General features: G+C 49.3%; 41 protein-coding genes, 1 tRNA gene, 1 other RNA gene and 10 pseudogenes (2 of these 53 cut by a window edge). 33 read left to right on the forward strand and 20 right to left on the reverse strand.

Going from position 1 to position 57,671, the window contains the following annotated elements:
- The 11 genes and pseudogenes from A2F46_RS01955 to tldD form a co-directional block, all read left to right on the forward strand.
- Nucleotides 1-513: the 3' portion of a methyltransferase domain-containing protein gene (locus tag A2F46_RS01955; protein WP_197457524.1), read on the forward strand. 33 nt of this gene lie to the left of the window's left edge; only the last 513 of its 546 coding nucleotides appear in the window; its start codon lies off the left edge, out of view; it ends in the stop codon at nucleotides 511-513.
- A 64-nt stretch (nucleotides 514-577) separates the two neighbouring features.
- Nucleotides 578-1,657 (forward strand): iron-sulfur cluster carrier protein ApbC, encoded by a 1,080-nt coding sequence (gene apbC / locus A2F46_RS01960; protein ID WP_066566003.1) that lies wholly within the window; start codon nucleotides 578-580, stop codon nucleotides 1,655-1,657.
- Nucleotides 1,658-1,760: 103 nt separating this feature from the next.
- A pseudogene (locus tag A2F46_RS01965) lies at nucleotides 1,761-3,496 on the forward strand (biotin--[acetyl-CoA-carboxylase] ligase).
- Complete coding sequence (locus A2F46_RS01970; RefSeq protein ID WP_066566004.1) at nucleotides 3,493-4,260, forward strand: hypothetical protein; 768 nt, start codon at nucleotides 3,493-3,495, stop codon at nucleotides 4,258-4,260. The pseudogene A2F46_RS01965 and the gene A2F46_RS01970 overlap by 4 nt, the downstream one beginning before the upstream one ends.
- A gap of 5 nt (nucleotides 4,261-4,265) precedes the next feature.
- Nucleotides 4,266-5,741, forward strand: a complete 1,476-nt coding sequence (locus A2F46_RS01975; protein ID WP_066566006.1) for a lipopolysaccharide biosynthesis protein — start codon at nucleotides 4,266-4,268, stop codon at nucleotides 5,739-5,741.
- Nucleotides 5,738-6,496, forward strand: coding sequence for a glycosyltransferase family 32 protein (locus A2F46_RS01980; protein ID WP_066566008.1), 759 nt, complete (start codon nucleotides 5,738-5,740; stop codon nucleotides 6,494-6,496). The genes A2F46_RS01975 and A2F46_RS01980 overlap by 4 nt, the downstream gene beginning before the upstream one ends.
- Nucleotides 6,493-7,554 carry a Stealth CR1 domain-containing protein gene (locus A2F46_RS01985; RefSeq protein ID WP_066566010.1) on the forward strand — a complete coding sequence of 354 codons (1,062 nt, stop codon included), beginning with the start codon at nucleotides 6,493-6,495 and terminating at the stop codon, nucleotides 7,552-7,554. The genes A2F46_RS01980 and A2F46_RS01985 overlap by 4 nt, the downstream gene beginning before the upstream one ends.
- 83 nt (nucleotides 7,555-7,637) lie before the next feature.
- On the forward strand, nucleotides 7,638-8,474 hold the full coding sequence (locus A2F46_RS01990; RefSeq protein WP_066566011.1) for a glycosyltransferase: 837 nt from the start codon (nucleotides 7,638-7,640) through the stop codon (nucleotides 8,472-8,474).
- A gap of 722 nt (nucleotides 8,475-9,196) precedes the next feature.
- A pseudogene (locus A2F46_RS13385) lies at nucleotides 9,197-9,708 on the forward strand (sugar transferase).
- Between the two features lie 65 nt (nucleotides 9,709-9,773).
- Nucleotides 9,774-10,789: pseudogene (gene galE, locus A2F46_RS02000) on the forward strand (UDP-glucose 4-epimerase GalE).
- Nucleotides 10,790-11,187: 398 nt separating this feature from the next.
- Nucleotides 11,188-12,644, forward strand: a pseudogene (gene tldD, locus A2F46_RS02005) (metalloprotease TldD).
- A gap of 208 nt (nucleotides 12,645-12,852) precedes the next feature.
- On the opposite strand, the gene A2F46_RS12255 reads toward tldD, so the two are convergent.
- The gene (locus A2F46_RS12255) at nucleotides 12,853-13,005 is read right to left on the reverse strand and encodes a hypothetical protein (protein WP_156471536.1); all 153 of its coding nucleotides are present in this window, start codon (nucleotides 13,003-13,005) and stop codon (nucleotides 12,853-12,855) included.
- A gap of 377 nt (nucleotides 13,006-13,382) precedes the next feature.
- Between A2F46_RS12255 and bfr (A2F46_RS02010) the strand changes: the two genes are divergently transcribed.
- Complete coding sequence (bfr, locus tag A2F46_RS02010; protein WP_066566417.1) at nucleotides 13,383-13,847, forward strand: bacterioferritin; 465 nt, start codon at nucleotides 13,383-13,385, stop codon at nucleotides 13,845-13,847.
- A gap of 12 nt (nucleotides 13,848-13,859) precedes the next feature.
- Nucleotides 13,860-14,333, forward strand: coding sequence for a bacterioferritin (gene bfr / locus A2F46_RS02015; protein ID WP_066566013.1), 474 nt, complete (start codon nucleotides 13,860-13,862; stop codon nucleotides 14,331-14,333).
- Nucleotides 14,334-14,411: 78 nt separating this feature from the next.
- On the opposite strand, the gene A2F46_RS02020 is transcribed toward bfr (A2F46_RS02015), so the two are convergent.
- The gene (locus tag A2F46_RS02020) at nucleotides 14,412-14,768 is read right to left on the reverse strand and encodes a helix-turn-helix domain-containing protein (RefSeq protein WP_066566015.1); all 357 of its coding nucleotides are present in this window, start codon (nucleotides 14,766-14,768) and stop codon (nucleotides 14,412-14,414) included.
- 95 nt (nucleotides 14,769-14,863) lie between these two features.
- Here A2F46_RS02020 and A2F46_RS02025 point away from each other — a divergent pair, with 95 nt between their 5' ends.
- Nucleotides 14,864-15,886, forward strand: coding sequence for a zinc-binding alcohol dehydrogenase family protein (locus A2F46_RS02025; RefSeq protein WP_066566017.1), 1,023 nt, complete (start codon nucleotides 14,864-14,866; stop codon nucleotides 15,884-15,886).
- A 35-nt stretch (nucleotides 15,887-15,921) separates the two neighbouring features.
- Here A2F46_RS02025 and fghA read toward each other — a convergent pair.
- The 3 genes and pseudogenes from fghA to A2F46_RS02040 form a co-directional block, all read right to left on the reverse strand.
- Nucleotides 15,922-16,763: pseudogene (gene fghA, locus A2F46_RS02030) on the reverse strand (S-formylglutathione hydrolase).
- A gap of 50 nt (nucleotides 16,764-16,813) precedes the next feature.
- Nucleotides 16,814-17,925 (reverse strand): annotated as a pseudogene (locus A2F46_RS02035) (S-(hydroxymethyl)glutathione dehydrogenase/class III alcohol dehydrogenase).
- Between the two features lie 33 nt (nucleotides 17,926-17,958).
- Nucleotides 17,959-18,234 carry a metal/formaldehyde-sensitive transcriptional repressor gene (locus A2F46_RS02040; protein WP_066566018.1) on the reverse strand — a complete coding sequence of 92 codons (276 nt, stop codon included), beginning with the start codon at nucleotides 18,232-18,234 and terminating at the stop codon, nucleotides 17,959-17,961.
- Nucleotides 18,235-18,401: 167 nt separating this feature from the next.
- Between A2F46_RS02040 and rnpB the strand changes: the two genes are divergently transcribed.
- The 3 genes from rnpB (at nucleotide 18,402) to A2F46_RS02055 (ending at nucleotide 21,167) form a co-directional block, all read left to right on the forward strand.
- Nucleotides 18,402-18,755: RNase P RNA component class A (rnpB, locus tag A2F46_RS02045), an RNA gene on the forward strand.
- A gap of 148 nt (nucleotides 18,756-18,903) precedes the next feature.
- A complete protein-coding gene (locus A2F46_RS02050; RefSeq protein WP_066566020.1) occupies nucleotides 18,904-20,355 on the forward strand; it encodes an MFS transporter in 1,452 nt (483 codons plus the stop codon).
- Nucleotides 20,352-21,167, forward strand: a complete 816-nt coding sequence (locus tag A2F46_RS02055; protein WP_066566021.1) for a PPK2 family polyphosphate kinase — start codon at nucleotides 20,352-20,354, stop codon at nucleotides 21,165-21,167. Before A2F46_RS02050 ends, A2F46_RS02055 begins: the two co-directional genes overlap by 4 nt.
- Before the next feature lie 126 nt (nucleotides 21,168-21,293).
- Here A2F46_RS02055 and A2F46_RS02060 read toward each other — a convergent pair whose 3' ends face one another.
- From A2F46_RS02060 to A2F46_RS02100, 8 genes and pseudogenes are all read right to left on the reverse strand, one after another.
- A complete protein-coding gene (locus A2F46_RS02060; protein ID WP_066566023.1) occupies nucleotides 21,294-24,443 on the reverse strand; it encodes a type I restriction endonuclease subunit R in 3,150 nt (1,049 codons plus the stop codon).
- Nucleotides 24,444-24,447: 4 nt separating this feature from the next.
- The gene (locus A2F46_RS02065; protein ID WP_066566024.1) at nucleotides 24,448-26,493 is read right to left on the reverse strand and encodes an RNA-binding domain-containing protein; all 2,046 of its coding nucleotides are present in this window, start codon (nucleotides 26,491-26,493) and stop codon (nucleotides 24,448-24,450) included.
- Nucleotides 26,490-27,905, reverse strand: coding sequence for a restriction endonuclease subunit S (locus A2F46_RS02070; RefSeq protein ID WP_066566025.1), 1,416 nt, complete (start codon nucleotides 27,903-27,905; stop codon nucleotides 26,490-26,492). Before A2F46_RS02070 ends, A2F46_RS02065 begins: the two co-directional genes overlap by 4 nt.
- On the reverse strand, nucleotides 27,895-29,622 hold the full coding sequence (locus A2F46_RS02075; protein ID WP_066566419.1) for a class I SAM-dependent DNA methyltransferase: 1,728 nt from the start codon (nucleotides 29,620-29,622) through the stop codon (nucleotides 27,895-27,897). Before A2F46_RS02075 ends, A2F46_RS02070 begins: the two co-directional genes overlap by 11 nt.
- A 503-nt stretch (nucleotides 29,623-30,125) precedes the next feature.
- Nucleotides 30,126-31,223: pseudogene (locus tag A2F46_RS02080) on the reverse strand (IS3 family transposase).
- Between the two features lie 179 nt (nucleotides 31,224-31,402).
- On the reverse strand, nucleotides 31,403-32,806 hold the full coding sequence (mnmE, locus tag A2F46_RS02090) for a tRNA uridine-5-carboxymethylaminomethyl(34) synthesis GTPase MnmE (protein WP_066566029.1): 1,404 nt from the start codon (nucleotides 32,804-32,806) through the stop codon (nucleotides 31,403-31,405).
- A gap of 183 nt (nucleotides 32,807-32,989) precedes the next feature.
- A complete protein-coding gene (locus A2F46_RS02095; RefSeq protein ID WP_066566429.1) occupies nucleotides 32,990-33,322 on the reverse strand; it encodes a zinc ribbon domain-containing protein YjdM in 333 nt (110 codons plus the stop codon).
- Nucleotides 33,323-33,329: 7 nt separating this feature from the next.
- A complete protein-coding gene (locus A2F46_RS02100; protein WP_066566033.1) occupies nucleotides 33,330-33,659 on the reverse strand; it encodes an FKBP-type peptidyl-prolyl cis-trans isomerase in 330 nt (109 codons plus the stop codon).
- Between the two features lie 140 nt (nucleotides 33,660-33,799).
- Here A2F46_RS02100 and A2F46_RS02105 point away from each other — a divergent pair, with 140 nt between their 5' ends.
- Nucleotides 33,800-34,753 (forward strand): D-2-hydroxyacid dehydrogenase, encoded by a 954-nt coding sequence (locus tag A2F46_RS02105; RefSeq protein ID WP_066566035.1) that lies wholly within the window; start codon nucleotides 33,800-33,802, stop codon nucleotides 34,751-34,753.
- Nucleotides 34,754-35,071: 318 nt separating this feature from the next.
- On the opposite strand, the gene A2F46_RS02110 is transcribed toward A2F46_RS02105, so the two are convergent.
- The 3 genes and pseudogenes from A2F46_RS02110 to tsaA form a co-directional block, all read right to left on the reverse strand.
- Nucleotides 35,072-35,431 carry a hypothetical protein gene (locus tag A2F46_RS02110; protein WP_066566037.1) on the reverse strand — a complete coding sequence of 120 codons (360 nt, stop codon included), beginning with the start codon at nucleotides 35,429-35,431 and terminating at the stop codon, nucleotides 35,072-35,074.
- A 110-nt stretch (nucleotides 35,432-35,541) separates the two neighbouring features.
- Nucleotides 35,542-36,457, reverse strand: a pseudogene (lpxC, locus tag A2F46_RS02115) (UDP-3-O-acyl-N-acetylglucosamine deacetylase).
- A gap of 300 nt (nucleotides 36,458-36,757) precedes the next feature.
- Nucleotides 36,758-37,461, reverse strand: a pseudogene (gene tsaA / locus A2F46_RS02120) (tRNA (N6-threonylcarbamoyladenosine(37)-N6)-methyltransferase TrmO).
- 221 nt (nucleotides 37,462-37,682) lie between these two features.
- Here tsaA and A2F46_RS02125 point away from each other — a divergent pair.
- From A2F46_RS02125 to A2F46_RS02140, 4 genes are all read left to right on the forward strand, one after another.
- Entirely contained in the window at nucleotides 37,683-38,432 is a 750-nt protein-coding gene (locus A2F46_RS02125; RefSeq protein ID WP_066566038.1) for an electron transfer flavoprotein subunit beta/FixA family protein, read from the forward strand.
- A 10-nt stretch (nucleotides 38,433-38,442) separates the two neighbouring features.
- Nucleotides 38,443-39,378, forward strand: a complete 936-nt coding sequence (locus tag A2F46_RS02130; RefSeq protein WP_066566040.1) for an electron transfer flavoprotein subunit alpha/FixB family protein — start codon at nucleotides 38,443-38,445, stop codon at nucleotides 39,376-39,378.
- A gap of 84 nt (nucleotides 39,379-39,462) precedes the next feature.
- A complete protein-coding gene (locus tag A2F46_RS02135; protein ID WP_066566044.1) occupies nucleotides 39,463-40,518 on the forward strand; it encodes a low specificity L-threonine aldolase in 1,056 nt (351 codons plus the stop codon).
- A 2-nt stretch (nucleotides 40,519-40,520) separates the two neighbouring features.
- Complete coding sequence (locus A2F46_RS02140) at nucleotides 40,521-41,132, forward strand: YigZ family protein (RefSeq protein ID WP_066566046.1); 612 nt, start codon at nucleotides 40,521-40,523, stop codon at nucleotides 41,130-41,132.
- A gap of 268 nt (nucleotides 41,133-41,400) precedes the next feature.
- Here A2F46_RS02140 and A2F46_RS02145 read toward each other — a convergent pair whose 3' ends face one another.
- Complete coding sequence (locus tag A2F46_RS02145; RefSeq protein ID WP_066566048.1) at nucleotides 41,401-42,264, reverse strand: DMT family transporter; 864 nt, start codon at nucleotides 42,262-42,264, stop codon at nucleotides 41,401-41,403.
- A gap of 123 nt (nucleotides 42,265-42,387) precedes the next feature.
- On the opposite strand from A2F46_RS02145, the gene A2F46_RS02150 reads away from it, so the two are divergent.
- The 6 genes from A2F46_RS02150 (at nucleotide 42,388) to A2F46_RS02175 (ending at nucleotide 49,389) form a co-directional block, all read left to right on the forward strand.
- Entirely contained in the window at nucleotides 42,388-43,779 is a 1,392-nt protein-coding gene (locus A2F46_RS02150) for a PLP-dependent aminotransferase family protein (protein WP_066566049.1), read from the forward strand.
- 474 nt (nucleotides 43,780-44,253) lie between these two features.
- Nucleotides 44,254-45,543 (forward strand): phosphoribosylamine--glycine ligase, encoded by a 1,290-nt coding sequence (gene purD / locus A2F46_RS02155; RefSeq protein WP_066566437.1) that lies wholly within the window; start codon nucleotides 44,254-44,256, stop codon nucleotides 45,541-45,543.
- A 68-nt stretch (nucleotides 45,544-45,611) separates the two neighbouring features.
- Nucleotides 45,612-45,685, forward strand: a tRNA-Gly gene (locus A2F46_RS02160).
- 721 nt (nucleotides 45,686-46,406) lie between these two features.
- Complete coding sequence (locus tag A2F46_RS02165) at nucleotides 46,407-47,369, forward strand: MrcB family domain-containing protein (protein WP_066566051.1); 963 nt, start codon at nucleotides 46,407-46,409, stop codon at nucleotides 47,367-47,369.
- A gap of 272 nt (nucleotides 47,370-47,641) precedes the next feature.
- Complete coding sequence (locus A2F46_RS02170) at nucleotides 47,642-47,926, forward strand: hypothetical protein (RefSeq protein ID WP_066566053.1); 285 nt, start codon at nucleotides 47,642-47,644, stop codon at nucleotides 47,924-47,926.
- Between the two features lie 254 nt (nucleotides 47,927-48,180).
- Entirely contained in the window at nucleotides 48,181-49,389 is a 1,209-nt protein-coding gene (locus tag A2F46_RS02175; protein WP_066566055.1) for an MFS transporter, read from the forward strand.
- A gap of 390 nt (nucleotides 49,390-49,779) precedes the next feature.
- Here the strand turns inward: A2F46_RS02175 and dnaK are convergent, their stop codons facing one another.
- Together dnaK and A2F46_RS02185 are read right to left on the reverse strand one after the other, a co-directional pair.
- Nucleotides 49,780-51,714: a molecular chaperone DnaK gene (gene dnaK / locus A2F46_RS02180; protein WP_066566056.1), complete on the reverse strand. Its 1,935-nt coding sequence runs from the start codon at nucleotides 51,712-51,714 to the stop codon at nucleotides 49,780-49,782.
- Nucleotides 51,715-51,737: 23 nt separating this feature from the next.
- Nucleotides 51,738-51,926, reverse strand: a complete 189-nt coding sequence (locus A2F46_RS02185) for a hypothetical protein (RefSeq protein WP_156471537.1) — start codon at nucleotides 51,924-51,926, stop codon at nucleotides 51,738-51,740.
- Nucleotides 51,927-52,038: 112 nt separating this feature from the next.
- Here A2F46_RS02185 and A2F46_RS02190 point away from each other — a divergent pair.
- Nucleotides 52,039-53,495: pseudogene (locus tag A2F46_RS02190) on the forward strand (DASS family sodium-coupled anion symporter).
- A 150-nt stretch (nucleotides 53,496-53,645) separates the two neighbouring features.
- Here the strand turns inward: A2F46_RS02190 and A2F46_RS02195 are convergent.
- A complete protein-coding gene (locus A2F46_RS02195; protein ID WP_066566060.1) occupies nucleotides 53,646-55,427 on the reverse strand; it encodes an acyl-CoA dehydrogenase in 1,782 nt (593 codons plus the stop codon).
- A gap of 213 nt (nucleotides 55,428-55,640) precedes the next feature.
- Between A2F46_RS02195 and A2F46_RS02200 the strand changes: the two genes are divergently transcribed.
- The 4 genes from A2F46_RS02200 to A2F46_RS02215 form a co-directional block, all read left to right on the forward strand.
- Complete coding sequence (locus A2F46_RS02200; protein ID WP_066566062.1) at nucleotides 55,641-56,135, forward strand: MarR family transcriptional regulator; 495 nt, start codon at nucleotides 55,641-55,643, stop codon at nucleotides 56,133-56,135.
- A 72-nt stretch (nucleotides 56,136-56,207) separates the two neighbouring features.
- A complete protein-coding gene (locus tag A2F46_RS12260; protein ID WP_066566064.1) occupies nucleotides 56,208-56,597 on the forward strand; it encodes a hypothetical protein in 390 nt (129 codons plus the stop codon).
- Nucleotides 56,549-57,643 (forward strand): TolC family protein, encoded by a 1,095-nt coding sequence (locus A2F46_RS02210; protein WP_197457525.1) that lies wholly within the window; start codon nucleotides 56,549-56,551, stop codon nucleotides 57,641-57,643. The genes A2F46_RS12260 and A2F46_RS02210 overlap by 49 nt, the downstream gene beginning before the upstream one ends.
- A gap of 17 nt (nucleotides 57,644-57,660) precedes the next feature.
- A protein-coding gene (locus A2F46_RS02215) for an efflux RND transporter periplasmic adaptor subunit (protein ID WP_082783541.1) crosses the window boundary here: on the forward strand, nucleotides 57,661-57,671 show its 5' end (the start). It continues 1,201 nt past the right edge of the window; 11 of the gene's 1,212 nt are visible here — the first part of the coding sequence; it begins with the start codon at nucleotides 57,661-57,663; the stop codon falls past the right edge of the window.

The following is a 57,671-nucleotide window of genomic DNA, read 5'->3' on the forward strand; positions in this document are numbered from 1 at the left end:
GCAGTTTGCATGGATGCTCAGCATTTGACATTCAAATCCACTTTTGATGCCGTATTTTCCAATGCAGCCTTGCATTGGATGCCAGATGCTGCGGCCGTATTAAGCGGGGTAGCACAAGCACTCAAGCCCCAGGGCCGTTTTGTCGCAGAAATGGGTGGGCAGGGCAACATTGCCACCATTCAGGCAGCCTTAGAAAGTGCTGCCGCACAAGAAGGCATATCACTGCCTCAAATCTGGTTTTTCCCTGATGCCGATGGCTATGCAACGCTCTTGCAAGATGCTGGCTTTGAAGTGGATGCCATCACTTTATTTGCGCGACCTACCCCTTTACCCACCGGCATCTCAGGTTGGTTGAATACCTTCGCCGCCCCATTACTCAACCATCTACCTCCCGCGCAGCAGCAACGTCTGCGCGACCGAGCCGCCTCAGCACTGGCCAACCAATTACCTCAGCACGATGGCTGCGCTGTAGCGGATTATGTGCGTTTGCGCTTTGCTGCCCATCGCCCTTAGCTGCTGAATGTGGGCTAAATCGGCTACAATATGCCCACACATTGTTATTGATAACCACACACTCATGAACACAACCGATTTAACCACCGCACTCGAAGCCATTGTTTTGCCCGACAGTGCGCGCACCTTGGGCAGCGAAAAAGCCGTTACTGAGATACAGCAGCACGACGACGGTGTCCACATCACACTCACCTTTCCTTATCCTGTTGCTCATTTGGCTGCAGCCCTTCAAGCAGCCGTGGATGAGGTGGTCAGCCAACAGTGCGGCGATGTGCCTTGGCATTTACACATCCAACTGGCCGTGCACAAACACAAAGTACAGCAAGGCGTGCAAACCATTGCGGGCGTCAAAAACATCATTGCCGTGGCATCGGGCAAAGGCGGTGTGGGCAAATCCACCACCAGCGCCAATTTAGCAGTGGCTTTGAGCAATATGGGCGCACGCGTAGGCGTTTTGGATGCCGATATTTATGGCCCCAGCCAACCCACCATGCTGGGCGTGGCTGGGCAAGAACCGCGACAACATGATGGCAAGCTCACGCCAGTCAGCGCTGTAGGCGGAATTCAAGTCATGTCGATTGGTTTTTTGGTGGATACCGATCAAGCAGTGGTATGGCGCGGCCCCATGGTCAGCCAAGCATTACAGCAGTTGCTGTTTCAAAGCCAATGGGATGACGTGGACTATTTGATTGTGGACTTACCGCCGGGCACCGGCGATATTCAATTGACACTGTCACAAAAAATTCCGGTCACAGGCTCCATCGTGGTCACTACCCCGCAAGACATCGCGCTTATTGATGCGCGCAAAGCTGTGGACATGTTCCAAAAAGTGAATATTCCGATTTTTGGGGTATTGGAAAACATGTCGGTCCACATTTGCAGCCAGTGCGGCCACGCCGAACCGATTTTTGGCCATGATGGTGGTAAGTTGCTGGCCGAAAAACTGGGTGTGCCTCTATTGGGCCAATTGCCGCTGACGCTGGCCATCCGGGAAGCCATGGATGCTGGTAGCGCCGTCACCTTGCAACAGCAACACCCAGAAGTGGCTGCTGTCTATACCCATGCCGCATGGCAGCTGGTACAAGCACTGGCCGATCAAGGCAAAGACTTCAGCGGCCGCTTCCCAAAAATTGTGGTGGAATGAGGGTGTTATTGTCCGGCGTTCATGCAGCCCTAGGTTGCCTGAACACCAGTTTTCCTATTGTCGATTCTTTTTTTGCCTATCCCATTGGCACACAAGGCGTTGAATGTTGGATTCTACTGTCATTCATTGGTCGCTGCTGGCGCTGCTCGCCGATGGTAAGCCGCACCACATCAAATCTCTGGCCAAAGCGCTCGCGCTTAGACCGTCACAAATCAACGCTGCCTGGCAACGCATGCCCGCACACATCCGCGGCTTGTTGCGACAACAAGATGGTCATTGGCGCTTGGTGCGGCCACTGGCGGTACTGTCGCCCCATGACGTCATCGAGGTGGCGGCCCAAAATGGCTTTCAGGCAACCTTAGTACCGCAAACCACATCCACCAACACTTTACTATTGGATTTGGCGCGGCATTCGGCGAGCGCGGCACATGCCCAAGTGCGCGTGAGTTACGAACAAAGTGCAGGCCGTGGGCGGCAAGGGCGGCCATGGCAAAGCCGTTTAGGCGAGTGTCTGATGCTGAGTCTAGCGTGGGCATTTGATGCGCCTCAATCGGCATTGGGCGGGCTTGCATTGGTGGTTGCTTTGGCAGCATGTCGTGCCTTGCACCAATCTGGCGTAGCCGCCCAAATCAAATGGCCCAACGACTTGGTGCTCGGCAACAACAAACTGGGCGGCATCCTGATTGAAGTGGTGCGCCAACACGAGCAATCCATTGCCATTATCGGCATGGGCTTGAATTTTGTGCTGCCCAAAGGCGTGACACAGGCCACAGCCGTTCAAACCGTGGTACCGCAAGTGCAGGTCAAATCCATTTATCGGGATTTTTTGGCCGCCTTGGCAGCCATGCTGCCTGAATTTACCGCCCATGGCCTCGCACCATTTCTCGCAGATTATCAACAATACCATCGCGACCAAGGCCAAATCGTTCATTTACTACGCGAGGGCCATGCGTTTGTCGAAGGCCGAGTCGTGGGGGTTGCTGATAATGGTGCTATCAAACTGCACACGGAAACAGGAGAGGCATGTTACGTAAGCGGCGAAATTAGTTTGCGCCCGGGCTTGGCTGAAACAGAAGCAGCCACGCCCAAAGCCACCCGCTGTCTGTTACTGGATGCGGGCAACAGCAAACTCAAATGGGCATGGGCTGACAACGGTGTCATCAAACATCAAGCAAAGCCGCCTATCATGATTTGCATTTGCTCCTTGAAGACTGGCAGCGCCATGGCCTGCCAGGCGAATCCATTGTGGGCGCCGCAGTGTGTGGTGAAATCAAACAGCAAGCAGTAGCCAGTGCGTTGCAGCAACCCATTCAATGGCTCTCATCCATGCCTCAGGCCTTGGGCATACGCAACCACTACCGCCATGTTGGTGAACACGGCGCTGATCGGTGGTTTAATGTATTGGGCAGCCGCCGCTTCAGTCAGCATGCATGCGTGGTTGTCAGCTGCGGCACCGCAGTCACCATTGATGCACTCACCGCCGACAACCATTATTTGGGTGGCAGCATACTGCCCGGCTTTCATCTTATGAAGGAAGCACTGGCACAGCGTACTGCCAACCTCAATCGCCCACTCGGTCGCCCTTACGCCTTTGCCACCACCACCGCCAATGCCTTGGCCAGCGGCATCATGGATGCAGTGTGCGGTGCCATTGTGCTGATGCACGCGCGATTGCTGGCCAAGGAAGGCACCCACCAACCGGTAGACATCGTCCTCACGGGCGGTGGCGCCAGCAAAGTAGCAGAAGCCTTACCAGAGCCATTTGTTTTAGACAAACACATTGAAATTGTGGATAATTTGGTTCTTTATGGCTTGCTCAACTGGGTGGAACACAAATGAAGTGGTTGTTTGCCATTTTGGTGGCGCTGAATATTGTGGTTTTTGGCAGCATGGTGGCCGGTAAAATTGCCCACATGAATCATGCTGAGCCACAACCCGCTGCTTCAGATGCTGCCTTGGCCGTGGACCCTGCCAATCCCAGCATCAGCGTGGCGGGCACAATGGCAGCCAGCCGACCAGCGCCAGCCGCCAAAGCCAATACGGCCCCCACAAGCACAAGTCAACCCAGCCCAGCCAACACCGAGAGCAAAACCACAGCAACTGATGACAGTAAAACTGCGCCGACCTCAGCAGCCAATTGCAGCGCCTCCGCCGTGTTGCCTGAAGACGATTATCACCGCTTGAAAGGGCTGCTCAATCGCTGGCCTCACTCCGCTACCCGCTTTGTAGATACCCGCGCCCCAGCGAAAAGCAGCAAACCGCGCAACACGCGCTACATGGCGGCCATTCCTGGCGCCGGACCAGACATTGCAACCAATCTTAAGTCACAGAATTTTGACTACGCCATCAACCAAGGCCAAGTAAGCTTGGGTGTATTTGGCCGTCGCAGCGATGCTGAAGCAGTGGTTGCCCGCGCCAAATTAAGTGGTTTTGGCAACGCCCAAGTGGTGGCTTTGGGTAATCAACAAGACGATGGCGATGCCGCATCGAGCATGGCCAAAATGCGCGTCAATTTCACTCAAGTCAATGATCAGGATGCCCAAGACATCAATCGCATCATTGGCCGCTACAGCAAATTACAACGCAGCAGCTGTCGCCAGTAAGCTACATGGGTACGCGCTCAATTATTGTGAAGAATATTTCTGCCAATATGCTGTTGCAAATCATCACAGCGGTTGGCGGCTTTATTTTGCCCCCATTGATTGTGATGACCTACGGTTCCGCCACCAATGGTATGCTCGCGTCCATCAAACAGTTTATTGCTTATTTAACACTGCTTGAAGCTGGCATTGGTGCCGCCAGCATTGTGGCACTGTATCAGGCATTGGCCAAACAAGACCGTCCATTACGCAACCGGATTCTGGCTGCTACCCACCATTTTTATCGAATTTCAGGCAGCCTGTTTGCTGTGGGTTTATTGATTCTGGCTGCACTCTTTGCTTGGCTGACCCACGCCGAACTAAGTCCACAGCTGACTTTTTGGATGGTGCTGGTGATGGGCTCAGTCAACATCCTCGATTTCTTTTTTTTTGGTACCTATCGCGCACTCTTAACCGCAGATCAGAAAACCTATGTCATTTCTGCGGTGCAGGCAGCCGCCATCGTATTGAATGTGGCGGTGTCTTATATCCTGATTAAATCAGGATATTCCATTTTGGTGGTGCAGATTGCCTCATCCGCTATACTGATTAGTAAATTTGCGATTTTCAGTGCATATGTGCGCCACCATTACACCAACCTCCACCTCCATTATGAACCGGCCCATGCGTTTAAATTGGAGCAAACCTGGGATGCACTCACGCATCAATTGTGCGCCTTGGTGATTTTCAGCTCACCCCTGGTATTGATCACGATTTTTTTGTCGCTCAAAGACGCCAGCATTTATGCCATTTATGCCTTGGTGTTTGCCGCCATCAAACTGGCCTTACAATCCTTATCGCAAGGTATGCAAGCGGTTTTTGGCCACACCCTCAACACCGATGCAGATTTAGCACGCTATCATTTTTGGCGCTATGAACGCGCGTTTGTGTGTTTTTTGGGCTGGACTTACGCCTGCACCGCTTTGCTGTTCATGCCTTTTATTACCCTCTATACGCAACACATGCACGATGCCGATTACCACCAACCGCTCTTGGCCATGTTGTTTTTGCTGGTGGGCGTAGTGGAAAATATCCGCATTCCCAGCGTCACCATGATTATGGCCGCTGGGCGCTATAAGGCGACCAGGCCGCAAGCACTGCTGGAGGCAACGCTCAATTTGGTGTGCGCCATTGCGTTTATCCAATGGTGGGGTTTGCCAGGCTTATTGCTCGGTGCGTTGTTATCATTTTTGTACCGCAGCAATGAGATGCTGCACTACAATGCCAAATATATTTTGCATTTACCCCTTTGGCGCTCATATGCACTGGCAGGCATGGTGATTGGGGTATTGGCAGCCTGTGTGTGGCTGGCTAGGCCACTGGTCAACCAATTCGCTGTACCTGATTTCGTACATTGGGTGGCCTTGGGTGCCATCACCGCCACCTGTTTGGCCCTCCCATTTGTCTTCATTTTTTGGTTTACTTCACGCTGGCGTACCGCATGATTCCCAAACGCATCCATTATTGTTGGTTCGGCCCCAACCCGTTACCCATTGAGACTCAACGCTATATTGAAAGCTGGCGCCGAATACTGCCAGACTATGAATTAAAACTGTGGAACGAGGACAATTTCGACATCAATGACCATGCCTATGCCAAAGCGGCCTACGCTGCAGAAAAGTATGCTTTTGTAGCTGATGTATGCCGTATTCAAGCGCTGTGTATGGAAGGCGGTTTATATCTGGACACGGACGTGCAGGTATTGCATTCTTTCGATGCATTGTTGAATCAGTGCTGTTTTACCGGCTTTGAGCAAGGTTTCAATCCATATACCCGAGAAATCACCTGCAACCCCCAAGCTGGGGTGATGGGTTGTGAAGCCGGAAATGGGTTTATGCAAGCGGTAGCACAGCGCTACCAAAACCTGACCTTCGATCCACGCCAATTGGTGACCATCAATGTGGTTTTCAGGCAGCTTTATGAAGAATATGGCATTCGCTTCGACAACACGCTACAAACCATTCCTAATGTATTGACGGTATACCCCAGCGATTATTTTATGGCCAAAAACGCCTACACGCACGAACTCAACATCACGCCTCATACAGTGTGTATCCACCACTACGATGGCACTTGGCTCGCTGATGGCAAGCACAAAAATGCAGCCAAGCGCCGGCTGTTGGCACTGTTGCGGAATGGATTGGGCGCTAGGCGCAGTCAACAACTCATCACTTGGCTCAAACGCCACCGACGCCCATGACCCCCACTACTAATCCCATTGATTTTGTCTTACCGTGGGTAGATGGTAATGACGCAGCCTGGATAGCCCAAAAAAACCATTATTTGGGTCAACACCAAGGTCTTGCCGACGCCACCAGCAGCAACCGTTATCAAGATTTGGGGACGCTGCGCTATGTTTTGCGCTCGATTGAGCAACACTGCCCGTGGTATCGCCAAATTTATTTGATCACTGCCGGACATTACCCGCAGTGGCTGAATATCCATCACCCCAAAATCCGCCTGGTAACTCATCAGGAATTATTCATCCAACCGCAAAATCTACCTGTATTCAATTCATCCGCCATTGAAATGAATTTGGTTAACCTGCCGGATTTGAGCGAAACCTTTGTTTATCTCAATGACGATACGGTATTTTTACGCCCCATTCCCTCGCAACGCTTGTTCCAAAACGGGCTCCCAGTGGATTTTTTGTGTCACGGCTGGCTCAAACGAAACCGATTATTTCAGCGATTACGCGGTGCCAATAGCTGGGTAAATGCCCTCAATAACAACATCCGATTGATCAATCGCGTACATCGACCCAGCGATCTGGCCGATCGCTTTTTGTTTGCCCCCAGCTATGAACTGCGCAACAAAGCCAGCAATGCTTTGCTAAAGTATTTGTATCACCATTATTTTTGGTTTGAGCACTGGCATCTACCTCAGCCTTACACTCGCACCACACTGCAACAAGTTTACGCACACTTTCAATCTGAAATTCTGGCCTGTACCCGCAACCGCTTTCGGGCCGACAATGATTTAACGGTGTATTTGAATCGGTATTGGCATTTGGCCAGCGGCCAATTTGTCCCGGAAAAACACCACGATGGCTTTGTGCGTAACATCGCCAATCTGCACCAACTAGAAAAAGCCATTCATTATCTGGACCATCATCCGGAATATCGTTTTGTGTGTCTCAATGACACCTTTCAGGCAACCTCATCAGCAGAATACGATGCCTTCAAGCATGCACAAAATGCCTTTTTTGAGCGCCATTTGCCCCAGCCTGCGGATTTTGAGCACAAAAACCGTACCTAGCATCCCCATGAGGTACACAAGCACAAGCCCACAAGCTATGGGATAATACGCAATTGCATTGCTTTGGTACGCGCTGAAAAGCCATGACCCCACCACTTTTCTCTATTTTGATGTCACTTTACGCCAAGGAGCAGCCTGCCTATCTCGACAGCTGTTTGGCCAGTTTGTGTGCGCAAACCTTGCCCGCCGATGACATCGTATTGGTTTTGGATGGGCCCATCGGCGACGAATTGCAAGCCATTATTCGCAGGTATCAGGCGCGCTTACCTCTGCACCTTGTGCCGCTGCCAAAGAATGAAGGACTGGGGCGAGCCCTAAACGCAGGCCTGATGCAATGCCAACATGAATGGATATTGCGCATGGATACCGATGATGTGTGCCAACCCAATCGCTGTGCGCAACAAATGGCCTATATTCAGGCCCATCCAGAAGTGGTGCTGTTCAGTGGTCAAGTGGCTGAGTTTAACCATGATCCGCACGTCTTGAGTGCCATTAAATCCGTCCCCACCGAGCATCAAGCCATTGTATGCTACGCGCAAAAACGCAATCCATTTAACCACATGGCCATGGCTTATCGGAAAAGTGCCGTATTGGCTGTGGGCGGCTACCAGCACCACCTCGGTATGGAGGACTATAATTTATGGCTGCGTTTGTTGGCTGCAGGTCACCACAGCCACAACCTCCCTGATGTGTTGGTACACGTTCGAGCAGGACACAACATGCATGCCCGTCGCCGCGGTCTGGGTTACATCCACAGCGAATGGCAACTCCTGCAACTCAAACGCCAATTGCGGTTTCAGGCAGCTTTACCCGCTTATGTGTATTTTTTATTGCGCAGTGCCAGCCGTTTATTACCCACGGTGGCCTTGAGCACTTTGTATCGCTTTTTACGCCATTCGCCAACCCATAGCACATCATGAGAAATCTACTGTCTTTCAAAACCCGTTTGTTTTTCGGCACTTTGCTGGTGATGAGTGTCCCCATGGCCATCATGCAGCCCATCAAAGGCTTTTACCAAGGCAAAGAAGCCTTTATTGTGTGCATTTTCTTGTCGGGTATTGCCCATTTTTTCAACACCCAATCGCTTTATGTATTCAGCAATTTCCCAGGGCGGAAATCGGCAATCATGGCGCTGCCCCATACCTTTTTTTGGTTTTTTGGGACATGGATGACGGTGAAGTTTTTCAATTTGCCTTATACCGTATGGTTTTTATTCATGGCAGGCTGTTTGTCGCTGTTGCTGTCGATGGCAGACATACATTACCGCAATGTATTCACCAAAACTTATGCCTACTTGCCTTTTGGACGGGCTCACGATGCGCAGACGTTGCCCCACGTCACTTGGGTTTCGCTCAACGCGCCAGTGCTTCCTGGATCCCCAGCCATCCACGGCATTGTGGCCGATTTGCACGATCCACACCTCACCGGCCCTTGGCAACAGTTTTTGGCACAACAAACATTGGCGGGCATGCCCGTGTATAACATTCGCCAAGTGGAAGAGTTTCTCACCGGCCGAGTGCGGATTCAGCACTTGTATGAGAACGACTTGGGCTCCTTATTGCCCTCGCCAATTTATGTGCGGATTAAACGTATTTTGGACGTGTTGCTGATCGTGCTTTCCGCACCCCTAACCTTGCCCGTCATGCTCATCACGGCACTGGCTGTGCGCTTAGAGAGCGCAGGCCCCGTGCTGTTTTGTCAAAACAGAGTAGGGCAAGGCGGGCGCGAATTTCGCATTTATAAATTCCGCAGCATGTGCACCAACTCGGAAGAGCAAGGCGCGCAAATGGCCCAAGTAGGGGATGCCCGCATTACCCGTATTGGCCGCTTCATCCGCAAAACCCGCATCGACGAATTACCGCAATTCTGGAATATTTTAAAAGGCGATATGAGTCTGATCGGCCCTCGCCCAGAGCAAAAAGTTTTTGTTGATCAGTTTGAACAACAAATTCCGTTTTACAATTATCGCCATATCGTAAAACCGGGTATATCTGCTGGGCGCAAGTCACACAAGGTTATGCTGCCGACGCCGAAGAAACCCAAGTCAAAATTGAACATGATTTCTATTACATTAAACATTTTTCGTTTTCATTGGATTTGTTGATTTTCTTTAAAACATTGAAAACCATGCTGACGGGATTTGGTGCCCGTTGATTTCAAGCAGCCTCGTGCCGAACGTTCAGGCTGCCTGAAACCCTATTGAATAAAAAGGATACACAATGGCTGTTTTGGTTACCGGAGGTGCCGGTTTCATTGGCTCGCATACAGTGGTGCAATTGTTACAGGCCAACCATGAGGTGGTGATTTTGGATAATTTATGCAATGCCTCACCAGAAGTATTGCAACGCATCCAACATATTACTGGGCAAACCCCCACGTTTTACCAAGGCGACATCCGTGATCGCGCGCTATTGCAACGTATTTTCTCGACTCATGCGATTGAAAATGTGTTGCATTTTGCCGGGCTGAAAGCCGTGGGCGAAAGTGTGCGCGAACCGATTAAATACTACGACAACAATGTTTCAGGCAGCCTGATATTGGCAGAAGAAATGGCCAAAGCGGGTATTTTCAACATTGTGTTCAGCTCTTCTGCCACCGTGTATGGCGACCCAGCCACCGTACCCATCAGTGAGAACATGCCCGTGGGCGGCACCACCAATCCCTACGGAACCTCAAAATACATGGTGGAGCGTATACTCCAAGACATCCAAGCAGCCGATCCGCGCTGGAGCGTAACCTTGCTGCGCTACTTTAACCCAGTGGGTGCGCACCCTCTGGTTTGATGGGTGAAGACCCCAATGGCATTCCCAATAACCTATTGCCCTATGTTTGCCAAGTGGCTGTGGGCAAATTGGCCCAGCTGTCGGTGTTTGGCGACGACTATCCCACCCCCGATGGCACTGGCGTGCGTGACTACATTCATGTTGTGGATTTGGCCGATGGCCATTTATTTGCCATGCGCGCCAAACAAAATGTCGCTGGGGTGCACATCTATAACTTGGGCACCGGCCAAGGATATTCTGTATTGGATATAGTCAAAGCGTTTGAAGCCGCTTCCGGTCAGAAAATTGCCTACCAAATCAGTCCTCGCCGCGCAGGTGACATTGCCGCTTGTTATGCCAACCCGCAAAAGGCGGCGGCCGAGTTAGGCTGGCGGGCGCAACGCGATTTACCCACCATGATGGCAGACGCTTGGCGGTGGCAACATCAGAACCCACAAGGCTACTGTGCTTAATCCATGGTTTCATCGCGCCCAATGACCAAACCCGCTGTTTCAGGCAGCGGGTTTGGCTTTTCGGTTTTGAGTATTTGATGCAATAGACGTTTGCTAATCGATACGCGCACTCCTGTGAGAAAGCAATTGCGATTGACACAATAAAAGTCGATTTAAATCAAGCGATTTACTTATGGGGAAAGCAGATCGTGAGGTGCATTATACAATAATGATAATTATTATCAATAGCAATATTTCAATTTAATCCATTCCCCAAGCACTTTTACACTCGAGAGCGACACTCAGTCATAACAAAGCCGATTTGTTTTTGGTCAGTAAAAACACATGCCTTGCTTGATTTCGGTATAATTTGCTTCATATTTCTGTCATCTCCCCATTAGCCCTTGCTTCAGGCCGCCATGTCGACACACACGCAAACGCACCCCACCTCGCTGGTTGAGCAGCAACTGCTGCACAGCAACCAATTGGCCACGCCAGATTTTTCTCAGGCCTTGTCGATCATCGGCCAACATCATGTCGATTATGCCGACATCTACTGCCAGCGTACTGCCTATGAAAGCTGGCATCTGGAAGAAAGCATGGTGAAATCGGGGAGTTTTCAAATCGAGCAAGGTGTAGGCGTGCGGGCTGTCAGTGGTGAAAAAACGGCTTTTGCCTATGCCGACAATCTGGATGCCAAAGCTTGGTGGATGCTGCACAAGCAGTGCGTGCCATTGGCCAAGCGGGCCAGCATCAGCACATCGGCTTGAATTTACCGACACCAAGGCCCTTGCTGTATGCCAGTGAAAACCCCATGGCCAGCTTGGATGCGGCAGCCAAAGTAGCGTTGTTACAAAAAGTTGAGGAGCTGGCCAAGGCCGCCGACCCACGCATTGTCCAAGTAATGGCAGGGTTGGTGTGCGAACACGATTTAATCTACTTGGCACGTTTGGATGGCCGCATGCATACTGATGTGCGCCCATTGGTACGTTTATCGGTCACCGTCATCGCCAAGCAAGGTGAACGCCGTGAACAAGGCAGCGCCGGCGGCGGTGGTCGTTTTGACTTGGCCTATTTTGATGAGTCCCAAATTAAACGTTATACCGATGCCGCCGTGGCGCAAGCACTCACCAACCTAGAGGCTCGCCCAGCACCTGCGGGCGCAATGACCGTGGTATTGGGTAATGGCTGGCCCGGCGTTCTCTTACATGAAGCCGTGGGTCATGGGTTGGAAGGCGATTTTAACCGTAAAGGTACCAGTGCTTTTGCTGGGCTAGTGGGCCAACGCGTAGCAGCCAAAGGCGTCACTGTAGTCGATCAAGGCGACATTGCTCAACGCCGTGGCTCGCTGAATATCGATGACGAAGGGAATGCCACCAGCCGAACTGTACTCATTGAAGATGGGATTCTCAAAGGGTATTTGCAAGATGAAACCAATGCCCGCCTAATGGGTTCAACGCCCACTGGTAATGGCCGCCGCGAAAGCTATGCTTCTGCACCCATGCCACGCATGACCAATACCTTCATGGAAAATGGCGCCATGAATCCCGAAGAAATCATTGCCTCAGTAGACAAAGGCATTTATGCCGTGAATTTCGGCGGCGGCCAAGTGGACATCACCAGCGGCAAATTTGTGTTTAGCGCTTCAGAAGCCTGGTGGGTTGAAAATGGCAAATTACAATATCCGGTTAAGGGTGCCACTATTGTTGGCAATGGTCCTGATGTGCTCAAACATGTCAGCATGATCGGCAATGACATGGCACTCGACAGCGGCGTGGGGGTGTGTGGGAAAGAAGGGCAAAGTGTGCCTGTGGGCGTGGGCCAACCTACATTGCGCATTGATGCCGGTTTAACGGTGGGCGGCAGTCAGGCATAAAAAGTCAATAGGCTGCCTGAATATTGACCACACGCAGCCTGCCCAAGTCCGAATAGAACCGGGCATCTGATCTTGTCTCCTCATCTCGTCGCCGATAAAAGATTTCAAAATCAAGCCAGCACGCCACCCCGATCTTATCTGTACTACAGCCCGCCCATATATGATCCAATTACCGAAAAATAGACGGACCACAATGAAAAAATGGTGCTTAGCGTGTTTGGCTGGCCGCAGATACCGGCTTCGTATCAAACACCGCCGGGTTTTTCCACTGAGCATAAATCACCACAGCCAAACCAAACAGCAACCACACGATAATCATAATGGCAGCACTCATTAGCCAATTTTTGCGGTTTTGATTCATTATTCTCCCAAACGCCATGACCATCGTCTTATTAAAGCCCAATTCATCAAAAAATGTCTACCTTTTGTCCCTGAATCTGCTTTTTTGAGCACAATCAAGTCTTAAATCAGCAGTAAAGTACAAATTATTTTGTAAATAATCGTAAATAATTCAAAGGGTTTTTTATAAGTAAAAGCAAGTACAAACCATTCCCATTGTAGCGATTTGTTTTGAATGATATTTTTTGGCTGAGTCCATAAAAAAATCTGTTTACTGATGATAATTATTTGTATTTTAAATTGATTTTTTTGAATTACAGCGCTGGTCTTGCTAGAATTTCGACATGGAATAAATGCGCTGCCAACATTCAGGCAGCCAATAACAACAGGAGCTATGCCATGGAAGGCAAAAAAGTCGTTTTGGATTGCATGAACAAATTGTTAGCCGGTGAACTGGCCGCACGTGATCAGTATTTCATCCATTCTCGTATGTACGAAGACTGGGGATATAACAAATTGTTTGACCGCATCAACCATGAAATGGCCGATGAAACCGAACACGCACATCAATTCATTCACCGCATTCTCATGCTAGGCGGTACCCCGGTTGTGGTCCCTGAAGCCATCAATGTGGGTAAAGATGTGGTGGACATGCTGAAAAAAGATTTGGCCACGGAACTGTCTGTTCGTCAAAATTTGAAAGACGCCATTGCCTTGTGTGAAAAAGAACAAGACTATGTGACCCGTCTGTTTTTGGTTGACCAATTAAAAGACACCGAAGAAGACCATGCCCATTGGTTAGAACAACAGCTCAAACAAATTGAAATCATCGGCCTGCAAAATTATTTGCAAAGCCAGCTGTAAAAGGAAGCAGTCATGAAAGGTGAACGTCAAGTTATTCAAGCACTGAATAAAAATTTGGGCTTGTTATTGGTGAGCATCAACCAATATTTTTTACATGCTCGTGTATTAAAAAATTGGGGCTTCGAAGAAATGGGTGAAGTGTTGTATAAGCATTCCATACGCGACATGAAAAGTGCCGACGCCATCATCGAACGCATCTTGCTTTTGGAAGGTCTGCCAAATTTACAGGAATATGGCAAAATTTTGGTGGGTGAATCCATAGAAGAAATTTTGCAATGCGACAAAAAAGCCGAAACGGGCAAGCATGAAGCATTGATGGACGGCATTGCCCTGTGCGAAAACCACGCTGATTTTGTGTCGCGCGATTTGCTTGAAAAGCAAAAAGACATCAATGAAGAATATTTAGATTGGTTGGGTACGCAATTGGATTTGATTGCGGATATGGGATTACCCAATTATGCCCAACAGGCGGCGCAAGAAGACTAACACAAACCACAACCAAAACTTGCATCGCATCAATAAAAGCACGCTTTTGCGTGCTTTTTCGTATTGCGCGCAGTAAGACTATGTCGTGGTTTTGCCGTATAAATCCATGTGTCGGTCACCCCAGTCTTTCAGTGCCTGTAGGATCGGTTGCAGGCTCACGCCCAAGGGAGAGAGCTGGTATTCCACTTTAGGTGGCACCACCGCATAAACTTCTCGGCACACCAATCCATCTTGTTCCATTTCCCGCAGCTGATTGGTTAGCGTTCGGGCTGAAATATTGGGGATTTGGCGCGCTAAATCACTAAACCGCAGCACGCCTTCCGTGAGTAAATGCCACAAAATCACACTTTTCCATTTGCCATCAATCACATTAATGGCAGCCTCCACCGAGCAGCCAGGGCTGCAATCAAAACGGGCATGTTTGGCTTTTTTCATTTAGTTCCTATTTTATACTGATGGCAAAATTTGTCTGTATGCACAAAAACCAGATATGTCTAATATGATGATACTTTTATTAGCTGGAGTAAATCATGAAAGCCGTAGCCTACCAACGTGCTTGCTCTATCGAAGAGCCAAATTTTTTACACGATATTGAACTGCCTGATCCGATACTGGGTGATAACGATATTTTGGTGGCCGTTGAAGCCATATCAGTGAATCCTGTGGACACCAAAGTACGCGCCAGCACCCACGCGCCATTGGGCCAATGGAAGATACTCGGATGGGATGCGGCCGGCCGCGTGGTGGCCACCGGGCACCACGTAAATCAATTTAAAATAGGCGATGCCGTGTGGTATGCCGGAGATTTAACCCGCCAAGGCACCAATGCCCAATTACATGCGGTCGACGCTCGCTTGGTGAGTATGATGCCTAAATCGCTTACATTTGCTGAAGCGGCTGCTTTACCATTGACCAGCATCACGGCTTGGGAAATGCTGTTTGACCGTCTCAGTGTGCCAACCCATCTTCAGGCAGCCTCATCAGCAAGTAGCTTATTGATTATTGGTGGGGCCGGCGGTGTTGGCTCCGTGTGCATTCAGTTGGCCAAAGCCTTGACGCCCCTTACCGTCATCGCCACTGCATCACGCCCAGAGACCCAGCAATGGGTGACCATTTTGGGCGCCGATGCCTGTGTCAACCACCATGCGCCGCTGCCAGCCCAATGGGCACAACAACAGCTTCCCGCACCACAGTTTGTTTTTTCCACAAACCATTCTGAAGACTATGTCGCAGCGGTGGCTGAAATCATGCAAGCGCAAGGCCGATTTGGTCTAATTGATGATCCTGAGGCGCTCAACATCAATCCCTTTAAATCCAAATCCATTTCCACCCATTGGGAATTTATGTATACGCGCTCAATGTTTCACACGGCCGACATGGCCAAGCAAGGGCAATTATTGCAGGAGGTTGCGGATTTGGTCGACTCGGGCCGCATTCAAACCACGCTCAGTAACAACTTAGGCGCCATCAATGCCCAAAATTTGATGCGCGCCCATACCTTAATTGAATCTGGCTGCACCCGCGGTAAAATCGTTTTAGCGGGTTTCGACTAATCCACCCATGTCCATCACACTAGGGGCCTGCCATGCTACAGGCCCAGGGCTTGGGCATGGAAAGCAATGTGGCTTTCGATGAAACTGGCAATGAAGTAATAGCTGTGGTCATAGCCTGGACGCAAATGGTAGTGCACATTGAATCCGGCCGCGCGGGCTGCCTGAACAAAATCATCTGGTCTCAACTCCTGTGGATAAAATTCATCCGCGCTGCTTGGTCAATCAGTATGGGCAATCGATGTGTTGCTTGAGTAACCAAAGCAGTGCTGTCGTAAGCGGCCCATGCCTGTTGATCATTCCCTAAATAAGCTTGGAAAGCCTGTTCTCCCCACGGGCTGACAGCGGGGTGCGCAATGGGTGCAAACGCAGATACAGCCGCATATCGGCCTGGGTTTTTCAGCGCCACCACCAATGCCCCATGACCACCCATGCTGTGCCCAAAAATACTGCGCTGCGTGGTGACGGGTAGATTGTGTTCAATGATTTCAGGCAACTCATGCACCACATAATCATACATATGAAAATGACTATCCCACGGTGCTTGGGTGGCATTCACATAAAATCCAGCCCCTTGACCCAAATCATACGTTTCGGCATCGGCCACTTCGCTGCCGCGTGGACTGGTATCCGGCATGACCAAAGCCAAGCCCCATTCAGCCGCAAACCGCTGCGCCCCAGATTTCACTGAGAAATTGTCATCGGTGCACGTCAAGCCAGAGAGCCAATACAAGACCGGCACACGATACCCCTGCAACGCGCGTGATGGCAAAAATACCGAAAACGTCATGACACACTGATTGGCTTCGCTAAAATGACGATAACGAATTTGCTCGCCATTGAATATTTTGTGTTTGCCCACTTCCGTTAAAACCGACACAAGATTACTCCTTGAACGTATTCAGGCAACCTAAGGCTGCCTGAAAATAATCAATCAAAATGAATCACGCTGCGAATGGATTGCCCATCGTGCATCAAATCAAAAGCGTGATTGATGTCATCCAAAGGCATAGTGTGGGTCACAAATGGCGCTAACTCAATTTCACCGCTCATCGCTTCTTCTACCATTCCAGGCAACTGGCTGCGCCCCTTTACGCCACCAAAAGCAGAACCTTTCCAGCTGCGCCCAGTCACCAATTGAAATGGACGTGTGCTGATTTCTTTGCCCGCACCAGCCACACCGATCACCACCGACTGGCCCCAGCCACGGTGAGCGCATTCCAACGCCGCGCGCATCACATTCACATTGCCAATGCATTCAAAAGAATGATCCACACCCCAGCCAGTCATCGATACAATGACCTCTTGGATCGGTTGATCATGATCTTTCGGATTCACAAAATCAGTGGCACCAAAGTGCTTGGCCAATGCAAATTTGTCTGGATTCGTGTCAATGGCGATAATCCGACCCGCTTTGGCTTTCCGTGCGCCTTGCACCACCGCCAAGCCAATCCCACCCAAACCAAAAACAGCCACGCTGTCACCCGGCTGCACTTTAGCGGTATTGTGCACCGCACCCAAGCCGGTGGTAACGCCACAGCCCAACAAACACACTTCCTCGTGCTTCGCTTCGGGATTGATTTTCGCCAACGATACCTCAGCCACCACCGTATACTCACTGAATGTTGAGCAGCCATATAGTGGTAAATGGGTTTGCCTTCATAAGAAAAGCGGGTGGTGCCATCGGGCATCAGGCCCTTACCTTGAGTAGCCCGCACCGCCGTACACAAATTGGTTTTACCGCTTTGGCAAAACAAGCACTCGCCACACTCAGCCGTGTAGAGTGGAATCACATGGTCGCCAGGTGCCACGCTGTGCACGCCTTCACCCACTTCAACCACCACCCCAGCGCCCTCATGACCCAAAATCGCAGGAAATACCCCTTCTGGATCATCACCAGACAAGGTAAAGGCATCGGTGTGGCACACGCCCGTATGGGTAATTTTAACCAATACTTCACCCGCTTTGGGGGGCGCAACGTCTACTTCAACAATTCTCAATGGTTCACCCGGCACAAAAGCCACTGCAGCACGTGATTTCATAACACATCCTTTCAATCAAATATCGCTATTGGGTTATCGGAAATACGATGTCAAAATTTGGTTGATGTCGGTTAAGGCTTTTGCCCTTTGAGCCGAAGTGGTGTCTCCATCCACCAACTCATCTTTTAAATGCACTTGCAGTAACTCACGCATTAGGCCATCCATAGCCCCTCGGATGGCACACAATTGTTGCAATAGTTGTGTACAAGGTACATCTTCGCCCAGCGCCCGCTCAATGGCCTGAACCTGCCCCTGAATACGGTGCACCCGAATCAGCATTTTCTTTTTGTCTGCAACCTGTTTGGGCATCACCTTCTCCTAATATACTACTGGGGGGTATATGAAAATCATCATAACCATAACGCTACTGGGGCGCAAGCACAAATCAATCCCCCAAGCCACGGCTGCCTGAAAGCCACACCCACAAACGCACCCACAGCGTTAACCTGAGGTCTGGTACAATGGCAATCGATGTGTCAGTGAGTCAGACAGTCGCCGCGTGCCTTGCGCACGGGGAGGAAAGTCCGGGCTCCATAGAGCAGAATGCCGGCTAACGGCCGGGCGCCGCGAGGCGACGGAAAGTGGAACAGAAAGCAATACCGCCGATGGCTGCTTGCAGCACAGGTAAGGGTGAAAAGGTGCGGTAAGAGCGCACCGTGCCGTTGGCAACAACGCGCAGCAGGCTAAACCCCATTCGGAGCAAGACCAAACAGAATGCGTTGACGCGGCTCGCCGAGCATTCGGGTAGGTTGCTGGAGTAATGTAGCAATGCATTGCCTAGAGGAATGACTGTCCAACGACAGAACCCGGCTTACCGATTCACTGACATATCCCCTCTCTTTTCATCTCAACTGTGGGTATCTTGCCCACAACATGGGCGTCTCTCTATCCTTTTGCAGTGCACCATCTTTACAGGCAGGCGCATTCTGTGTCAGGCTTTTGCTTTCTATCTGATCCTTTCTCCCACGGCTATTGATTATGTCTTCGCGCCAATTTTTTTCACTGTTTTGTGCGGTATTTTTGCTGTTTGCGGGCTACGGCCTATTTTTGAATTCCGCCGGTATTAAGCTGGCACAAATGGGCGTCAGCAATATTGCCATTGGTGCGCTCAATGCGGCATTTTTCGGAGGCGCAACCATCAGCGCCATTGTGTCGCACCGCATTATTTCGCGCGTGGGCCACATTCGCAGCTTTGGTGTATTTGGCGCGCTGTTTGCGATTGCCGCCATGGCCCACATGATGTTCGACAGCTTTTGGGCTTGGGGTGGTTTACGTGCTTTGTTGGGCTTTTGTTATTTCAGTTTGCTGATGGTGGTTGAAAGCTGGTTTACCGAGCGTAGCAGCGCCGATAAGCGTGCCAAAGTTTTGGCCATTTATGAAGTGGTGTTTTATGTGGCATTTACTGTCGGCATTGCCCTGATGAGTTTCAAGTTTTCCAGCAACAATATTTTTACACTGGCAGCCATCTTGGTGATGGCGTCCATGTTGCCTGTGGGCTTAACGCGCGTGGCCGAACCCACCATCCCGCCACGTCAAAAAATCAGTTTACCGCGCGTATTAGCGGTGGCACCTTTGGCCACAGCAGGCAGTTTTGCTGCCGGCATTTTAATCAATGGTTTCTTTACCATGGCCTCGGTTTTTATTTTGCAACAAGGATTTAATGTACGCCAAATTTCGGTTTATCTGGGGTGTGCCATGTTTGGCGGCTTAATCTCACAAATCCCTGTGGCCTATGTATCTAATCGCATTGGGCGGCGCACCACCATCATGCTTTGCTCGGCCATTCCTTGCGCCATGGCCATCAGCGCATTGGGCGTAATGCAGATACAACCCAGTTTTATCGGCATCCATTACATCACTGCCTTTATTTTTGGTAGCTGCTTATTCACCTTGTATTCACTCAGCTTGGCCCGCGCCAACGACGTCAAACCCAAACTCATGAATGCAGTGGAAATCAACCGTAGCTTGTTATTTGTATATGGTTTGGGATCGCTGGTGGCGCCTTTATTGTTGGGTGTAGTCACCGAACACGCCAATCATTTTGGTTTTTACAGCGTCTATTTTATGGTCACCTTGGCTTTATCTGTATTTGCTTGGTTGCAGAAACCCATCCCACCAGAAGAACGCAGCGTGTATGTGGGCATGCCCGCCAATGGCGGCACCATTATCGGTGACCTCGATCCCCGCGACGACACCATGGGCAATGCGACAGACGCTGAAAACCATACAGAACAAGCGCAGCAACCGTTTTCAGGCAACCTTGAAGACGGCTTATCAGATAAAGAAGTTAACGACATCGACCATTCCGTTTCAGGCAGCCCTGAACACGACTTACCATCGACCATAATAGACCAGCCTACCGATGGCTCAGACAGCACAGACAACAATAACTCCGCTCAAGTTAGCCCACCATCAAAGGATCCTGCATGACCCCCATGGAAAAACGGTACCGCATCAAGCCCAATAGCGATTTCAACATTCAAGACTTGCCCACTTTAGACAAGCAAGCTGTTTTGCCCACCAAAGAAGAACGCGATGCTTATGTGGCCAAACAAGCGATCAAATTGGATGAACTGCAAAATATGCTCTATGCAGAGGGCAAGCACAAAATTTTGGTGGTTCTCCAAGGCATGGACACCGCAGGCAAAGATGGAACCATTCGCAAAGTCTTCCAAAACATTGACCCCTTGGGCGTTCGGGCCGAAGCCTTTAAAACGCCCACGCCGATTGAAGCCGCACACGACTATCTCTGGCGCGTGCACCAAGTGGTTCCCAAAACCGGTGAACTGGTCATTTTCAATCGCAGCCATTACGAAGATGTGCTAATCACGCAAGTCCGCGGCTGGATCGATGAAACGGAATGCCAACGCCGACTGGCGCACATCAATGATTTTGAACGCCTACTCAGTGAAACCGGCACCACCATCCTCAAATTTTTTCTACACATTTCCAAAGAAGAGCAGCGCAGCCGACTGCAAGAACGCTTGGACAAACCCGAAAAAAATTGGAAATTCAACCCTGGCGATTTGGAAGACCGAGCACGCTGGGATGCTTATCAAAACCAATATAACCGCGTTATCGAAGCCACTTCGACCGAAACTGCCCCATGGTATGCCATCCCTGCCGATTCCAAATCCAGCCGCAACCAAATTATTATCGATATTTTAATCGAGCGGCTCACGGCACTGGACATGACCTACCCGCAAGTCGATACCCACGGGTGGCCAAAAAAAGTGAAATAAAATAAAGGGTGTCTTGGTAAATACAGGCTGCCTGAACGCTGTATTGTACCAGACACCCATCAACACAATATCCAGCCACACGATTCAGGCCTCATGGATAAACCACCGCAACATCCCTCAATGCCATCACTGCGACCAAACGTTCGACAGTGATTCCGCCTGCTTCAGCACCAGTTCGATGGCGGTATCCTCACCCACCGGCGGGTACTTCCACTTCTTCAGCGTGCGTCGCACTAGAATCCGCAGTTTGGCGCGTACGCTCTCGCGTACCTGCCAATCCACCGTGGTGCTGTTACGCAGTTTCTCGGTGATCTCGACAGCGATCTTCTTCAAGGTATCGTCGCCCAACTCCCGCACGGCGCTTTCGTTGTTGGCCAGAGCATCGTAGAAGGCGATCTCATCCGGGCTCAGCCCCAGTGCTGATTCACGCTCCAGCGCTGCCTGGAAGTCCTTGGCCATCTGGATCAGCTCCTCGATAACCTGCGCCGTCTCCACCGCCCGGTTGTGGTACTTGCGCAGGGTTTCCAGCAGGCGGTCGCCGTACTTCTTCTCCTGCACCACGTTGTTGCGCGATTTGGCCTTGATCTCGTCGCGCAGCAGCTTCTCCAGCAGTTCCACCGCCAGGTTACGGCTGGGCATGTTGCGCACGTCTTCCAGAAATTCTTCCGACAGCAGGCCGATGTTGGGCTTGTCCAGCCCCGCCAGGGCGAAGATGTCCGCCACCCCGTCGGCTACGATGGCGTTGTCCAGTATCTGCTTGAGCGCGCTGTTCTTGTCCGCGTCGGAACGCTTGCCGTCCACCGTGGTGAACTTGACGATGGCGGCCTTGACGGCAGCGAAGAAGGCAATCTCCGTGCGCAGGGCGGTGGCCTTGCCCAGCGTGCTGCACAACGAAAACGCCTTGCTCACCGCCAGCATGGCATCGAGAAAACGCTGTTTGCCGTCCTTCAGCCCCAGGATATGGTTGGCCACCGGCACCAGCAGCTTCATCGCATTGGTTTCAAACCCGCTGTAATCGAAGCCGTGCATCAGCCCGCGCACGATGTCCAGCCTCTCCAGCAGCACAGCCAGCGCCTCGGCCGCGTTGTGCGCCGGGTCGCCCTTGCCCTTGGATTCGGTGTAGGTCTTGAGCGCCGCCTTCAGCTCGTTGGCGATGCCGATGTAATCCACCACCAATCCGCCAGGCTTATTGCGAAACACCCGGTTGACGCGGGCAATGGCCTGCATCAGGTTGTGGCCCTTCATGGGCTTGTCTACGTACATGGTGTGGCAGCAGGGCGCGTCGAAGCCGGTTAGCCACATGTCGCGCACGATCACCAGCTTCAATGGGTCCGCCGGATCCTTGAAGCGCTTTTCCAGGCGTTTTTTCACCTGCTGGCTGTAAAGGTGCGGCTGCAGCAAGGGCTTGTCCGCTGCCGAGCCGGTCATCACTACCTTGATCGCACCCCTTTCCGGGTCGGCGTCGTGCCAATCCGGACGCAGGGCAACGATGGCGTTATACAGCTCGGCGCAGATGTCGCGGCTCATGCACACGATCATCGCCTTGCCTTCCAGCGTGGCCGTGCGCGTCTCGAAATGCTGCACCAGATCGGCAGCCACCTGCGTCAGACGCGGCTGCGCACCCACCAGCTTGGTCAGTGCCGCCCAGTCGCTCTTGGTCTTTTCGCGGGCGGTGATGTCTTCCTCGTCCTCAATGACCTCATCCACCTGGGCATTGAGCGCGTCGATCTCGGTCTGGTTCACGTTCAGCCTGGCCAGGCGGCTTTCATAGAAGATTGGCACCGTGGCGCCATCGTCCACCGCATCCTGAATGTCGTAGATGCTGACGTAATCACCGAATACTGCCCGCGTGTCCTTGTCTTCCAGGGCGATGGGCGTGCCGGTGAAACCGATGAAGGTGGCGTTGGCCAGCGCGTCGCGCATGTGCTTGGCATAGCCGAACACGTACTTGCCGGTCTTGGTGTCCAGCCGCCCTTTCATGCCGTACTGGCTGCGGTGCGCTTCGTCGGAAATCACCACGATATTGCTGCGGCCCGACAGCAGCGGGTGCTGCTCCTCATCGTCTAGCAGGGCGAACTTCTGCACCGTGGTGAAGATGATGCCGCCCGCCTCACGCGAGGCCAGCATCTCGCGCAGTTCCTCGCGGCTGCCGGCTTGCACCGGCGTCTGCCGGAGCAGGTCTTCGGCAGCGCAAAAGGTGCCGTACAACTGCCCGTCCAGATCGTTGCGATCCGTCACCACCACCAGCGTGGGGTTTTTCATCTCCGGCTGCTGCAACAGCTTGCCCGCGTAGCAGGCCATGGTGATGCTCTTGCCCGAGCCTTGCGTATGCCACACCACGCCGGCCTTGCGGCTGCCGGGCCGCACTTCCTTGCCATAGGTGGCACGCGGCTCCTGCACTTCCAACACGCCCTTGTTCGGACTGCTGGAGGCGATCACCGTGGCCTTCACCGCCTCGCGCACCGCATGGAACTGGTGGTAGCCCGCGATCTTCTTGATGATGTGGTCGGCATCCTGTTCGAACAGCACGAAGTGGCGCACATAGTCGAGAAACAGCGCAGGCTCAAAGAAGCCGCGCACCAGCGTTTCCAGCTCGAACTCCAGCAACGGCCGATCATCCTCATCGGCAATCGTCCGCCAGGGCTGCATGCGCTCCTGATTGGCCGTGAGCGAACCCAGCCGCGCCGTGAAGCCGTCGCTGATTACGACCGTCACGTTGGTGTTGAACAGGTCGCTGATTTCGTCCTTGTAGGTCTGGATCTGGTTGAAGGCATCCCAGATGTCGGTCTGCTCGTTGGCGGGGTTTTTCAACTCGATCACCGCCAGCGGCAGGCCGTTGATGAAGGCCACCAGGTCCGGGCGACGCGGCTGTTTGGTGCCGGTCACGGTGAACTGGCTGACCAGGAGGAAGTCGTTGTTGCGCGGGTTGGCGAAGTCGATCAGGTTGACCAGGTCGCTGCGTTTCTCGTCGCCCACTGAAAACTCAACCGGAATGCCGGCCAGCAGTAAACTATGCACGTGACGGTTGCGTGCGATCAGCAGCGGCTCGCTGACCGTCAGGAGTTCGTGCGTAGCCTGTTCCAGCGCCGCGACGGGGATGTGCGGGTTGATGCGTGCCAGTGCTGCCAGCAGGCCTTCGCGCAGCACCGTCTGGCGGTAATCGGTGCGGGCAGGCTGGTCTCCATCGGGTGCAATGTCCGGACCATTGGCATAGCTCCAGCCCAACTCACCAAACCACCCGATGGTTGCACTTTCGAGTTGTTGCTCATTCAGCATGGGTTCAGGTTTCCTTCTGCGCGGCTTCAGGCAAGGTATGCGTCGAGCAATAGGCTTGGCGTTCGTGCGTGGGCGTGGCGGGGAAAGCTAGGCTCAAGGCCCTGGCTCGCACCATCGGTGACAAGTACGTATTGCGCAGCGATTCCGGCTTGCGGTTGAGCAGTTCGGCCAGGGCTTGCAAGGTCAGGTAGTTCCCTTCGCAAACGGCAAGAATCACTCTCTCCATCCCCTCGTAATTCATTTTTTTCTTTTGCCGGGGCTCGGCTGCCAGTTGTTCCAGCCGCTGGCGCAAGGAGGCAGACAGAAGACCCAGGTCGTTGATTACGGGCAGCGGCAACTGATCGGTATGCAGGTAGCCGTCCTCATCCCGCTGTTGCAAAATTGAGGAGCTATCCGGCAAAACTGAGGAGCTATCCAGCAAAACTGAGGAGCTATCCGGCAAAACTGAGGAGCTATCCGGCAAAACTGAGGAGCTCGCTCCCTCGGGCAGCGTGCTGCCCACATCTGCCATCAGAACCGGGCCGAACACATCATCCGGCGTCGGCATCTCCTGTCCCGGCAGGAAATACACCACTCCGCGTCCACTGCCAGCAGAAGCCAGCATGCCGATCTGGGTGAGGTGCTGAAGAATACGGGTCAACTCCACAGGGTGTGCCGCCGACACCGTACACAGGCGGGCATGATTGACCGTTCCCTCGCTACCCGCCAGCGCCAAGGCCACGCGCTCCTCATCTTTGAGCTGATCAAACCGTGCTCCGAACCGCTTTCGTAGATCGGCAATGACATCTGGCGGGAACAGGTCAATCATCCTTAGTTCCAGCAGCGTCTGGTTGTACGGCACCGAGGATTCATAAAGCTTCGGCGGCTTCCAATGCTGGGAATGCCATCCTTGGAAGATGCGTGGAATGCCCGTGCCAGCCTGTTCTCCCACGCCCACGAAGCGGAACATCTTGTGCAGGCCGCGGTTGCGGCAATCCGGTTCGTCTCCATGCAGTGCCACCTCAACCGGGATGCGCATCAACCCCGGATTGCGAAACCCGAACATGTCGGGCCGCTTGACCACCAGCACCGAGGCGCGATCGGTGTAGTCGGCATGCACCAGCACATTGGCCAATGCCTCGCGCAAGGCAATATGCACCGGTGTTTCTTCCTGGCGCTCGCCACCCTCCAGTTGAAACGGAACCTTCAGATCCGCCGTCAACTTCAGATACACCTTGCGGTAGAAGTCGTACAGGTTGCCGGACCACTTGCCGTCCAGCGTCAGGCGGTCGATCCAGCGCCGCTCCGTGCGCGCCTCTGGCCGTTCCTGGTAATCCAGCATGTAGAGCGGCAGCGCCTCCTGAATCGTGTGCATTTGCCCGAACATCAACAGCCCGGCCAGGGTCAGCCCGGCTTCGCCGGTTTCGCGATCCTTGCGCCACCCGCCTATTCTTTTCAGAAATGCCAGGTCATCTTCCGCATTCCATGGGTGACCGGGATCACGGTTGGCAAACATCTGCCGATACGCGCGAAAGGTACCCATGTCCAGATCATCGAATCCGTAGTTGCGCAGGATGCGGTCGTCCCGACTGTCTTCTACCTGTTCGGCCAGCATGCGCTTGACCTCTTCATCTGGTAGAGGCCGGTCGCCTTCATTCAAACGGCGATAGGTGTTGCCGTCCAACGGATTGCGGGTCAGGTGCACGGGGCGCTGCTGACGGCGGGCGCGGGGAATTTCCACGACCATCAAGGTCTTGCCATCCATGGCCCACTCGCGCACCTGCGCGTCGCTCAGCAGGTTGACGCTGACCTTCTGGCGGTTGTTCAGGTTGTTGAACAGTTCCGCGCGTACCTTGGCAAGGTTCTCGATGCCCTCCGGCTCGAACTGTCCCTTGCGCTCACGCATGCCCAGAATCACGATGCCGCCTTCGGTATTGGCCATCGCGCTGTAGGTGGGCCAAAAATCCTCCGGCAATGCTCCCTTGCCATCACGGCCATTGGCCAGTTTGCATTCGAGCGAGACAGATTCACGCAGCAGGGAAAGATCGTCCAAAGAGGTCAAGTCAATCATGTGGTCTCAGCCTCCGCAGAGAGGTGATCGACAGACAGCTCGCCGGAGAGGAGTTTGGGGAGGAGGGTGTCGCGGACCTCTGAAAGAAACGCAGACTCTTTTTGTCTCGACAAAATCTCACTAAATAGTGGCGCTACGAAAGAACTAAATTTCCCCAATATTTCAAAATTTGGCATCAGAACGCTTACCTTTGAAAAGGTCGACGTGTTCATGTTTAAAGTGGCACTGCCACCACTTGCCAAATCATGAAATTCTTTTTCTTTTTCTCTCATTTGGAAATACAAATAAACCGTGTATTCAGAAAAATTCGGGACGATGGTATTTATTTGTTGATTTGTTTGTGATGGTTCATGCGTTATTACCACTTTGCCCACTGTCGCAATGCAACTTACGCAGATTGAGCCAGCGGGAATGGTTTTCTTTGCTTGCGATGCAGAGCCAAGTGCACTTAATTGATCGGATGGATTTATTACATACACACTGTTGTGCATGTCTGGAATTTTTATAAATGGAATGCCAATGCCAAAATATTCTGGGTTTGCCTTTGATGGGGTTTTTCCGCAAACCACACTACCAAATTGGCTAATGTGATTGATCTCCCACCCCTTCGGAATCTCCCCCAACTCCGACTCTTCCACGGCATCGGGAAACAGTGTGGCGGTGGCGGCGAGTTGGTCGTGGTGCTCGCGGGGCATCTGGTCGAGCTCAAAGTCGGTCTTGCCGCTGATGGCGCGCATGGCGGCGTGCAGCGGGTCTTCGCCTTGTTCGATGGCGGCGATCTTGGCCTTGACCGGGTCGAAATCGACAAACCAGGATTTGAAGATGGCTTGCGCCATGGCTTCGAGGGTTTGGTTGATGCGGCGATTGAGGTCGATCTTGTCGTCAAGCACACCTACAACATCAGCAACATAGTTTTGAAATTCAAGTGGAGGCACTGGAATTTTCATTTTCCGCTGCTCAGTTATCGACAATGTATTAATTGTCGATGTTGCAGATATTCTTTCCACAAAGCCCTGAAAAATACTTGAATCAAAGTAATACTTTAAAAATCTATTGTTGAGCCTTCCGTTCCGCTTGACTCTATACAGGGTAAGCTGTGGATTTAATATTAGATACTGCGTGCTCAGCTCAGGAACAATTGCAGTTTTTCCCATTGTCCCCTTGTGCGACAGCAATACATCTCCAACTCTCGCAAAACCAACCCTTAATCGCGATGCGCGAGCTTCCGTTAAAAAATTTGCCTTTGAAAAATCAATCCGACCATTGCTAATGCAAGCACCTGTGATAAGAGGTATTCCAGAATCAACAAACTCAGTAACTTCCGGATAGCTTCCACCATGGTTACCATCTTGAACCATCTCGAGGTCGCCAGATTCAAGCAACTCAGAAACCAAAAGTTTTTCAAACTCCATAACCCAGCCCCGCCAAGTTCCGCTTGATCTCAGCTTCCAGCTTGGCACTTTCCACAAACTGCTCCGCTAATTGCGCAGTCAGCCGCTGCATCTTGTCGGCAAAGGGCTCGCCGTCTTCTTCCTGCTCCGCCGCGCCCACATAGCGTCCCGGTGTCAGCACATGTTCATGCTTGCGGATTTCGTCCAGCTTGGCGGAATGGCAAAAGCCCGGCACATCCTCATACCCTTCGCCCTGCTGCCAGGCATGGAAGGTATCGGCGATTTTCTTGATGTCGTCCGGGGTGAAGTCGCGCAGTACGCGGTCTTTCATGTAGCCCATCTGGCGGGCGTCGATAAACAGGGACTCACCGCACCGGTCGCGTTTCTTCTTGTCCAGCGCGAAGCCGTTCTGCTTGTCGCGGGTCAGGAACCAGATGCAGGCGGGAATCTGGGTATTGGTGAACAACTGGCCGGGCAGCGCGACCATGCATTCCACGTAGTCGTCTTCGACCAGCCGCTTGCGGATTTCGCCTTCGTTGTTGGTGTTGGAACTCATGGAGCCGTTGGCCAGCAACAGCGCCATGCTGCCGGTGGGCGCCAGGTGCCAGAGCATGTGCTGCAACCAGGCGAAGTTGGCGTTGCCCTGTGGAGGCGTGCCGGCGATCCAGCGTGGGTCGCTGGCCAGCTTTTCGTCCCACCATTCCTTCATGTTGAAGGGCGGGTTGGCCATGACGAAGTCGGCGCGCAGGTCCGGGTGCAGGTCGTTCAGCAGGGTGTCGGCCGGGCCACTGCCGAAGTTGAAGTCGATGCCGCGGATGGCCATGTTCATCGCGGCCAGCCGCCAGGTGGTGGGGTTGCTCTCCTGCCCGTAGACGCTGATCTGCCCGGTCGCTTTTTTGCCTTGGCCGTTGGTGGGTTTGCCACTGTGCTGCTCGATGAACTCTTCGCTTTGCACGAAGAAGCCGCCGGAGCCCATGGCCGGGTCGTACACGCGGCCCTTGAACGGCTGGAGCATTTCCACGATCAGGGTGACGATGCTCTTGGGCGTGTAGTACTGGCCGCCCTTCTTGCCTTCGGCCAGGGCGAACTGGCCGAGGAAGTATTCGTAGACGTGGCCGAGGATGTCCTTGGATTTCAGGTTCAGCGGCTGGCCCTTGTATTCGCGGGCAGCGAAGTCGGTATCCGAGAAGTGACTGATCAGCCCGGCCAGCTTGCTGGAATCGAGCTGCACACGGGCGAAGTCCTTGTTGAGCACGTTCTTCAGGCGGGCATTCTCGCGCTCGACGGCTTCCATGGCGTTGTCGATCAGCCAGCCGACCGAGCGCATTTCCTCCGGTTCGTCCTTGCCGGGCTTGTTCCACGGCAGCGCCGCTTTGGGCGGCAGTTGCGCGCAATCGCGCAGGGTTTGCCAGCGGGCCTCCACTGGCACCCAGAACACGTTCTTCTCGGTGTAGTAGTCGCGGACTTCCAGCTCGGCGGCGATGTTTTCTTCGTACTCCTGCGTACCCGCGCCGCCGTATTCGGCCGGGTCCATGTAATAGTCGTGCTCAGGGTTGGTGAACTGTTCGCGCAGTTCGCGTTGCCGTTCTTCGAAGGCGTCGGAGACGTACTTGAGGAAGATCAGCCCGAGCACGACGTGCTTGTACACGGCGGCATCGAGGTTGGAGCGCAGCTTGTCGGCAGCAGTCCAGAGCTTCTTTTCCAGGTCGTTGAAGAACTGTTGTTCGATGGGTCTCATGTCTTTGTCCCGTATTGCGTCATGCTTGTCTTCCTTGCGGGTCTCGTTGGCTTGCCGCTTGATGGCCGCTGGGTGTTTCGTTTCCCTGTGGTGGTAAACCTTCTGGCCGCCAGATACCCGCAATACAGCGCTTCATGATCAAAAATCCAATGACATGTTAATTCAAAATTGTATCAGTATTGGGCAGTCATCGTCGATCATAAATGCCTGCCACAAAGGAAAAGGCAGGGGGTAAGGGAATGGCAACCAAGGGGCAACGGACCTACCCATTAGCTTGGTATCAGGAAGAATCATTCCTCACCTGCCTCTATGCCCATGAAGTATGCGTGTAATATTTTGATAATTAATAGGCTAAACTCATTTTTGTTTGAGTGTGCCCATACAAACCCTATACTGTCTATTTTTTTATACTCTATATATGTGTCTTTTTAGTATTATTTTTAATTCAAAAAATGAACTAAGGCACCCATGAAATCGTCCGTGGGCAGGTAACCTTCCCATATCTAATGGCAGGTTTCAGTAGAATCACAACCCATCAGCGGTGGCTTACCACCATTGGCCTGATGTGGCCTTTCATGATTGTAAAACCATAACCAACGGGTAGCACAATCCTGAATGTCTTCCAAATTCCTAAACAAATACTGATTTAACAAGCCATACCTGAACGGTGCGGTTATAGCGTTCAATATAAGCGTTTTGCTGTGGCTTGCCAGGTTGGATGTATTCAATTCGGATGCCTTTTTGTGTGGCCCAAGATTGAAATTCATGACTGGTAAACTCAGGTCCATTATCACAGCGTATGGCTTGTGGTGTGGTATGGTATTCTAACAGCTGATTCAGCGTCCGTATCACCCGGCTGGCCGGCAGCGACAAGCCCACCTCCATCGCCAAGCCTTCGCGTTTGTAATCATCAATAATGTTCAACAAACGATAGCTTTGGCCATCGCTCATTTGATCATGCATGAAATCCAAAGACCAAATGTCATTGGTATGACCAGGCTGCTTCAATACATCCGGTACAGGCCGCTTGATGCGCCGTTTGGGCTTAATCCGCAGATTTAAAGCCAATTCACAATAAATCCGATATACCCGTTTGTGATTGAAGCGCAAACCTTGTACGTTACGAATATAGGCAAAGCACAGTCCGAATCCCCAATCGCAGTGCTCCTGCGTTAACGCCAATAACCAACGAATGATTAAGGCATTGCCATCCGACAATTGGTGTTGGTGGCGGTAGCAAGTTTCGCTGATTTGGAATGCAGCACAGGCAAAACGTATACTGACAGCCTTGTGTTGGACCGCCTCATACGCCATCTTCTTGCGCAAAGATGGCTTCACCACTTTTTTGCCATGGCCTCCTGAATAATTTCCGCTTTGAGCCGCTCTTCAGCATACATCTTCTTCAAACGGGTATTTTCGGCTTCCAACGCCCGCATTCTGGCCATCAAAGATGCATCCATACCTGCGTATTTGGAGCGCCATTTGTAGAAGGTGGCAAAGCTGATGCCATGCTCTCGGCACACTTCTGGTACAGGTGTTCCAGTTTCTGCCTGCTTCAAGATAGCAATGATTTGGCTATCGGTAAATCGTGACTGTTTCATGCAAAATCTCCTACGTATAGATTACGAGAAAATTCTACTTAATGCTGCACTTATTTAAAGGGGGGATTACCGGCACAAGAATCCCTGGCTCTCGGTGGAAGCGAATAGACATTAATGGAACAAAAAATCCCGCATAACAGGCAGTTATGCGGGGTGAGTAACCGCTTACGGACGCAGTGTTACTTCCCGATGCAAAAACGACTAAATATCACGCCCAATAAATCATCCGCTGTAAATTCACCGGTGATGTTATTCAGCGCATTTTGTGCTAAGCGCAGATGCTCGGCCAATAATTCAATGTGATTATCATCACACAAAGCGGCATTTCCCAATTCATCTTGAGCCTGTTGCAAAGCCTGTAAGTGGCGCTGTCGTGCCAAAAACAAGCCCTCACTTTCTCCTTGCCAACCCACCTGCAGCAGCAATGCTTGCTTTAAGGCAGCCAAGCCAGCGCCTGTTTTGGCAGACAACGCCATCACGGTATCTGCATTGGTCCATGCATTGAGGTTGCCTGAATATAGCTCATCGTCATTCGCTCGCGTTTCACGTGAAACATAGCCTTCCGGTTCACCCGTTAAGTCAATTTTATTGTGAATTTCAATTTTCTTTAGGGTTGAGGGCAACGAATGCAAAATCATTTGGGTTTTGTGATTGATACCCTCACGCGGATCCACCAAAACCAAAGCCACATCGGCTTCACGCACGGCCTTGTGGCTGCGCTCAATGCCGATTTTTTCAACCACATCCTCGGTATCGCGCAGACCCGCAGTATCAATAATATGAACAGGGACACCATCCAACACAATTTGTTCACGTACGGTGTCGCGAGTGGTGCCAGCAATGTCGGTCACTATGGCCACATCATCCCCAGCCAAGGCATTGAGCAAGCTGGATTTACCCACATTAGGCGCACCCACCAATACCACCTTCATGCCTTCGCGCAACAGCGCACCTTGCTCAGCTTGTGCCAACACCCCATCCACTTGCTGCCGAATGTGGGCCAATTTTCCTTTGGCATTGGCAGCTTCGAGAAAATCAATGTCTTCCTCGGGAAAATCAAGGGTGGCTTCCACCAGCATTCGCAACGTAATCAGCTCATCCACCAATGCATGGATGCGTTCCGAAAATGCGCCTTTCAAACTACGCACCGCCATGCGTGCAGCTGATTGGCTGGTGGCATCAATCAAATCAGCCACGCTTTCGGCTTGGGCCAAATCCAATTTATTGTTGAGAAAGGCCCGTTTGGTAAACTCCCCTGGCTCCGCCAAACGTGCGCCCAGCTGTAAACAACGGTTCAATAACATGGTCAACACCACAGGCCCGCCATGCCCTTGTAATTCAATCACATCTTCACCAGTAAAGCTGGCAGGGGCAGTGAAATACAGCATTAACCCGTTATCAATGATTTGGCTCGCCTCATCCAAAAAATCCGTGTACAAAACTTGGCGGGGTTTTGGGGTTTTACCACCACTCAATGTTTGCGCCAGTGGCAATAAATCTTTGCCAGATAAGCGCACCACACCCACGCCGCCGCGCCCGGGCGCAGTAGCAATGGCCACAATTGTCGGATTCACCGCCATCATCACACCTGATTCATATCTTGAAGAATTCAAATAGGCTGCACCATTCACAGTGTATTATGGCGCACATGGATACAGCAGCCCGAAATTCATAAAAAAACGATTTGGGTTTGCACACAACAAAACCCTTTCAACCTCATTCACAATGTCAACGTCAGGCTGCCTGAAACCACACAAAGATTAAGGCTACGATTTTTTAACAAATTCGGATTTGAGATTCATGCCCGATCCGTCAATTTTGCAGGCAATATTGTGATCGCCATCCTGAAGACGAATGTTTTTGACCTTAGTACCTTGTTTGATGACTTGTGTGCTGCCTTTGACCTTTAAATCTTTAATCAATACCACGGTGTCGCCATCATTCAACACTGTACCATGCGCATCTTTAACCATAAATCCATCATCAACATCGGTTGTGGTGGTTTCTAACCACTCATGCCCACATTCGGGACAAACCAATTGTGCACCATCATGATAGGTTAATTGGGAATCACATTGAATACAATTGGGGTAATCCATGCCCATCTCAATCTGCTTCCACGCGAAGCAGCTCAACTTCAAATACCAACATGGCATTGGGGGGAATCACACCACCTGCGCCCCGGCTCCCATAAGCCATTTCCGGCGGAATCGTGAGCTTGCGCTTACCGCCCACTTTCATGCCATCAAAACCTTTATCCCAACCCTGTATTACCATGCCTTCACCCAATACAAAACTCAAAGGCTGCTTGCGTTCAATGCTGGAATCAAATTGGGTGCCATCAGCTAACCAGCCGCTGTAATGCACCGTAATTTCACTGCCTTTAACAGCCTCATCGCCGGTGCCAACTTCAATGTCTTCAATTTGCAAACTCATGCTTTGTCCCTCATCTCATTTAATTAATTATGGCTGCGCCAACTCTATCACAAATTAGAAGCAGCTCCTATGATGCGCAGACACAAACACAAACACGCAATTATCAGTAAAATAAATTTTATCGCCCACAGGAGAACAAGATGAATCCCATTGAAATTGTTGTTTTAGATCAGGCAACCTTACCCGACCAAAATTTAAACTTGGATTTTCCCCACCACATTACTGCTCATGACCATACCAATGCCGACCAAGTATCTTCACGGATAGCCAAGGCCAATATTATCGTCACCAATAAAGTAAAAATTGATGCGAATGCCATTCGAAATAGCCCGAATTTGCAATTGATTGCAGTGGCTGCTACCGGTTATGAACATGTGGACTTAAAAGCAGCTCAAGAATGCGGCGTGGTGGTTTGTAACATTCGTGCATACGGCAATGATACGGTGGCAGAGCATGCATTTATGCTGATGATTGCCTTGATGCGCCAATTGCCTGCTTATCAACGCGATGTAGCGGCGGGGCTATGGCAAAGCAGTCCTTTTTTCTGCTATTTTGGCGCGCCTATCCGCGATTTAAACGGCAAAACGTTAGGGATTTTTGGCCGCGGCGGTATTGGTCAGGCACTGGCTCAGCGCGCAGAAGCATTTGGAATGACCATATTATGGGGCGAACACAAACACGCCAATGGTTGTCGAGATGGCTATGTCCCTTTTGATGAAGTACTACAAAAGGCCGATGTAATTTCGCTACATTGTCCACTCAACAACCAAACTCGGCACATGATAAGCAGCACTGAATTGCAAAATATGAAATCCCGCGCCTTATTAATTAATGTGGGTCGCGGTGGGCTTGTTGATGAACAAGCGCTGCTAGACGCCATTACTTATGGTCAATTGGCCGGTGCGGGAGTCGATGTACTAACGGAAGAACCTCCCCAATCGGGTAACCCATTGTTGTCCCAATCCCTACCCAATTTGATTGTCACTCCTCACATGGCATGGGGCAGTGAAGAAGCCATGCAACGATTATTTGGTATGCTTCAAGACAACATCAATGCTTTTGTTCAGGGAAAACCACAAAACGTCGTGGGTTAATACCTCAAAACTGTGGATAACCCAAGATCAATGATAACGTTATCCACAGCACTTTATCTTTATGTAGTTTTTATCCCTTTTTATCCACCACGCTAAATTATGATTTGCAACATTTAGAATTTCCATAAATTCATGATTTAATGTTATTTATTTTTACTATCCCCAAAATGATATTCTTTCTATTTCTTCATCTATTTATTAATTAAATATAAGAATAGATTATTTATCTATGGCTTTTAAAAAAGGCAATCATTTTTATACATCCACAAAAAAAGGCTGCCTGAAAGATTCAAGCAGCCTTTTTTATAGCTAAATCAACTAAACGTCTAATTCTCGTTCCATATCCAACAAAGCCCGACGAGACAATGCTAAATTGGCTTTGCTTTTATCCAATACGGCATAGAGAAATAAACCTTCATGTTTTTTTAAAGGGCGGATCAAATGATATTGCCTTTCTAAAGTAATCAAAATATCTTCGATCTCATCTTTAATACCCAGCATTTCCATGGTTTTTAATTTTGAGCGCATTACTTCTGTATTGCTGGCCGCTGCAATTTCTAAATCAATACGCGCTGAGCCGGTGCCAGCCAAAAGCATACCGCTATCATAATCAACCACCCCAACAGCCAAAGCGCCATCCACATTCAATAGCTGCGCTACTGCATTATCGTAATCCATCCCACTGTTCCTAAATTAGGGTTATTCAACAAGCTATTCAGGCAGCCCATATCACAAACATCTTTTTTTGATTTTAGCAGAAGTTAAATCATTAAACACTTCCCTTGACTTCAGGCAGCCTGAGGTAAACCATGGAATGCGGCAGGTAAATCTTTATTATGAGGAAACGTAACCCATTCATAAGCCTCAGGCAAATCCATTAATTTACGTAACAACGCATTGTTGATGGCATGCCAGATTTAAATCCTTCAAAAGCACCAATAATTGGGTGCCCCAATACATATAAATCGCCAATAGCATCCAAAGTTTTGTGGCGTACAAATTCATCACTGTAACGAAGCCCATCTGGATTTAAAACATCTGTATCATCAATCACAATGGCATTATTCAAATTACCACCCAAGCCCAAATTGTGGCTACGCATTAATTCCATTTCCTGCATAAATCCAAAAGTGCGCGCCCGGGCAATTTCATCTATATAGGATTGACCCGCAAAATCAATATGAAAGGTCTGATTGGTGCAATTAAAAACCGGATGATCAAAATCAATGGTGAGGCTGACTTTAAAACCTTCATACGGGGTAAATTGCACCCACTTTCCTGGGTCTTCAACCCGAACAGCTTGCTTAATGCGGATAAAGCGTTTTTCTGCATTTTGGTCCACAATCCCTGCATCTTCAAGCAAGTAAATAAAGGGCAAGCTGGAACCATCCATGATTGGAATTTCAGGGGCATTCAATTCCACCAAAATGTTGTCAACACCATAAGCGGCAAAAGCGACATAATGTGTTCAATGGTACCAATGCGCACCCCATCTTTGGTGACGATTGTCGAAGAAAGACGAGTGTCATTGATTAAATTGGGGCTCAATGGCACAGGCTCGCCTTGTTTGCCCGACAAATCAGTGCGACGAAAGCGAATACCTGTATTTTCCGCTGCAGGACTTAAGGTTAAAGCCACACGCTCTCCTGAATGCAGGCCCACCCCAGTCACACTAATGCCTTTGGCCAAAGTTCTTTGTAGCATCGCAATTCCTTAATAGGACAATTGCGTTCATTCTAAGGGAATTCATGATTTCAAGCGGTTAAAAATTCTAAAAATGAAGATAAATGGCCGCTATGAAGAAGGATATCTTTTATTTATACACAGGCTAAACCCATACTTTAAAAATTATCCATATTAATCCACAGTCTATCCGCCTGCATATTACACTGGTTATCCAATCTTAATTTATTGTTTTATTAATAGAAAAAAGCATTATCCCTATCTATTATGCCTTCATTCTCTTCTTCATCTTTTTATTATTAATAATATAAAAAGAGTTAATTATCTTTGTCTTAATTCTAAAATTAATGCGGATTCATTATGAACTTCAAACAAAACATCAAAATCAGCAAGTTGCATCACAAATATTTTATCTTTGTGATGTTGATGGGCAGGCCTTGGATCTTGGGCCAAACTTTGTTCAACCAATATTTTAAAATCCACAGGGATAGACCATTGCACTAATTGTTCTTTGGCTTTTGAAGACCAAATTGACTCAAGTAAAGGCCTTTCATGGGCAAAACTGCTTCTTGCTTCAGGCTTTGCTTCAACGTAAGCCAAATAAGGTTTAATGTCGACAACCGGTGTTTTATCCAGTAAATCAGCGCCACTGAGAATTAAAGTTACTTGATGATGCTCATCAATTTCAATGTTTTCTAATTTCAATAAAGACAAACCCAAATGGTTGGGTCGATGAGGACTTCGCGTTGCGAATACCCCTATTTTTTTACGACCTCCCAATTTAGGAGGCCGAATCAATGGTAACCAACCTTCAGCAATGGCAGCATGAAACACAAATTGAACCCAAACATAGTCAAATTCATTTAAACCGCGAACGCATTCCGGTGTAAATTCGGCTGTTAATTGAATATGAATTTTGGCTTTGGGGACTAAGCCAGGTTGCTAGGCAATCCAAATTTTTGTTTGTAAGGGGAGGTCACATAACCTATGGGGGTTATGGTAAAAGGATGAGTATCATTATTCATGGGTTGTCAGCACTGTAATTGATAAAAGAAGAATAAGTTTTTATAAATTAATCAAGATATTAAAATTTATTTAAAATGCTGCATTGCAGCGAGAATTAGTTAATTTCATGGTTTTTCTGATACCATATCGCGGGAGTTGCTGTGCGATTTTCTAACAAATTAAATATAATGAGCCGATTTATTTAAAGATATTGGCACATCCAAATTATAAAGGAGGCTAGATGAAAGCACTGGTTGCAGTAAAACGGGTAGTTGATTACAACGTTAAAGTCCGTGTTAAATCGGATGGTTCTGATGTGGATATCAGCAACGTTAAAATGTCGATGAATCCCTTTGATGAGATTGCAGTTGAAGAAGCTGTCCGCTTAAAAGAAGCAGGCAAGATCAGTGAAATTGTGGTGGTTTCTTTGGGTGTAAAACAATGTGAGGAAACATTGCGTACGGCTTTGGCGATGGGTGCTGACCGAGCCATTCATGTTGAGACTGATGAAACATTAGCCCCTTTAGCAGTGGCTAAATTACTTCATGCAGTGGCACAAAGCGAGCAACCAGATGTGTTGTTGTTGGGCAAACAGGCTATTGATGACGATGCCAATCAAACACCGCAAATGCTGGCTGCCTTATTGAATGCGCCACAAGGCACTTTTGCGAGTAAGGTTGAATTGAATGATGGTGAAGCAGTGATTACCCGTGAAATTGATGGGGGATTGGAAACCATTGCATTAAGACTGCCTGCGGTTATTAGTACGGATTTACGGCTGAATGAACCGCGTTATGTTAAATTACCTAATATCATGCAAGCGAAGAAAAAGCCATTGGAGAAAAAAACAGTGGCGGATTTAGGTGTAGATGTGACGCCTCGTTTGCAACAGATTAAAGTGGCAGAGCCTAAATCACGCAGTGCCGGTATCAAAGTGGATAGCGTGGCTGAATTGGTGGCCAAGTTGAAAAATGAAGCCAAAGTGATTTAAGGAGAATGCCATGTCTGTATTGATTATTGCGGAACACAATAACCGCGAGTTGAATCCAGCTACACTTCATGCCATTCAAGCCGCCAGGCAATTGGGTGAAGTGGCTGTTTTGGTGGCCGGCCATCAAGCTGAGGCGGTGGTCGAACAAACCAAGCAGGTATCTGGTGTACATCATGTTTTATTGGCACAAGCCGTTCATTATGAAACTGGTTTGGCCGAAGAATTGGCACCATTGGTCGTGAGTTTGGCCTCTTCTTATTCCCATATTGGTGCTACGGCAACTGCTTTTGGTAAGAATTTAATGCCTCGAGTGGCTGCTTTATTGGATTGCTCGCAGATATCTGATTTAACCGAAATCATTGATGCGCATACTTTTGTGCGGCCAATTTATGCAGGTAATGCCTATGCCACGGTACAAAGCCAAGAGCCTAAGCTGGTATTAACATTCCGCGCCACAGCGTTTGATGCTGCCGCCACAGAAGGCGGTAGCGCCACCGTGGAAACGGTTGCTGCAGAGCCGGCGCAAAATCTCAGCCGCTTTGTTGGCCGTGAATTAACCCAATCGGATCGACCTGAATTAACCCAAGCTAAAGTAATTGTCTCTGGTGGGCGCGCTTTGGGTAGTGCAGAGCAATTCAACCGTGTTTTAACGCCATTGGCAGACAAACTGAATGCCGCTATTGGCGCGTCGCGGGCGGCGGTAGATGCGGGTTATGCCCCCAATGATTATCAGGTTGGTCAAACCGGTAAGGTGGTGGCGCCAGAATTGTATATTGCGGTGGGTATTTCTGGCGCAATTCAACATTTAGCGGGTATGCAAGACAGCAAGGTGATAGTGGCCATCAATAAAGATCCCGAGGCACCTATTTTTAATGTGGCTGATTATGGTTTGGTGGCCGATTTGTTTACTGCTGTGCCTGAGTTGATTGCCGCATTAGATTCATAATGTTTCACGTGAAACAGCGTAGGCTGCCTGAAATGTTTCAGGCAGCCTTTTGTATTAAAAGCAATTTTATTTAAGGAACCTTCAATGCATACCATTCACGATACTCAGTCTTTTTCTTTTGCCTCTGATAATTATGCGGGTATGCATCCACGAGTATTGGCGGCTTTGGCTGCGGCTAACCAAGGGCATCTATCTGCTTATGGCGAAGATGTATATACGCAAGCATTGCAACAGAAAATGCAAACCTTGTTTGGCGAAAGCGCGCACTGCTTTCCCGTGTTTAATGGTACCGGTGCGAACGTGACGGCATTACAAGCTATGCTGCCCCGCTGGGGCGCGGTGATTTGCGCAGAGACTGCCCATATTAATTGTGATGAGGGGATTGCTCCAGAATACGCTGGTGGCGTGAAGTTACTGCCTGTACCCACGCCAGATGGTAAGTTAACACCGGGATTGATTGATCAACAGGCTTGGGGGTTTGGTGTGCCCCATCGCGCTCAACCTGGTGCGGTGTACATCAGCCAAACCACTGAACTGGGTACTTGTTACAGCGTAGCCGAAATCAAAGTATTGGCCGATCATTGCCACCAATTGGGCATGATGTTGTATATGGATGGTGCACGCTTGGCCAATGCTGTGGCAGCATTGAGTGTGGATGTCAAAACCATGACCACAGATGCTGGGGTGGATATGCTCAGTTTTGGGGGGACTAAAAATGGCATGATGCTGGGCGAGTGTGTACTGACGTTGAATCCAAGTTTGGCTCAGGCCATGCCATATTTGCGTAAAATCAACTCGCAATTGGGTTCCAAGATGCGGTTTATTTCTGCCCAATTTTTGGCGCTCTTGGAAGCAGATTTGTGGCTGGAATTGGCGCGCCACAGCAATGCCATGGCGCAAAAATTATATACAGGTATCCAAGCGATTCCTGAGCTCACCATCACACAATTGCCGCAGGCCAATGCAGTTTTTGCCCAAATGCCTTTGTCCGTGGCGGCGCAATTGCATCAGCAATATCATTTCTACGATTGGAACCAGCATACTGGTGAAGTACGTTGGATGACCAGTTTTGATACTACCGAAGCGCAGGTTGAGGCTTTTGTAAAAGACATTCAGGCTGCTTTTGCTGCTGCGCGGTAATCATGGCGGTTACTCAATTCACCACGTTGGTGCAATCAACCCAAGCTGAATTTAAGGATAAAGGCAGCCGTTTTTTGGCATTCGCGTCCCCTATTTTACTGGAAACCGATATCAAGCCTCTAATACAGGATCTGCGAGAAGCACACCATAAAGCTCGGCATTGCTGTTTTGCTTGGCGATTGGGTGTAGATGGCAATCGATTTCGGGCTAATGACGACGGGGAGCCATCGGGGAGTGCTGGGCGGCCCATTTTGGGTCAAATTGATTCGGCACAATTAACCGATATTTTGGTGGTGGTGGTGCGGTATTTTGGCGGTACTTTATTGGGTGTGCCGGGATTGATTCATGCTTATAAAACCGCAGCAGCGGCGGCCATAGCGTTAGGTGAAACCGCAGAAAAGGATATTCAGAAAATTGTTGTGTTGCGTTGCGAATACCCACATTTAAGCGGAGCACTGCGCATTGCCAAACAATTTCAGGCAACCGTGATACAGCAAGATTTGCAATTAGATTGCAAATTGGTGATTCAGGTGCCTCTGGCGCAGCTTGATGCCTGTTGGCAAGCGTGGCAGGATACTCGGGTAATGAGGCTATCTGTAGAAAACCAGCATTGAACTGGCTTAGTGGTTGATTTGCCTCCTGACTTTAAACAATAAATGAATTTAAGAAATAATCAGGTTGGATTGAAGGTGGGCGGTTCAAAATTGTGCATTTAGTCAGATGTGCTCAATATGAGCAGCTAAGCAATGTATTCAAAGGCTGCTTGAAATGTTTCAGGCAGCCTTCATCTGCCAAAAAAATGACTAATGTGTTGTGTATAAACAGATTAAGATAAATGGCTTATGGGCGACCAGTTGCCCTATCCATTCTCTAAATTTGATATTAAACAGCATATTTTTTGGCGCCCGCCACGCACACCATGGCACCGGCCGTGGCCACCAGCATGCCATTGTTAACCGATTCATGTAGTAATAATGCAGCCAAAGCCAAGCCCATGAAGGGTTGCAGCAATTGTAATTGGCCTACCGCCGCAATGCCGCCTAAGGCCAATCCGCGATACCAAAATACAAAGCCAATCAACATACTGAATAGCGTCACATACACAAACCCCAGCCAAGCTGATGCGTTGATTTGGGCCAATGAATTGGGTAGATACCAAAAGCAGAGCGGCAGCATGACGGGCAGCGCCAAAACCAATGCCCAGCTGATAACCTGCCAGCCGCCCAATCTTCGTGATAATTGCGCACCTTCGGCATAGCCCAGCCCACACACGGCAACAGCCAATAGCATCAATATATCCCCTTTTAATGATGCTGTTCCATCTTGCAATAGTGCATAAGCTGCGACAAAACCACTGCCTATTAATGCAAACAGCCAAAATAGAGGCTGTGGTTGCTCGCCACTTCGCAATACGGCAAACAAGGCTGTACACAAAGGCAACAATCCCACAAATACGATGGAGTGTGTCGAGCTAATGTGTTGTAGCGCCAATGCTGTAAATAAAGGAAAGCCAATCACACAACCTAAAGCAACCATACTGAGTGCAGACATGTCTTGGCGCGTTGGCCGAGGTTGCTGTAACCACAGCAGAAAAACAAGACTGATCAATGCGGCTATACTGGCTCGAGCACCTGTTAGAAAAAAAGGGTCAAAGCCCATGACGGCGGCTTTGGTTGCTGGTAATGATCCAGAAAAAATAACCACACCCATGAGGCCATTGAGCCAACCTTTGCTTGTTTTATTCATTATTTTCTCCTGAATGGACAGTACTCAGTAAACCATGTAGCTACATAGCATCGCCAGACACAATCCAATACAATAGAAAAGAACTGTATTGCTTACTGAACCCATACACTTTTAGGAAACTGTATGAATACACAGCAAACCCGTATTGAAATGGTGATGGCGCATATTCGTGAGCAAGTGGATACTCGGATTTATTTACCAGGTACCCGATTGCCCTCGGTGCGATCCCAAGCCAAAGCGATGCAGTTTTCTGTGTCTACCGTGGTTGAGGCATATGAGCGCTTGGCTGCAGAAGGTATTATCATTGCTCGCCCCGGCTCTGGTTTTTATGTAAATGGTTTGGTTACGGCGCTGAATTTGGCGCAGATGGCACCATCGTTGGATCGGGAAATCGATCCTTTGTGGATTTCCCGGCAGTCTTTGGTGGCTGATGAGGCGGTATTGAAGCCCGGGTGTGGATGGCTACCTGCAACATGGCTGTATCATGATGGGATGCGCCGTGCTTTGCGGTACATGGCACGTGCCCACACCGAAGCCTTAACTGAATATGCAACGCCGTTAGGTAACCTTGAATTTCGCCATTTCTTGAGTCACCGCTTGGCCAAAAAAGGCATTAATGCGTCACCAACGCAAATTATGTTGACCGATTCTGGAACACATGCGATTGATTTAATTGGCCGGTTTGTGTTGCAGCCTGGTGATTATGTATTGGTGGACGATCCTTGCTATTTTAATTTTCATGCTTTGCTGAAGGCCCATCGGGTGCATGTGGTCGGCGTGCCTTATACGCCGGATGGGCCTGATGTCCGTGCCTTTGAGCAGGCTTTGCAGCATCGACCTAAGCTTTATATCACCAATTCCGCCATTCACAATCCTACCGGCGCCGTCCTCACGCCCACCACAGCCCACCGCATTTTAAAGCTGGCCGACGCAGCGCAGCTCATCGTTGTCGAAGACGATATTTTTGCTGATTTTGAATACCAGGCGGCACCTCGATTGGCGGCGTTTGATGGTTTGTCACAGGTGATTCATATTGGCAGCTTTGCCAAGACGGTTTCTGCGTCATTGCGTTGTGGCTATATTGCGGCCAGGCCAGAATGGATAGACAGCTTAATTGATTTGAAAATTGCCACATCGTTTGGTGGCAGTAGCTTGGCCGCCGATGTTTTATTGGCCACGTTGACTAACAGCGGCTATCGCAAGCATATGGAATCGGTGCGCTTGAGATTGGCTCAAGCCATGATGCAAACCATACACAATTTGGATGCCTTGGGTATCAAGCCTTGGATTGTGCCGCAAGCGGGGATGTTTTTGTGGTGTTGTTTACCCTTCGGCATTACGGCCACAGACTTGTCCCAACGATGCTTAAAGCAAGGCGTGATTTTGGCCCCTGGGAATGCATTTAGTCTATCATTGGGCGCAGGGCAATTTATGCGTTTTAACGTCGCACAATCATTAGATCCGAAAATTTTTATGGTTTTGAAGCAAGCCTTGCAGGATTTGCGAAATAAATGATAAGCATTGTTGTTTGAGTATTCATGATGGTGGTGGCTTAGGCTGCCTGAAAACCATACGGCAAATACTGAAATGTATTTTTCAGGTCGCTTTCATGGTCGCAATGTGCTGGCTTTTATCACGGTGGCTTATGCATGGTTTTATTTATGGGTGTGGTTTTTGGACTTAGGTCGAATAATATTGCTGGTATCGCTCTGAGGATATTTGGTGCATCAACTTTACCCAGTTTACGCAATGCAAAATAAAATATTTAATCTCGACGTTGTGGGGTGGCAATCAGTCGCAGCATGGATTAAGAAATAAGTGGCTATATGGTATGGATGACGACTTAACGTTGTGGTGCGGACAATCATTTACCCATGAGGGAAAGTTTCTGCCAGTACTTCTGGCATTGGTTATAATGTGGATTCATGCTTTCAGGCAGCCTCTAAATGCGTTGGAGGATGCTATTTTTTGGTGACTTTGGGGCAACACATGAACGTATTGGTTTTGGGCAGTGGCGGGCGCGAACATGCGCTGGCATGGAAATTGGCGCAATCGCCAAAAGTTGAAACGGTATTTGTGGCACCGGGCAATGCGGGCACAGCCATTGAGCCCAAATTAAGTAATATCACGCTCAGTGCACATGGTGATTTGATTCAATTTTGTCGCGATAACGATGTGGCTTTCACTGTTGTTGGCCCAGAAGCACCATTGGCGGCGGGTGTGGTGGATGATTTTCGTTCTGCTGGGCTGGCGGTGTTTGGCCCCACCCAATATTGCGCCCAGTTGGAAAGCTCAAAAGATTTTGCCAAAGCCTTTATGGCCAAATATGGGGTGCCCACAGCCGAATATCAAACATTTAGCGATGCTCAGGCCGCGCATGATTATGTGGCTGCCAAAGGCGCACCGATTGTGATTAAAGCGGATGGCTTGGCCGCAGGCAAAGGTGTGATTGTGGCGTTGACACTGGCCGAAGCACATGCGGCAATTGATGACATGCTGTTGGGCAACAAAATGGGCGATGCGGGCGCGCGCGTGGTGATTGAGGATTTTTTGCAAGGAGAAGAAGCCAGTTTTATTGTGATGGTCGATGGCGACCATGTGCTGCCCATGGCTTCTAGCCAAGACCACAAACGGCTTCTGGATGACGATTTGGGCCCCAACACCGGTGGTATGGGCGCTTATTCGCCCGCGCCGGTTGTTACCCAGGCCGTACATCAGCGCGTAATGGATGAAATCATTTTGCCTGTGGTCAATGCCATGAAGGCAGAAGGTCATCCCTATACCGGTTTTCTTTATGCGGGGTTGATGATCGATGCAACGGGTGCGCCATTCACCATTGAGTTCAATTGCCGATTTGGTGACCCTGAAACTCAGCCCATCATGAGTCGCTTAGACAGTGACTTGGTGGATTTGGTGGAAGCGGGATTAACTGGCCATTTGGATCAGGTTAGTGCGCAGTGGACACCACAAACTGCTGTCGGCGTGGTGTTGGCTGCGGCCAATTACCCAGAGTCACCACGCAAAGGTGATGTGATTACGGGGATTGAGGATGCCAACGCTATTGGTAAAGTATTTCATGCGGGAACCACTTTAAACCCACAGGGCAAACTGGTCACCAATGGTGGTCGAGTTTTGTGTGTGGTGGGTTTGGGTGATGATGTGACGCAAGCACAAAGTCAGGCTTATCGGGCATTATCATGCATCCACTTTGATGGCATGCAATACCGCAAAGACATTGCCAACAAAGCATTGTCATATGCATCCCATCAGATTGGCTGAAAATGCCACAAGCGCGTATAATCGCGTTTTCTTTCATTTCAGGCAGCCTCAAACTGACTGAGATCGTCGCGGATATGATGTAGTGGTAGCATAATTGCTTCCCAAGCAATTCGGGCGGGTTCGAATCCCGTTATCCGCTCCAAATACACTTTTCAGGGTTTTCAGTGATGATGAAAACCCTGTTTTTATTTGATTTTCATTCTATTTTCCTTTCACGGGCTAGCATAAAATAGCACACTAGCTCATGGATTTTAGGGTAATTTTTTTGCCACCCTAAAAAATCTCTATTTGTTGGAAAACAGTGTCTTAATTTTTACATTTATAGGATTTTCAAAGCCTTGTTGTGCAGGATGGTGAGCGATGCCATTGCAAGATAACCAATGAATGGTGGCTATGATTTGCAGATTAATATTGTCACCAAGACCTTGTTAAACGGTTATGTGCGTACACAAACCAAAGGGAAAGGAGCGCCGTTTGGATGGTGTGGATAGCTAGAGGTAGGTAAAAGCTTGGAGTAAACACATACCGGACGCCGCTGACCTTCTCACGCGGAAAGAAAATTTCGGTATGAGTTTTTGTTAACAGGACGTCAATAAGTTGTAGGAGATGATTTTTTAGAATTTTATGCTGTATGTAAGTGCGCATTGTATATCTTTACAATTACCATAGAGTGGCCACAAAACAAATGGCCAGAGCATTCAGTCCCCTGGCAGTAAGCAACCCCGTGCCGCAGCCAACCAACAAGCTTGCTAAAAATAATGTAATTCAAGATTGATTTTTATAGATTTAAGCTGACTCATAGGGTCTAATATGAATGAAGTTAAATTTTTTGTATTTAGGTATTAATAATAATCGAGATAGCTATGCTTTCCGAATTGCTTTTTAGATTTGCTACTGAGTATTATCAGGAAAAGGAAAGCCCGTTTAAGTCCTCTCCATTCGCTAATTTTGTACGCCATGATTTGGTCGCGGCTGCACAAGATGCAATTCGAGAATGGCCTTTTGATTTGATTGTGAAGGCTAGTGTGGGTCAATCGGTATGGGCTGATGTTCCTTGGCTTGCTTTTTTTGATCCCATTGAAACCGATTCGGCCATGCATGGTATATATGTGGTCTATTTAATTAACCCTTTGGAAAAGACGATCTCGTTATCACTAAATCAAGGGGCAACAGCAATTTATAATGAGTATGGAAAAAAAAGAGGGAGAAATGTGCTGTTGAGGCAAGCGGCTGATATAGCAGATAGGGTATTTGATCATGCACATCAATTTTCAAGTGAGCCTATAAATTTAGGCTCGTCATTACAATTGGCAACTGGTTACGAAGCTGGCCATGCGTTTGGTAGGACCTATAAAGCTGAGGATTTATCAGAAAGTGAACTATTACAGGATCTTTATGAAATGTTTCAAGCATATTCCGTAATTCTGGAACGAGGTGGGCTTGCTCCGAGCGATCTCATGCGAGAAGAATCAGGTATTGTAAATTTGATAGAAACCCGTCGTTATATGTTGTCGAGACGAATTGAACGTTCCCCAAAAGTGCGTAGCCAAATTTTGAAAAGTCGAGCGGCAATTTGTCAATGCTGTGGTCTTGATCCTAAATTAGATTATGGTTATTCTGGACCGTTAGAGAAAATACCTCTAGATGTTCATCATGCAGTACAATTAAAAGACTTGTCTGACGGGGAATCCCGTCGGTATTCTATTAATGATGACTTTATGATTTTATGCCCAACTTGCCATCGTATGATACATAAACAATCGAATGTTGCTGATTTAGAAAAATTGAAATCTAAACTTAAGTTCAAATTTATGAGAGGAACTTAAAAATATTTTTCATGGATGGGCTTAGGCTGGTAGATTTATATTTTGAGGTAATATTTAGGTTAATAACTTATTTTATTAAAAATTTAATATAAAACAATTTCTTATATTAAAATTTCAATCCTCGTTATCCGCGCAAATTTAAAAAAAGCCAATCTTAGATTGGCTTTTTTTATCTGATAAAAAGACATTTTTTTGTTCTTTGATTAACAGTTTTAAATATGATTCAATAACCGTCAATAAAGGAAGTGAAATCAATAAAGGAAATGCAATCAATGAAAAAAACATGGGCTCTATTATTCATAGGTTTATTAAACGCATGCGTTATTTTAAATGGCAATTATGAAGTCAAGGCTTATGATGAGCAGGGTCGGCTTATCAAAAACAATATCCGTATGATGGCGCAAGGCAGTGGTATTTATACAGCTAAAAATTCGCTTTGTTCTTTTTATCCGAATGCCACACTTAAGGTGATTAACACCGATACAGGTGAGGAGGTAAAAAGTGAGGCTCGACGTTGCCGCTTAGCCCCCAGAAATTTGCCTCAAGTCGCGGAATAAATGACCTTAAATAAAGAACTTCCCACCTATGGGAAAGAGGCTAATGCCAATAGCTTGATATGTATTATTTTTGGGTTGGCATCGGCACTGTAGTATTAATAATTTCTCATGGGAATGAATTTTTTGTTGTGAGGTTGCTGGCCAAATGGCCATTAATATAGGGTGTATTTTGTTTTCATTAGCATAATGGTTTTGGTCAATTAATGAATGTTTGGATTGCCTAAGGGCATATTTTTGATATGGATAAATGATTTGTGTTGATTTCTCGGTTGTTGGCTAATCGCCAAGTGAGTTTATTTTTCAGTATTCTGGCAGTGGCTGTGTGCTTGCGTGGGCCGATTACCGGCGTTGGGCCACTTTTGCAGGAAATTCAAAGTTATTTGGGTTTGAATAATACCGCAGCGGGCATTTTAGCGACTTTGCCTTTGTTGGCGTTTGCTGGATTTTCTTTATTCGCACCTAAATTAGCTCTGCGATTTGGCACGGAAAATACTTTGTTGGCGGCGCTGGGCTTATTGATTATTGGTATTTTATGGCGCTCCGCTGGTGGTAGTTGGGCTGTGTATTTGGGTACTGCTTTATTGAGCATGGCGATTGCCGTAGGAAATGTGTTGATTCCGGGTTTGGTTAAACAACACTATCCGCTGCAAGTGGGGCTGATTACTGCACTCTATGCACTGACGATGAATTTGGGTGGCGCGGCCGGATCGGCCGTTAGTGTACCGCTGTCGGAGGAATGGCAGTGGGGTTGGCGCAGTGCTTTGGCGGTATGGGCTATACCAGGGATGCTGGCATTGTTGATTTGGGTGACTCAGGTGGTAGCGGTAAAATCCATGCCTTCGACGGTGCAAGCGGACCATGCGCAGCATCCTTTAGCTAAAATATCGCTGTGGCGCAATCCGCTGGCGTGGATGGTGACATTGTTTATGGGCTTGCAGTCATTGATGTTTTATACGCTACTGAGCTGGTTGCCCCATATTTTGGCTGAAGAAGGCATTTCGGCTACGCAAGCGGGTGCCATGTTGGGCATGATGCAGGTTGTGGTATTACCCATTACCTTAATTACCCCAATTTTGGCGAGTAAGTTACGGCATCAACAATGGCTCGGGGTGGTTTGCGGCATGATTCTGGTGTTGTCTATGGTGGTGTTTGTGGCGCACTGGTCAGCATGGTATTTCACTGCTGTGCTGTGGTTGGGTGTTGGTATGGGTGGCGCATTCAGTTTGAGTATGATGCTGTTTGGTTTACGCAGCGATTCGATTACCGAAGCCGCGGCACTATCCGGCATGGCGCAGGCGGTGGGTTATTTATTGGCAGCTTGTGGGCCGGTATTGTTTGGCTTGTTGCATGACTGGACGCACAGTTGGATATATCCGCTGGTATTGTTGCTGCTGGTGTCGGTATTGATTGCCGTAACGGGTTATTTTGCCGGTCGCGATCGTAAATTGGCGTTTTATCGATAAATTTCGGATTCGGTTTCTCTTGAGTAATGCAAGGCTGCCTGAAAATGTGTTCAGGCAGCCTTAATTTATGGACAAAGGGATGTTGAGTTAGCCATGTATTGCCTTAAACCAGTGTTTTTGTGCATCCCATAGTTGATGTGAAGCTTGCACAGCAGGAAAGCGCAGGGAATAACACATCATATTGTGCTGCGCATGCATTATCCGCCCATTGGGCGCATGGCAACTGTCCATGATTGGGATGGCTGCCTAACCATTCAACGGATTTTTCAAAGACGATCGATGTATTGTCAGCCATGTATTGAATGGTGAATGAAACACATTGAGCGTGTCGTGAAATATACAGCCATAAAAAAAGGGCACCCGAAGGTGCCCTTGCCCGATTGAAAGACATTAATCTTTTTTGTCTTTCACTTCTTCAAACTCAGCATCAACCACATCATCATTGGCTTTGCCTGTGGCCTGCTCGTTACCACCTTGCGGCTGTTGATTTTGGCTTTCAGCCTGAGCCTGGGCATACATCATTTCACCCAATTTCTGGCTGGCTTGACCCAGCGCTTCAGCTTTAGCATCAATGGCTGCTTTGTCCTCGCCTTTCACTGCCTCTTCGGTTTCTTTAACAGCAGTTTCGATTTTTTCTTTTTCCGCAGCATCCAGCTTGTCACCATATTCACCCAATGATTTTTTCACTGAGTGAATCAGCGCTTCAGCCTGATTACGGCTGGCCACTAATTCAGACAATTTGCGGTCTTCTTCGGCATTGGCCTCGGCATCTTTCACCATACGTTCAATTTCTTCTTCGCTCAAACCAGAAGAAGCTTGGATGGTGATGTTAGCCTCTTTGCCCGTACCCTTGTCTTTGGCTGATACGTGCAAAATACCATTCGCATCAATGTCGAAAGTGACTTCAATTTGCGGCATGCCACGTGGTGCTGGCGGGATATCGGTCAAATTAAATTGGCCTAAGCTTTTGTTGGCCGAGGCGCGTTCGCGTTCACCCTGCAAAACGTGGATGGTTACGGCGTTTTGGTTGTCATCAGCAGTAGAGAAAACCTGTGTCGCCTTGGTTGGGATGGTGGTGTTTTTGTTGATGAGTTTGGTCATCACCCCGCCCATGGTTTCAATACCCAAAGACAGAGGGGTTACGTCCAACAGCAAGACATCGCTGCGATCACCTGTCAATACGGCACCTTGAATGGCAGCGCCCACAGCAACGGCTTCATCTGGGTTCACGTCTTTGCGTGGCTCTTTACCGAAGTAGTCTTTAACGGCTTCCTGTACTTTTGGCATGCGGCTTTGACCACCCACCAAAATCACGTCGTCAATGTCGTTCACGCTCAAGCCCGCATCCTTGATGGCAGTGCGACAAGGCTCGATAGAACGGGTTATCAAATCTTCCACCAAGCTTTCGAATTTGGCGCGGGTGATTTTCATGGCCAAATGTTTCGGGCCTGAGGCATCCATGGTGATGTAGGGCAAATTGATTTCGGTTTGTTGACCGCTAGACAGTTCAATTTTGGCTTTTTCTGCTGCTTCTTTTAAGCGTTGCAGTGCCATGACGTCGTTTTTCAGGTCAATGCCTTGATCTTTTTTGAACTCATCGATGATGTAATTAATCAAGCGTTGGTCAAAATCTTCACCGCCCAAGAAAGTATCACCATTGGTGGCCAATACTTCAAATTGTTTGTCACCGTCTACATCGGCAATTTCAATGATGGAAATATCAAAAGTACCACCGCCTAAGTCATATACGGCAATTTTTCGGTCGCCTTTAGCATTTTTGTCCATGCCGAAAGCCAAAGCAGCAGCGGTCGGCTCGTTGATAATGCGTTTGACATCCAAACCAGCGATGCGCCCAGCATCTTTGGTGGCTTGGCGTTGGCTGTCATTGAAGTAAGCCGGAACGGTAATCACAGCTTCGGTGACGGCCTCGCCCAAATAATCTTCAGCGGCTTTTTTCATTTTGCGCAGAATTTCGGCAGAAACTTGCGGTGGTGACAATTGTTTGTCTTGTGCAGACACCCATGCATCGCCATTGCTGGCTTTAATGATGTCAAACGGCATGTTTTTAATGTCGCGTTGGACTTCTGCATCGTCAAATTTACGGCCAATCAAACGTTTCACTGCGTAAATGGTGTTTTTGGCGTTGGTGACGGCCTGGCGCTTGGCTGGTGCCCCTACCAAAATTTCGTTGTTGTCTAGATAAGCCACTACTGAAGGGGTGGTGCGTGCGCCTTCTGCGTTTTCGATTACTTTGGTCTGACCACCTTCAGAAATGGCCACGCAAGAGTTGGTAGTACCTAAGTCAATACCAATTACTTTTGCCATGGTGTCAATCTCCTAATTTATAATTAAATGTCTTCAATCGGTTGTGTTGCCATACAGCATTCAGGCAGCCCTTTGCTGCCTTGTTGACGCTTAAATGGGCACGCTTGTGCGGATTTCAAGCGAAAATTAAAAAAAAGGCGCATGGTATTTGGGTGGTGCAACTGATGGGATTGAAGAAAGACCACAATGGCTTTCAGGCAACCATAATCCATGGTCATTGCTGTATTTGAGCCACATCAGGATGTATCTGCACAAGCCTGCTGAAGCAGACTTATTTATCGTAGAATAATGGTTCTATGACCACACACAAAGAGAGGCCATATCATGGGCTTTAAACCAATCCCCGCCGCCATTGCCGTGGCATTGGGGCTGATTATTGCGTTTGTTATTCCGGTGCCAGAAGGCGTAACCCCACAGGCTTGGCATTTGCTGGCGATGTTTGTGGGCGTTATTGCGGGCATTATTGGCAAGGCGATGCCAATAGGCGCATTGTCTATCATTGCCATCATGCTGGTTGCGTTAACGGGTGTGACTGCGGATAAACCGGGCGATGCCATGAAAGATGCGCTCAGCGGTTTTGCCAATCCACTGATTTGGTTGATTGGTGTGGCCATCATGATTTCACGCGGGCTCTTGAAAACCGGCCTGGGCTCCCGTTTTGCCTATTGGTTTATTGCGGTATGGGGCAAACATACTTTGGGCATTGGTTATAGCTTTGCCATTTCTGAACTGATGTTGGCACCCGTGACGCCCAGCAATACCGCTCGGGGCGGCGGCATTATGCACCCGTTGATGAAAGCCATTGCTGAAAGTTTTGGCTCGCACCCCGATCAAGGTACAGAAAAGAAAATTGGCAAGTATTTGGCCTTGGTGAATTACCATTGCAACCCGATTTCTTCTGCTATGTTTATTACCGCCACTGCCCCCAATCCACTGGTGGTGGATTTGGTGGCCAAAGCCACCAACAGCAATATTCATCTCAGTTGGAGTACCTGGGCCTTGGCGATGCTGTTGCCGGGCGTGGTGGCGATGCTGTTGATGCCATTGGTGCTTTACTGGCTCTATCCTCCAGAAATCAAGAAAACCCCCAATGCAATTGATTTTGCCAAAACCAAATTGCGTGAATTGGGCCAATGAGCCGAGATGAATACATCATGTTGTTTATTTTTGCAGTATTGTTGATTTTATGGGCAGGCATTCCTGCTTTGCTATTGGGCAAGGCTTATACCGTTGATCCTACCACCACGGCGTTTATTGGCTTATCGTTATTGCTGCTGTCAGGGGTATTGAGCTGGGAAGATGTGCTCAAAGAAAAAAGCGCGTGGGACACAATAACGTGGTTTGCGGCTTTGGTGATGATGGCTACTTTTTTGAATAAACTCGGTTTGATTGCTTGGTTTTCCCAAGTGTTGGAAAGTGGTATTGGGCAGTTGGGCTGGGGGTGGCTGGGTTCATGCACTTTATTGCTGTTGGCGTATACCTACGCGCATTATATGTTTGCCAGCACCACTGCCCACATCACCGCCATGTTTGGTGCATTTTATGCCGCTGGGTTGGCGTTAGGTGCTCCGCCGATGTTGTTTGCGCTGATGATGGCCGCTTCTTCCAGCATCATGATGACGCTCACGCATTATGCAACGGGCACATCACCAGTCATTTTTGGCTCTAAATACGTCACCATGTCGGAGTGGTGGAAAGCCGGATTTGTGATGAGTGTGGTGGAATTGTTGGTGTTTGTGGTGGTGGGCGCAGCTTGGTGGAAAATGCTCGGTTATTACTAATGCAAAGGATTCAAGTGCTGTGAACCATTGTGATTCCGGCGCCTGCATCCCACTGGCGGCTTGTATTCTTACCGCGTCTTAATCAGGAAATAGAAGTGGTTAATAAAAAGCGGATGCTGAGCATCCGCTTTTTATTGGTTTCAGGCAGCTTTAAAATGCGTCTAAGGGCAGCGCCAGAATGGCATCGGCTCCCGTATGCACATTTTCTGCATATCCATAAATCTGCGGTAAAACATAGGCAAAATAAGCCTCGGCGACTTGTTGCTGGGCCTGATAAAAATCCGCTCCTAAAGGCGCATTGATGACATCGGTCAACGCGGCGCCTGCAGCCAAATGGTTTTCTGCCACGGCCACTGCACCCAGCGTGCAACTCATTTGATTGAGATAAGCGCAAGCACCCGCTGCCGCTTTTTCCGGTGTCTCCTGCATAAACGACACCATATCATCTACGCTGGTTTGTGCCAGTGTTAAGGCTGCCTGAAGTTGTTTGGCCATGGCTGAATGGACACCCGCTAGTTTGTCTGCCACCGCATGTCCTTGCGCCAAAATTGCTTTGGCAATGTTGCCGCCATTGGCTGCGGTTTTCCGTCCCGCCAAGTCCAAAGCCTGTATGCCATTGGTACCTTCGTATATCGGGGTGATGCGCACATCGCGTACATACTGAGCCACGCCAGTTTCTTCAACATAGCCCATGCCGCCCAATACTTGCATGGCCAAATTGGTGAGCGTGGTGCCATTATCGGTACACCAAGATTTTACAATCGGAATTAAGAAGCTTAACTCGGCATCTGCGCGAGCCCGTTCGCTTTCCACTGGATGGTAGTGGGCTTGATCCAGCGCAGCGCTGGCTTTCATATATAAGGCGCGTTGGGCTGCTAAAGTGGCTTTTTGCACCATCAGCATGCGTCGCACATCTGGGTGCTGAATGATGGGGACAGATTCTTTGTTGCTGCTGCCCAAAGCACGGCTTTGCACGCGCTCTTTGGCATATGCCACTGCATCTTGATAAGCACGCTCAGCCACCGCATGACCTTCAATGCCCACACCCAAGCGGGCATGATTCATCATGGTAAACATGTAGTTCAAGCCTTTGCCCGCCTCACCCACCAGATAGCCTTCAGCACCTTCAAATGACATCACGCAAGTGGGGCTGGCATGGATACCGAGTTTGTGTTCCAACGACACCGCATAAACTGGGTTACGTTTGCCCAAGCTGCCATCGGCATTGATCAAGTATTTGGGTGCGATAAACAGAGAAATACCTTTGACGCCTGCAGGTGCATCAGGCAAACGTGCCAGCACCAGATGAATCACATTTTCTGTGAGTTCATGATCGCCCCAAGTGATGAATATTTTTTGACCAGACAAGGCGTAGGACCCGTCGTCGTTGGGGATGGCTTTGGTTGCCACCTGCGCCAAATCGCTGCCCGCATTGGGTTCGGTTAAATTCATGGTGCCCGACCAAATGCCTTGGCTCATGTTGGGCAAATAGCGTTGCTTTTGTTCGTCGCTGGCATGCGCTTCAATGGCACCAATGGCACCCAAGGTAAGCATTGGCAACAGCGAAAAGGCCAGATTTGCCGAACACCACAGTTCCTCGCAAGCCGACGCAATGATCGAAGGCAAGCCTTGACCTTCGTATTCGACTGGCGCACGTAACCCCAGCCAGCCGGCATCTCGAAACGCATAAAAAGCATTGGCGATGTCTGGATGGGTGATGACTTTGCCATCCACCAAACGAGCGCCATTTAAGTCTCCGCTGCGGTTGGTGGGGGCCAATTCTTGTTCGGCAAACTTGCCGGCCTCTTCCAAAATGGCGTCCACGGTTTCTGCATCCAAACCAGCGGCAAAAGGCATGGCCAGAATCTCTGGTAAGCGGCCATGGGTTGCTAAGGCAAAGCGCAATTCATTTAAAGGGGCGCGATAGGTCATGCTGATATTTCTCCATATTATTTTTTTAATCGCCAAGGCGTTGGTTGGGGGTGCATGGCTTTTGTGCAAAGCACAATGCCATAACCAAGCATAGCAAATTGCCCCCACCTTGCCTACACACGAATCGATAGATCTTTAATCATTGGTATTAAAAACTTGATTATAGTTTTTTCTGTTACTATAATTTCGGCAATTTTACCAAATGAGTTTGTTATGTCTTTTGCTCTTTCTGCCAATGAATTGGAAAACGCGCTGTCTGTTTTGTCGGCCAAAATGCCCAGTATGAATGTGGATTTGATTCTTCTTGGGCGCTTATCGCGCTTATTGCACACGCGCATTACCAACCAATTAAACGATTGCTTGCGCCAGCACGGGCTGACTGAAAGTTTGTGGCATGCCTTATTGGCGGTTTATGCTCAACCCAAGCATGAAATCTTGCCTTCAGAATTAAGTGATGTGCTGAACCTGACACGCACCAGTGCCACCCGTTTATCGGATGAATTGGTGATGAATGGTTGGGCCACTCGCTATACTCACCCCAAAGATCGCCGCAAAATTACCTTAAAGCTAACTGACGCAGGGGAAAAACTAATTCAAGAAGTGAGCCCTGATACCAATGCAGTGCGGCGGCAAATTTGGTCAGCGCTTTCGGCTGATGAGCAACAGCAATTGCGCTGTTTGCTGCAAAAATTATTGGAACACAAATAAGCGCTTCCCCTGTTGTAACGGCGTGAACAAATGCCGAATCAGCAGAGGCGGTATAAATAAGGCATACACATTATGTTGAAAACGATCAAAATCTATCGTGTGCAGGGATTGGTATTGTGCTGTGCGCTGGCACTGAGTGCCTGTGCACAAACTGGGCAGCAGCGGCCTTTGGACAGCGCCATGACAGCAAGCAGTTTGTCTTTGCCCGCGGGCCAGACTGCCGCGGTATCGGCGGCCTGGTGGCGTCAATTGCAGCAACCTACCTTGAATCACTTGATGGATGTGGGCTTGGCTCAGGCGCCAGATTTGCGTATTGCTCAGGCGCGTTTGCGTCAGGCCGAGGCGCAATGGCGTGGGACGGAAGGTCAGGCCGGCGTGCAAATAGGCATCCAGCACGGGCCAATGGCATTTATTTGGATCCGAAACCAGACATCCCCAATTACGATACCAATCATGTTCTGACCAACGAAATGGCGGCGCTGGCGCTCAACTACACATTTGACTTCTGGGGCAAACAGCGCAATACCATTCAGGCAGCCTTGGGGCAAAAAGAGGCGGCGCAATGGCAAGTGGCACAAGCGCGCTTGGTATTGGCTCAGGCCATCGTAGCGCAATATACGCAGTGGCAGTTATTGGATGCACAGCTGGCTGTGGTGGATAAGCGCATTGCAGTCAATGAGCAATTGAAAGCTTTGTTGGCAGGGCGGATTCGTGCTGGGCTATTGCCGGGCAGTGCTGCATATAACCAAGGCCAAGCTTTGCTGTCTTTGCAGTCATCGCAAAAACAGTTGCAAGCGGAGCGTGAGCGCACCCAACACAGTTTGGCGGCTTTGATTGGCCAGCCACCTACTGCTGTGCAGGGCTTGAATCCGCAGGCATTGGGCTCTGTTCCGGTTGTGGCGGTGAATCATTTGCGCGCTGACATATTGGGCCAGCGGCCAGATATCGCGGCTCAACGAGCGTTGTTGCAGTCGCGCTATTTCGGGGTTCAAGCCGCCAAGGCTGAATTTTATCCGAATATTGAAATCAAAGGTTTGGCTGGTTTTTCCCACATTGATGCCTTTGATGTATTGCATTCCAGTTCGCGTTTATTGGGGTTGATGCCAGCCATTACCTTGCCAATTTTCACTTCAGGCAGCCTGAAAGCGAATTTGGCTGGCAAGCATGCCCAATATGATGAGCAGGTAGCGATGTACGATAAAACCGTGGTCACTGCCTTACAACAAGCAGCCGATGCCAGCAGTGATTATCAGCACAGTCAAGACGCCCTACCCCTACAGCAGCAAGCATGGCAGCTGGCACAGAAAAATGCTGATTCCAGTGCCCGTCGTCTGCGGGCTGGTTTGGATAATGGCTTAAACCGACTGCAGTTGGAAGACGCCGCTTTGAGTGCACAGGGTGATTATTTGAAAGTGGCATCATGGCAACAGCAAAGCTGGAATAACCTTCAGGCAGCCTTAGGCGGCGGCTTCATTAATCCGCAAGCCACATCCGCACAAACACACTAAAGAAAACGTTAAATTCCATGAGTAATAA

The organism is Snodgrassella sp. CFCC 13594 (assembly GCF_001590725.1).
Classification (GTDB): Bacteria; Pseudomonadota; Gammaproteobacteria; order Burkholderiales; family Neisseriaceae; genus Snodgrassella.

What these genes read in the sequence shown, in the direction of transcription:
- A2F46_RS02195 (WP_066566060.1), bottom strand. Translation starts at nt 55,427, where the DNA reads ATGACCTATCGCGCCCCTTTAAATGAATTGCGCTTTGCCTTAGCAACC.
- A2F46_RS02070 (WP_066566025.1), bottom strand. Translation starts at nt 27,905, where the DNA reads ATGGAGTTTGAAAAACTTTTGGTTTCTGAGTTGCTTGAATCTGGCGAC.
- A2F46_RS02050 (WP_066566020.1), top strand. Translation starts at nt 18,904, where the DNA reads ATGTCTTCGCGCCAATTTTTTTCACTGTTTTGTGCGGTATTTTTGCTG.
- A2F46_RS02145 (WP_066566048.1), bottom strand. Translation starts at nt 42,264, where the DNA reads ATGAATAAAACAAGCAAAGGTTGGCTCAATGGCCTCATGGGTGTGGTT.
- A2F46_RS02140 (WP_066566046.1), top strand. Translation starts at nt 40,521, where the DNA reads ATGGCGGTTACTCAATTCACCACGTTGGTGCAATCAACCCAAGCTGAA.
- A2F46_RS01970 (WP_066566004.1), top strand. Translation starts at nt 3,493, where the DNA reads ATGAAGTGGTTGTTTGCCATTTTGGTGGCGCTGAATATTGTGGTTTTT.
- A2F46_RS02165 (WP_066566051.1), top strand. Translation starts at nt 46,407, where the DNA reads ATGCTTTCCGAATTGCTTTTTAGATTTGCTACTGAGTATTATCAGGAA.
- purD (WP_066566437.1), top strand. Translation starts at nt 44,254, where the DNA reads ATGAACGTATTGGTTTTGGGCAGTGGCGGGCGCGAACATGCGCTGGCA.
- A2F46_RS12255 (WP_156471536.1), bottom strand. Translation starts at nt 13,005, where the DNA reads ATGAATCAAAACCGCAAAAATTGGCTAATGAGTGCTGCCATTATGATT.
- dnaK (WP_066566056.1), bottom strand. Translation starts at nt 51,714, where the DNA reads ATGGCAAAAGTAATTGGTATTGACTTAGGTACTACCAACTCTTGCGTG.
- A2F46_RS01975 (WP_066566006.1), top strand. Translation starts at nt 4,266, where the DNA reads ATGGGTACGCGCTCAATTATTGTGAAGAATATTTCTGCCAATATGCTG.
- A2F46_RS01985 (WP_066566010.1), top strand. Translation starts at nt 6,493, where the DNA reads ATGACCCCCACTACTAATCCCATTGATTTTGTCTTACCGTGGGTAGAT.
- A2F46_RS02095 (WP_066566429.1), bottom strand. Translation starts at nt 33,322, where the DNA reads ATGGATTACCCCAATTGTATTCAATGTGATTCCCAATTAACCTATCAT.
- A2F46_RS02135 (WP_066566044.1), top strand. Translation starts at nt 39,463, where the DNA reads ATGCATACCATTCACGATACTCAGTCTTTTTCTTTTGCCTCTGATAAT.
- A2F46_RS02060 (WP_066566023.1), bottom strand. Translation starts at nt 24,443, where the DNA reads ATGCTGAATGAGCAACAACTCGAAAGTGCAACCATCGGGTGGTTTGGT.
- bfr (WP_066566417.1), top strand. Translation starts at nt 13,383, where the DNA reads ATGGAAGGCAAAAAAGTCGTTTTGGATTGCATGAACAAATTGTTAGCC.
- bfr (WP_066566013.1), top strand. Translation starts at nt 13,860, where the DNA reads ATGAAAGGTGAACGTCAAGTTATTCAAGCACTGAATAAAAATTTGGGC.
- A2F46_RS02040 (WP_066566018.1), bottom strand. Translation starts at nt 18,234, where the DNA reads ATGCCCAAACAGGTTGCAGACAAAAAGAAAATGCTGATTCGGGTGCAC.
- A2F46_RS02170 (WP_066566053.1), top strand. Translation starts at nt 47,642, where the DNA reads ATGAAAAAAACATGGGCTCTATTATTCATAGGTTTATTAAACGCATGC.
- A2F46_RS02130 (WP_066566040.1), top strand. Translation starts at nt 38,443, where the DNA reads ATGTCTGTATTGATTATTGCGGAACACAATAACCGCGAGTTGAATCCA.
- mnmE (WP_066566029.1), bottom strand. Translation starts at nt 32,806, where the DNA reads ATGATGGCGGTGAATCCGACAATTGTGGCCATTGCTACTGCGCCCGGG.
- apbC (WP_066566003.1), top strand. Translation starts at nt 578, where the DNA reads ATGAACACAACCGATTTAACCACCGCACTCGAAGCCATTGTTTTGCCC.
- A2F46_RS02110 (WP_066566037.1), bottom strand. Translation starts at nt 35,431, where the DNA reads ATGGATTACGATAATGCAGTAGCGCAGCTATTGAATGTGGATGGCGCT.
- A2F46_RS12260 (WP_066566064.1), top strand. Translation starts at nt 56,208, where the DNA reads ATGTTGAAAACGATCAAAATCTATCGTGTGCAGGGATTGGTATTGTGC.
- A2F46_RS02105 (WP_066566035.1), top strand. Translation starts at nt 33,800, where the DNA reads ATGAATCCCATTGAAATTGTTGTTTTAGATCAGGCAACCTTACCCGAC.
- A2F46_RS02055 (WP_066566021.1), top strand. Translation starts at nt 20,352, where the DNA reads ATGACCCCCATGGAAAAACGGTACCGCATCAAGCCCAATAGCGATTTC.
- A2F46_RS02075 (WP_066566419.1), bottom strand. Translation starts at nt 29,622, where the DNA reads ATGAGACCCATCGAACAACAGTTCTTCAACGACCTGGAAAAGAAGCTC.
- A2F46_RS01980 (WP_066566008.1), top strand. Translation starts at nt 5,738, where the DNA reads ATGATTCCCAAACGCATCCATTATTGTTGGTTCGGCCCCAACCCGTTA.
- A2F46_RS02065 (WP_066566024.1), bottom strand. Translation starts at nt 26,493, where the DNA reads ATGATTGACTTGACCTCTTTGGACGATCTTTCCCTGCTGCGTGAATCT.
- A2F46_RS01990 (WP_066566011.1), top strand. Translation starts at nt 7,638, where the DNA reads ATGACCCCACCACTTTTCTCTATTTTGATGTCACTTTACGCCAAGGAG.
- A2F46_RS02200 (WP_066566062.1), top strand. Translation starts at nt 55,641, where the DNA reads ATGTCTTTTGCTCTTTCTGCCAATGAATTGGAAAACGCGCTGTCTGTT.
- A2F46_RS02125 (WP_066566038.1), top strand. Translation starts at nt 37,683, where the DNA reads ATGAAAGCACTGGTTGCAGTAAAACGGGTAGTTGATTACAACGTTAAA.
- A2F46_RS02185 (WP_156471537.1), bottom strand. Translation starts at nt 51,926, where the DNA reads ATGGATTATGGTTGCCTGAAAGCCATTGTGGTCTTTCTTCAATCCCAT.
- A2F46_RS02020 (WP_066566015.1), bottom strand. Translation starts at nt 14,768, where the DNA reads ATGAAAAAAGCCAAACATGCCCGTTTTGATTGCAGCCCTGGCTGCTCG.
- A2F46_RS02025 (WP_066566017.1), top strand. Translation starts at nt 14,864, where the DNA reads ATGAAAGCCGTAGCCTACCAACGTGCTTGCTCTATCGAAGAGCCAAAT.
- A2F46_RS02100 (WP_066566033.1), bottom strand. Translation starts at nt 33,659, where the DNA reads ATGAGTTTGCAAATTGAAGACATTGAAGTTGGCACCGGCGATGAGGCT.
- A2F46_RS02150 (WP_066566049.1), top strand. Translation starts at nt 42,388, where the DNA reads ATGAATACACAGCAAACCCGTATTGAAATGGTGATGGCGCATATTCGT.